The organism is Fibrobacter sp. UWP2, assembly GCF_900141705.1.
In the GTDB taxonomy this organism is placed as follows: domain Bacteria; phylum Fibrobacterota; class Fibrobacteria; order Fibrobacterales; family Fibrobacteraceae; genus Fibrobacter.
Genome location: NZ_FQYM01000016.1, coordinates 1 through 57,671 on the forward strand (window position 1 = coordinate 1; position 57,671 = coordinate 57,671).

Genomic DNA, 57,671 nt, shown 5'->3' on the forward strand with positions numbered 1-57,671 from the left:
CGCTACAAGCAGCTCACCCGTAACAATCCGGAAGTGGCTAGAAAGCTCGCTGACGACCTTCAGAAGGAAGTGGACGCCCGCTACGCATTCTATGACGCCATGAGCAAGGACACCGAAGGTCTGATTAGCCTGTAATCGGTTGACAACCAATTAAAACACCCCGTCACCAAAAGTGGCGGGGTGTTTTTTACATCTTTTCGACGGTGTATCCGCGGCGGCGTAGAAGTTCGAGAACGCTCTCTTCCTTCCCTACCAGGTGAGCGGCGCCGACAACGATAAAGACACAGCTATCCTGCTTTAGGAATTCCGAGATTGATTCGGCCATTTTCCTGTTCCGCGAAAAATAGATGCGTTCAACAATTTCGCGTTCCAGCAGTGAATCCGTTTTGTCGCCGAGCGAAAACTCCATTTCCATTGTCGCGGCAAAGAGCGAATCGTCTCCCGCTTTCCAGGCTTCCATGTATCCGGCAATCATCGAATCGAGAATCCCGATTTCATGGAGAACACTCTTCAGGTAGTACATGCCAACAGAATCGTTTGCCCCCATCCCGGCAAGGGCTGCGACTTGCTCTTCCACGGTCTCGAGCGCAATGATTCCCTTGCCCTGCGCATGCGCCTGTTGCAAAAAGTAGACGTCTATTCCAAGCTCCGCGTCTAGCCCGAGGAATTGAATCCCGACGGCCAGCATGGTCATCGCAGCGGCCCAGGGCCTTAGTTTGTCCAAATTTTCGCACGGGATGTTCCATGAACGGCAAAGACTGTCGAGCGGCCCCTTTACGTTGTCCGGCAAAATCCCGGAGAGTGTCCTCCCCTCTTCCAGCGCCGCGAATTTCTGCGACTGCGTGGCGATTTCTGATACAACAGAATCGTTGCTCACGTCGACTTCTACCGCCAGGTGCGAAGACGCCTTGAACGCATTCTCGATGACGGAATCGAGCGGATAGAACGACGGGTCTGCGAAATGGACGCTCCCGAGGAGGAATACGCTGGAATTAGAATCTGAGACTTTCCAGAGGAAATGCTTGCGCGCCACATGCCCGCTGTCTGAAGAACAAGCCGAAAGCAGCATTGCAAGGCCCGCGACAATTGATATCAGTCTCGTCATGCGGTAAATATAAAAAAAGCCGATGGTGAGTAGCATGCACCATCGGCTTGATGTTCTATGATGAGTTTCTTTGAACCAGACGGACTACACGTTGGCGGCCGCCTTCAAATTGAACGCCTCCGGGTAGGCCTTGGCGGCACAACCGTCACAAAGCACGCGCATGCGGGTCTCGGCGAGCGAGTTCACGCGCATCTGGCAATTGCAATGGGCGCATTTGGTCATAAACACCACAGTGCGGGTCGATTCTTCGTGAATCTCGGGCACCTTAGTCTCGCCCATGCGGGAGACGTAACTGCGGAAGGTCACGTGCCCCTCGGCATCCTGCAATATTTCGCGGGTGATTTCGCACTTGAAGCTACGCCCCTTGCGGTTGCGCATGCGTGCCACAAAGTGGTGCTGCGTCATGTCGTCGCAGTTGCGGAACAGTTCCCACTCCTCTCGGTGACGGTAAAAGTCGGTGATGTAGTGCCACACGATTTCGGCTTCGCTGTAGCCGAACATGCGGCAAAAACGACGGTTGCCCGAGATAATTCGGCCATGCTGGTTGACTTCGAAGCAGGCGATATCGAGGTTGTTTTTCAAGTCAATCATTGTGCACCTCCCTTGAGATAGTAGCGGTACTGCACGTCGGATGCCGTAAGGGCCTTGACGCCGAACCGTACATCATCGAGTTTTAGGTTGATTGCTTCTTTGCCGAAGAAAATCGACTCCGAAGAAACACCGATTTTTTCCACTTCCACGGTCCTGGTGGCGGCCAAAGCGCCGTCCAAATACAGGCTCAGGCGTTTGCCGTCAAAGACCGCAGTCACGTACACCCATTTCCCAAATTCCACTTTACGCTTCGACACCACGGCGCTATTGCAAGAGAGCGTGTCTCCCAAACCGTCGGCGAAGAAGAAGGCGAATACCGGTTCCCCTTCTACACCGCACTCGTCTTTAACCAAGGCGAAACTGAACACGTCCTGGTCGGCGTCGGAACCGAACCCGAGCTTGCCCACGATGTTTTTGCGGTAGGCGGAATCATTCGTCAAAACGCTGTCTATCTCGACCCAGGCCTCGAACACGAATTCGGTCGCGCTGTCGAGGAGTCCACGGTCATTCTCGATGACGCCATACTGGTTTGCGTCCTTGAGCACGAGAGCGGAATTCTCGACACCTTCGCCGAGAGTAGCGCCACCGTAAACCAGCAGCCCCTCGGTCCAGCCACGCACATCGCCGACGCTTGCAGGCTTGACCGTCGTGTTGAGGTAGTCCATGCTGAACCAGCTGCGGAGCCCGTACTCGCTGGAGAGAGGGAACTGCAACGTTTTGGCGTCCTGCACGGCGCTGACCATGGAACCATTGTCAACGCCAAGGGAGACCTCTTTATATGCATAAACCGGCATTTTCCCCTCGCTCCCCTTGGGGAAATCCTCGACAGGCATTTCGGTTTCCACTTCAGAGATGCTGTCAATCTGTTCCTTGAACATGTCGGAATCGTAAAGTTCCCTAGGAAGCGGGCCAATGAAGTTGACAGAATCCTCGCCCACCTCGACCATGTATACCACGTCGGTAAAGTGCATAGGATCCGGGGACTTGGCGATTATAGGCACAATGCCCGTGGGCACGTTCTCGATGCTGAATTCGCCATCGTCACCAGTCATGACTTTCCAATTGGAGCCCGGGATGTAGACCGAGACGCCAGCGGCACTGGTGTCGGGACGCAGGTTGAACATGCCCTTGATGTTTCCCACCTTGGCGAGCGTCGCCGAAACTTCAATTTCGGAACCGTCGTATTCTACCGTCTGGTAAAACGCGCTGGAATCGGTCTGGGCGCTCAAACCGTAGCGACCCGTGAGCGAAAGCTTCATGCCGAACTTTCCCTCTTCGTCGGTGGTATCGGTAAGCACGACCGTGTCGACTTTAAAATAACGGGCAGAAATACGGGCGCCCACCACGGCGTCGCCGTTGCCGTCGACCAGAATGCCGGCGAGCGTATTCTCTTCTTCGCTCACGCCACCGCCCACTTCGCGGCCACCCTCGGAACAGGCGAGCATCAACAAGCCCGCCGCAACCGCCACGGCACCGGCCATGGCAAACGGGGCTACCTGATTCAAAAACAACTTATTCATGTTCGCCCCCCTTGAATTCCTTGGTCAGCGGGAAGAGCTGAACATTCAAACGGTATACTCGGCTCTCGTCGGTATCTTCCATCACAATGGAACTCACGCGGCGGCGGAAGTCCTGGATCTCTTGCGTAATGCGGTAATAGGCGGTCTCCGAAATGCCGATAGTGAGGCCCGAGATGTCGCGTTCTTTCACCGGGATCTCGTCGAGGGCACGCACAGCGAGCTCGCCCATTTGGCGATGCATTTCGCGTACCGAGAGGCTCGCCACCTCAAGGTTGCCAGTGGTCACGGACTTTTGCGCCTGTACATAGTTGCCCTGGGCATCCTTGCCGAGGAGCCCCACCTTTTGGAGCAGGGCGAGCGCCTTCTTGACCTCGGCGGTCTGCGTATCGAAAGCGAGGTTATCCGCCAGCTTGGCCGGGGTTACCCCCTTGAGTTGCGGCGCCATCTCGCGCACCACCGGGTTTACCCACGATTCGTAATAGTCGTACTGATCCTCGCCCACCAGCGCCATGGAGTTCTCCTTGGCAAGGCCGCGCATTTCCTTGAACGCTGCCTTCTTTTTGGACGAGTCCTTCTCTTGGTTAAAATTGACGAGGGCGCGGAAGTACTGCAGGTCCACACCCACCAGTCCTATAGCAGACGCTACGCGTTCCACGCCCACGTCGCTCAGATTCGACTTGCCGTCGCAAACCAGCTTGAGGAACACCGGCGAAGAATACCCTGCCGCCTTGGCGAAGTCACGCCACGTAAACCCCGAGCGGAGTTTGCGTTCGGCATAAAAGTCGCGCATAAAAAGGCGAAAGTTCTGATATTCCATTACCGGTTTCATGATACTCTTAATATATATCGTTTTTCAGCAAAAGTCAATAACAAATGATACAAAAAGTTTGATTTTCTACTAAAATCGTCATTTTTTATGCACAGGTGCTTGTTTTTGGAAGAATTTCAAGATACAAGTGGTGCAAAATCCAATGATACACCACACGGGAATATTACATGCCGGAGGGTATTTGGGGGCTAGAGTTCCTTAACGACCATAATCCCACCCTTCTCGAGCTTGGGATACTGGCGCATGCCTTCGCCGCCCTTGCCGCTGTCGAGGACCTGTTCGAGATCCCCGCTCACATTGTAAAGGCGAAGTTCCCACGGGCCATTGGGGGCATTAAAGTAGCCGGAGTTCTTTTGCACGTTGCGCTGGAACGTGCGGTTCAAGCGGTCCGCGACGCTCCTCGCCTGCACCATGCTGATGTCGGAGAGCATCCACGATATTGGCGACCCGCCCATGTCGAATATGAGCAGCGCCTCCATGTCGGTTTCTTCTTTCATGGTGAACTTCCAACTGAAGTTCTGCCAGCTGGTGCTCAAGTCCAAGATACGGCCGTTGGCGTACGGGGTATAGACATCGGAATCGCGCTTGATGTTCACATTGAGCGTGCGGGGCTTGTCAGCCTTGGCTCGCATACTAAAGATGTAGGTCACGCCGTTGCGCAAAGAGATGTGTTGCTTGAACTGCAGACCCCACGTCTCCTTGCCCGCCTGCTTGATATCAAAGCGGACTTCGCCGTTTGTGACGCTCACGCTCGCCTTGCCGCCCCAAAAATCGGTGGTCCAGCTCTCTAGCGGGTTTTCGGCGCTAAAGTCTCCGTTCAAAATCACGTTGGAGCCGCTGCCCTGCGAGCCGGTGGTAAAATCCTTGTTCTGGATAAAATTCGGAATGACACTCGTGTTCTGGATGCCGAGCGGGCTGTCGACCGACACTTCCTTGCCCCAGCCCACAAGCGTGTTGTAGGAGCCGTGCTCCGTCATGTCCATGTCGGGGCTATCGAAGTTGCCCGGGCCCCAGCTCCAGCAGAGCCAACCAATGCTCAGGCGTTCGCACTCGCTCATAATGTGGCGGTACGGGATCTCCCTGGCGCCGCCCACGGCCACGGGCGCAAACTCGCCCACGATGAGCGGAAGGTTGAGTTCGACGGACTTTTCGAGGCAGGCGGTCACGCGCTCGGCGACAGTGGCAAAGCCCGTCGTAGCGGCATCGTGGCGTTCGCTAGGCCACCACATATGGATTGAGAAAAGCAGATTGTGCTCGGGGTCGGCCTGCAAAAGGAGCGGACCCACATCGAGCAGGTTCTTTTCGCTTTGGCCCCAGTTGTCGGCATCAATCATGATGGGCACGCGGATTCCCGCGGCGCGCATCTTGGTCACAATGATGTTGTAGGTGTTAAAGAACTCGTCGGAGGGCATCTCTTGCGAGCCAGGCTCGTTACCCACGTTGATGATGAGGTACTCCTGGTGGTTCGCTATCATCTGGAGGGTCTCGTCGCGAAGCCAAAATTCAACGGCATCCGAAAGGCGTTCCCAGTTGCCCGTGGTGTCGTGGATTTCGGGAATCGGGATCATGTTGTTCGCGATGCAGAGCCCGATAATGCCGTCAAGGTCGCTCACGCGGCCACGGGTGTTCCACACAATGCGAACGCAGTTGGCGCCCGTCTTTGCGATTTCGGGAATGGTTTTGCCCTCGCGGTCAGTCCAGATGAACATGTGGTTGATGCCGCGCAGCACCACCTTCTCGTTGTCCTTGGTATAGAGAAAACGATCCTGTACAAAGAACCCCGGCTTGACATTGGCAAAATTCATACCCATAACGATTTGCACCTTTTTTTACTGCCTAAAAATACATAAAAAATGCAAAATAAGGCGGTTTTGCCTGTTTTTTTTGGATAAAAAGAGCGAATGGAGTTCCTTTTTTGATTTTACAAAAAAAATACCCCTTTTTATTTAAAAAGGGGCCCTTTTGAAAAGGAATTTCGTTCACAGCGGAAAACAGAGGGATTCTATCGGTACAGTTATTTAATCCAAACCTGGACTGTGTAATTGGCAGGCGGGAGGGAGTTTTTCAGGTTCAACGAGTTTATCCCAAAATGGACCTTGAGCGTTTGGGAATGCACGAGTCTGCCGTTCAGGTTGTAGACCGAGATGTGAGCCTCCCCTGCCCGGTTCGCAAAGAGAATGCCGCGGTTGTAGTCGTAGTAAGCTCCGTACGGCAGCCCGCGAGCGAAAGTCTGCGGATTGTCGTCGCCCAATCCACCGTCGCCTGGGTTGTTTTCGCCCGAGGGTGAACCCGAACCCGAGCCACTCTCGTCGCCCGAAGCTGTTGAATCCGCCGTCACCAGGACTTCAACGCGTCCGGTATATTCGGAGCCGTCGTTCCCCTTCACGGTGTACTTGAAGAACGTGAGGCCCTTGAATCCCGCCCGCGGCGTAAAGGTGACCTTGGCACCGTCCACCGAGGCCGTGCCCTCGCCCACATCGACCAGCGAATACGTCGGCGAAACGCTCTGGAAACCCAAGGTAATGCTGCGCAAGTCGAACTCGGCGGAGGCGCCCTGCGGCACCTGCATGTGCATTGCGCCCTTCCAGTTGATATATTTTTCGATGTATGCGTAGCCGTCGCTAGCCTTGGTCATCGCGTCGTCCTTGTCGAGGGCGTAACCCATCGCAGACTCGAAGTAATCGGGCATGCCGTCGCCATCGGCGTCCGCGGCTTTTTCGCCCGCATGGACTTCGCCCCAGCCGTTGTTGGTCTTGATTCCCATCGCGCCCACGCTCTTCACGAGCGCACCGGCCGTTCCAAGCGTATTCACCTGGTACCACACCAGCGAATCGATGTCGTCGTACGGGAGCACGCCGCTCTGCGACGTCACGTAGCGCCACGCACTTGCTGCACTGAGCATCGGGCCATTCGTCGTAAGTTCGCTCCAGGGTTTTGCAAGTTCCTCGCCCACGCCCTGGTAGTAATAAATATTGGAAGGCCCGCCGTTCAGTTTTCCGTCGCGGTCCGTATCGATCATATTGCCGCTCGCGTAGATGCTCTGATTCTTGTCTACCTGGAACCACGGATTACTCCCCTTCGGGCCATAGACAAAGTAATTGTTCACGATGTCGTGATTGAAGTGCGTGCTCGTATGCGTCGTGTAGCCTGCCTCGAAGTTGTAGAGGATGTTGTTCACGAACACATCGTTGATCTTGTCGAGCGGATTTCGGTTATGCGTATTCACGAAGGCATTGTAGTACCACGCCCAAGTGCCATCTACCGATTCGATGTGCGCGCCAAATTGTTGGCCGATGGGGTTCGCTATCAGCGAGTTCTGCACCGTAATGCCGGTGACTCGGTAGTCGGCGTTGTCGGAACTCCCGCCAAAGTTGTTCCACGGGGCAAGTTCCACCGAGCAATGGTCCACAATGATGTTCTTGGAGTCGTAGAGGTTGAGGGCATCGTCTTTTTCGGAGGCGGTGTTCTCGCCTGGGCGGATTCGCAGATAGCGGATAATCACATTCGACTGCTTGCCCGTGGAGAGCTTGCCCCCGTGAATTGCTATCCCCTCGCCTGGGGCGGTCTGCCCTGCGATGGTGATGTTGCTCTTGATGGAAACCGCCGTCTTGATGTTGATGATGCCGCCCACGTCAAAGACGACGATGCGGTTGCCGCTGCTCACCGCATCGCGAAAGCTGCCTTCACCCGAATCGTTCAAGTTGGTGACGTGGTAGACCTTTCCCGCGCGGCCGCCTGTAACCTGGGCGCCAAAGCCCAAAGCCTCAGGGAATGCGAGCGGCTCGGCAAAAACGGCGAGCGCGCCCATTCCAAACACTGTGCCAAGCACCTTTCCAAACAAACCCATAAAACCTCCGTGGCATAAAAAGCCAACACTCTGGGTATAAATATATATAAGAAAAGCTATATAGCAAAAGGGCGCCGCCCATTCCGTAGTCTATGGACAACGCCCCAGTTCAAAAAAACGTGTAAAAACTATTTGCGTTTGGCAATCCGTGCCGTCACAAGCCCGCGTTTCGTCTCCGCCCTGACAATGTAAACTCCGCGATTCATAAAGCGTACATCCAGGGAGGCGCTTTTGAGACCCGCCTGCGCATAGACACGGTGGCCCTGGGCGTCAAAAATAGAGAGGCTACGTACGTCGGCTATGTCGCCCTCGTACTGCAAAGTGTTGCCCACAAGGCGCACGGAGGCATCCGGGTTTTTAAACACCAATGGGATGGCTTCCTTCTTGCCCGTGGAATCCTTGACCGTCGTATCTTTCTTTGTCGTATCCACCTCGGGCTTGAAGGCATCGGGGTTGTAGACAAAGACCACCTTATATGTGGCGCTCTTTGTGCTGTCGGCGGAGTGGATGACAAAGTTGATGGTGTCGCTCAAGTCGTAGAACTCGTTCTGCTCGTACTCTTCGCAATAGGAGCCGTGAGGCCCAGCCCATGTGAACGAGGCGCGTTTCAGGTTCATCTCGAACGGCAAATCCACCTGGACAAACTTCTTTTCCTGGTCGATGGTTCCGGGTAACTTGGTGGGCCCAAACTGTATAAAGAGTCCGCGCAGCTCGGCAACCGACTTTTCGGAATTGGTCTGCATCGTAGCACTCAAGATTCTCTTTTGGTTGTCCTCGTTAAAGGCCGTTATCTTGATTTTGCTGCCGGTGTCCCAAAGGTTGTCTGACTCAAATACGGAACCATATTGCATAAATGGATTCGTGCTCACAGGCACGATTCCAAAATCATCGTCATAGGAATTGACCACCTTCGCCATTGTCCGGACAGTAAACTTGAGCTTTGTATCCCCAGGCTCGGCCATGATATACGAATAGTGGCGTCCCTGGGAATGATCGTTCACATACACACCCGCAACATCGAACATGGGCCAAGCCTTTGTCTGCTTGTTGAGCGTGATGGCGTAGAGCCTCTTGTCGTAGCCGTTGGTCAAAGTCACGTACATGCCAGAAGACCCTTTCAAGGCACCATGGACCGAAACAACGGAAGAATCGGAGACTTGGAAGGTGTTATCGCATTTCTTAAACGAATTCATGTAGTACGAGTCGCCCGTACCGCAAACAAACAGTTTGGGCGCCACGGTGGAATTGTACGGGAGGTCATAGATGATGGAACCCGTATCGCTCGGGGTCTTCGGGTCATATATGGTCCTCGGATAGAAGTAATCCGACTTGAGGGTGTCTATCAAGACCATGTCGTACACAATATTCTCGGGTTCAACGCCGTTGAACTTGAACTTGTAATAATGGACGGGTTTCTTGTTCTCCGCGGTTAATTGCAGCACCGTATTTTCAAGGTCAAGGGCCGTCTTGGACAAACTCACGCTATCCATCTCCTTGCCTTTGTAATACCATTTTTGTGTAGCACGTGGCGACGGCAAGAAGCCCACAATGGTCTCGTCCATATTCCAGCGCCCATACATTTTGGTCTTGATGGAGTCCGGCGTCCACTTGTACAGGTCGATTAGCACGGTACCCGTATCCCCGTCTCCCTTGGGGTGCGTCACCTTTGTCCCTTCGCTGCAAAGGACGCCCTGCTTGGCCAAAACAGACGGAGTCAGTTGTTCGGCTGGAGAGTCCGAATATGTTTTTTTGGCCGTAACAATGTCCGGCTTCGAGCAAAAACCGATAAAAGACGAAGCATAGGCGTTGGTGTCGCCCGGCAGTTTCGCGATAGAGAGCACGATTGTCTGCTTCTCGGAGCCCGACTTGGCGGTGAACGTGTAGGTGACGGGTCCTTCGGTAAAGTCCTGGGCCGTAGACGGGCTCACGCTCCCGAAGTAGCCGCTAAAGGAGGGAACGATGCTGTCGAGCCGTGCCTTGAAGGGAATCGAAAGCGAGATGCTGTCGCCGGATTTCTTGTAATCGGACATGTTCGGCACGGTCGCACCGGCAACAAGGATTTCGCTCTGCATGCCGATGAAGATGGACTTGAGGGTCACGGTGCATTCGCTTGCGGAGGATGTCTGGGCCTGGAGCGCAATCTTGGTAAAGGCATCACATTGCACACTGACTTCCTGCCCGCTCTTGAACGAGCCAATCTCGTACCAGGGATCGGTCGGGAAATAAGAATCGTAGCCGTATGCGGCGATATTGTTGCCATCACCGCAATTGCTGGTGTAGCTTACCACAAGCTTCTGGTAGCCCGCATCGCAATCGGGAGGCGGCACAACAATCGCCGACGAGAACTTGTCGCCCTTGATGGTCGTCTTCAATACGCCGTTTTCCTTAGTCCACTAAGACCAGGAATCCTGATCATCCTCGAGTTTTGCGCTCTCGGTCTTGTAGTTGTTGTTCTCGTTGAAGTCAACGATTATAGCGGCAAAGGTAGAACTTGCCATGAAAGAGAGAGCCATGGCGGCAGAAAGGTGGCGCATAAGGGTCCTCCGCAGATTTGTAAAAAAAAACAAACAATCGGTTCGGGATTAATATAAATAAATATTCCCCCCTTTTTTTATCTTTACTTCAAAAAAAACCGAAAGCGTATAAAAACGCACATTTCAGCTAATTTTGAGCCTTAAATTGACCTTCAAACACGCTTTTTTTTCTATGTTCTCCCCAAAAATAAAGCGAGTAATAGGCACTATGTCCATCATTTCCATGACCGGGTTCGGCAAAAGCGAATCCACCCTGAACGGAACCACCTGCGTTATCGAAGTGCGCAGCGTGAACAGCCGTTTTCTTGAAATTGCAGCAAAAATCCCGAAGAACTTCGCCTACCTCGAAAACGACTTCAAGGCGCAAATCAAGGAAAAGCTCGCCCGTGGCTCGGTGAACCTCTCCATCACGCTCGGTGAAGGATCTGTCGGGAACATCCCCGTATGCTATAACGAAACGGCGGTGAGCAAGTTCGTGGAAATCACCAAGGCCATGCAGGCCAAGTACGGCATCGCGGGCGAAATCAAGCTCGAGCATATCCTCGCGATCCCCGAAGTACTGCAGTTTACCGATGCCGGCGCCGACAATGACGCGTGGGAAAAGTTCCTGAAGGCAGAACTGGACAAGGCCTTGGACGGGGTCATCGCCATGCGTGAAAAGGAAGGTGCGAACCTCGCAGCCGACCTCACGAAGCGAGTCGCCCACCTGGAAGACGTACTCGCCAAAATCGAAGTTCTGGACCCGCAGAGAATCGAAATGTGGAAGGTCAAGTTCAAGGAACGCGTGGACGCCCTGATGAAGGATACCGAAATCAACGACGTGCGCCTGTTGCAAGAAGCCTGCATCATGGCCGACAAGTTGGACATCCACGAAGAGATTACGCGATTCCACAGCCACAACAAGCTGTTTTTGGATGCGCTCAAGAAGGGCGGCGCGCAGGGGAAGAACCTCGGGTTTATCCTTCAGGAGATGGGCCGCGAGGCGAACACGCTCGGCACCAAGTGCCAGAGCGCCGACATCGCGGCGCTTGCCATCGAGCTCAAGAACGAAATCGAGTGCATCCGCGAGCAATCGCTAAACATCGCATAAGGCGAGCGTCGCGCCCACCCCTATCTATTTCTTCTTCTTGTCCTTCATTTGCACGCGGCGGGAGCCTGCGCGGAGCTTGTCCCACGGGGCAAAGCTCATGGTGCCAAAGGCAACAACGAAGAACCAAACCGCATAGGCAACCCAAAGGATTGCCGCACCCGCAATTTGCTTGGCGCCGGTCTGCCCCATGTCAAAGGTTAACGCGGCCAGGGCGAGCAAGCTCGAAATCAATACCGGAAGGGTCATCTTTTTGCCCGCCTTCACCATGGCGCCGGCACGGGGAGCCCCCTCGCCCAGTTCCTTGCCTGCGGCCAGGGCGAACGCCACCACGCTCGAGAAACCCGCCGCCGAGAGCACCGCCCAAACAAGCCAAGAATCGCCCTGCCACAGCGGGAACCAGCCCACAAAACCGGTGAGCAACAGCCACGCCAATGCAAACGGGAACAGCACACAAGCCACGCTCCACTTGGCGGCAAAAAGGAGAATCAGCGCCAGCACGGCAAACACGGCAAAAAAGATTTGCGCCATCCCCTCGGCACCGCCCAAAAACAGGAGGGACCCCATAAAGAGCAACAGGGCGACAATCCCGCCAATGCCGCTACGCATACCACCAAAAGCAAAGAACAAAACCACCATGGCGATCGCCGACACGCCCAAATACTGCGCAGAAGCCCATGCCGTTTCTGCGCCCTCGGCTTCGGCGAGCCACATGCCCAGGGCCTCGGAAGCTCCCAACGGAAGCGTCACGAGCGCTTGCCAGCTCGTTGCAAGGAACATCACCGTCAAAACAACCATCAAAACCACAGAAATCAATCGGAAACGGAGCGAAAGTTCCAAGCACTTCTGCACCTTCCTCGGTTTTTCTCTCAAATCCATAAACTACCTCGAAATCAAAAGCTTTTGCTTTTTGGTAAATGTTTTCTTCTTAGAAACTTCAGTCGCTTCCACTTCGCTGCGAACAACGTAATGGTACAGCCCATTGGCCAAAAGTCGACCATGGTTATCACGCCCGTTCCAGTGCGTTACACCGGAAACTGCATTCTTGATGACCTTGACCAGGCGGCCGTTCTGGTTGTAGATAAAGATATCCACCCGTGAATTGCGGTCGACAGCCAGGTTCTTGAAATAGAACGTGGTCCCCTTCTTGCCCAACGGGTTCGGCATATTGAACACATCGGCAAGGCCTGTCTTCATCTCGCCCGTAATGTCCAAATACAAAGTCTTCGAGACCATATTGCCCAACACGTCCTGAGCCCGCACACTAAACTGATAGACTCCTTCGGGATAGGCTTCTGGCGAGAACGTCTTGCGGAACATGACCCGGTTTGAAGTTTGTTCAATGAAAGGATTCGGGTGGAACGGGTCCTCATGTCCAAAAACCTCGACCGAAATGCCTTCATCGGCCTGTTCGCGGAAATCCAGTGCCGTAGAATCCTGGATTACAATTTGCAGGCAGGCGGGAGACTGCAGCTGGATTTTTTGATTGTCTGCAAAAGAAGTCGGCACACCATTGGAGTAGCACGACTGGATTTCAATTGTCGGAGGCGTCACGTCATTAATAGAATCTGCATAGCTGGAGATTCCCGAAATGGCAATTCCCCTCCTGGCCGTGGCACCAATATCGCGGATGTCCGAAGAATAAACCCATGCGTTCAACTCGGCGGCGGTATCCCCATAGTTGATCTTGCGTGGAGTAATGAAGTTCGTTTCAAAGCGACCACCCCTCACAGGAACTTCCTGCGAATAAATCAAAGTGCCGTAAAAAGACACATCAATGGAATCCTTTTCCACAAAGGTCGGTAGGCGACGGAGGAAATTTCCCTCGTTAATAGAAATGTTGATAATTCCGTTTTGCAGACCTTCCACGGAACCGCTGATTTTCATGTTGTCCAGCCCCTTGATGGTATCGAGCGACTGATCGAACGAAATCTTGATAGACGGATTCATCATCTGAATCACCGGTTCGCCCAACAGGAGGTAATGTTCGTTGTTGTAGCGCTGTTCCGAATACCCAGAGACCACCGTATTCTTGGCTTTTACCAAAGCATCCCCAATGCGAGCCCCGCTTTCGCCAAGGGAATTCACCATAAAGCCCCTGCCCATTACCTGGTTATATGAGGCAAACGTTTCGCGCGCAGCGCCTACCGAAGCAATGGAGCCAACACCTTTGGCTAGCAAAAATTCTTCCGAAAGAGAACGGACCTGCCCCTCGTCAAAACGTCCTACCGTACACGAGAACGAATTAAGGATGGTGTAACGTTTTTTATTCGAGAGTCGAGAAATATAGCTTGGCTTGAGAAGTCCCTCAGCAGCCCAATCTGTCTTGGAGCCATGACCAAAATAACTCGTCATCAACGACCCTTGATTCAAGGCGTCAATAAAATCGTTGGCGGCTTCCTTCTTTTGCCCGGCAGCATCAGACGGGTATGTTATCAAATAGACTTTTTTTAGATTGTACTTGAACTTCGTTTTTTCGTACAAACTATCAATAGCCAAAGCGACCTGTTCTTGCAAATAGGAATGCTTCGTTACATCAAGAGAGCCTCCGTTGTCGGCATCATCTGCAGACAACAACAAGTTGGAACGCCACGCACCATGATCAAACGTGCCGACTTCCTCGTAATCTTTGGCTTTTTGAATATAATCCGAAAATTCCTCTACCGACGAAACTGGGATACGCCCCACAGCAAGGTCCAGGTCATAATTGCCATAGCGGACCACTTCACCAGAATCAAGGGCGGCAAAGAAATCTTCCGTCACAGCGTCTTCCTTCTCAAACGGAGGAATATAGTTCTTGCCCAGTTTGGGGTTAATGCCGCGGTAATCGTAGTGGCCTGAGCCGGCAAGCAGTACATACTTTAACGAAGGGCAAACATCGCGAGCGTAGGCTATGTAGTTGCGAATCGCCACGGGAGAAAGTCTCCCTCCCGTGTACCTCCTGTAGATGTCCTCGACCGACACAACCGTGGTCGGGATGGTCGAAATCGCCGAGCCGTCGGAACGGAACTTCCCCAGCGTCAATGCCGAGGCCATGAATTCGTTCGGCGCAATAATCAAGTACTCCGTTTGAGAGTTAATCTTTGAAATGTCCGAAAGCGCACCATTCATAGCCGCAGGAATCCCCTCCACCTTGAACGGGGCATGCTTCGCGCCTTCCCTGTATGCCAAGTAACGGTTGTCGTCGTCCGCCAAAACGCTATCTTTGGCAACACCGTTCACAATCTCGAGAAGCCCAACAGGTTCCATATTGCGAAACTTCATCACACGAAGGTCAGACGCAGTCCCAACAGGAATCTCGATAACGCCGGAGACCTTTCCAGGCAAGAGCCATTCCGCAGAGTCCACCACCGGTGTCCACTGGTACGCCAACGTATAGCCGTCAAAACGATCGTACTGGAAATCATTGGGGAGCATTGTCAATCCATAAGTGTTGCCGTTCGCCCTCAAGTTCGAAGTCTCGAGCATAAAATTTCCACCGGGGAGCAAAACCCTTTTGGAGGAATTCAACTTTTCTTGGTTTACGGTAAAATCAAAATGTATTCCGTTCATCCTAGAGGTATAGTTTTCGCCAGAGAATGAACGCTTTTTCACTTGATCGTTAGGTTTTTCGGCTTTGTCGGTATAAATGGAACGATACGGATAATACGAAACAGCCACATACTGTTTTCCGCCATCCACCACCCCGGTCAAGTCCTTGGTTTGCGGCATAGAGAGTTCCATGTCCGTGACTTCGGTGCTGTCGAAACGGCTGTGCCACATCCAGAACCATTCCTTGCCTGTTGTCGCCTCCCATTCCAGGGCCTTCCCGTAGTACGTATCGCGAAGGTAGCTGTCCTTTTCGGCGCGCACATAGCGCATCCAGTCAACTTTCTTGCCTGCCGCAGCGGGCGACTTGAGTTTATCCGAAAGCCGGAGCCCCTTCCCCTGGTTCGACCACCCAAACAGGAAATACTGGTAGTACGAATACGGAGAATACGAATGGAAATAATCCATCTTGCCGTTCACAAAAGCGGAATCTTCCGAGTCGCAGCGTTTCCAAAAGCCATTGCCGTAGCCCACAAAGTAGAGCACGTCGCCTTTGTCAAATATGCCATTGGCATTGTTGTCACGCACCTCGATGGGGATTTCAAAAAGCTGGCTCGGGGAGCGCAGTTCCGCCCCCGGTCCCATATCCGCGAGTGTGTCGGGGGATGCCCCGTAAACACGAATATTCTCGACCGGGATGCCGTAGAGTTCGCCCTGACGGTTATACGGAACGAGCGATTTGTTGATGGACTCAAAGTCCACCGCGTAAAAGCCGTCTTCACTCATGGTGGCCACATTCTTGTCGCCCACCACAATCTGTGCAAGGAACGTCACCGACGAGAGATCTGAGGCGGCGCGGCGTAACGACTTGCGCCTGGCGTCTTGCGACACGCCGAAGCGTGCGGCAGCCTTGGGGTTCAACACGCGGGAGAGCGCACGCTTGCCGGGGTTCACCCCGGGCGCCGCCGTCGCGAAATCGACCCGCAGCTTAAAGCTCTTGCGCATGGTAAAGGAACCGCCCGCCTTCTCGTACAGCGGGACCTTCACATCGACCACCCAAAGTCCGTCCCTGAGGAACGGAGCCGAGACCGTCACCCCGCCAAAGCGGATAGGGGAATCCTTGCAAAAATTCTTCTTGAAGGGAACCGACTTTACGTTGGAGACCGATACGGAGGGAACCTGCTTGTTCGGCACCGCCACACGATAAACGCGGAAAGGCATCGCATTCCCGTCCTCGTAGGCAACATTCTCGGGACTAAAGGCGAATCCAGAAACAGAACTCCCCTCCTGGTCCATACAGGGGTAGACGTTCGTGTCCATGACCTCGTCACTCAAAACGAACCTGTTCTTGGTATCCTCGACAACAGTCGCCGCCAGAGACGTGACAACGCTCCACAAACACAATAAAATGATTCTATATGCTTTGCTCACAGCCATAAACTATAAAAAAAGTGTGTTACGGAGTAGTAATCGTCATCTCCGAGAATCCGTTTCCGCTAGTCCGCATCTCGATGAGCTCGCCTCCTTGCGCCTTCATCTTGAATACGGTGAACATGTCGGGCTTGATCCCACGAACGAGGATAGCCTCCAGCTCCTTTTCAGAGATAAACGCCTTGGAATTCCACTCGCCCATGTACCAGTGCCACGGCTGCCAATTGAACATGCCGCGCGTGGACTGCACAAACGCTCGCAACATCAGGGAGTACTCGTAACGCAAAAAATCCATGTAGTCGCGGAGTTCACTGCGTTTTTCGATAAAATCCTTTTTCGCGTAATCCGGGTCAAAACGGAGGGGCGTGTCGTCGGGCTTGCTATAGGTAAAACGGATGCGTTTCTCGTTTGCCGAAATCTTGAGGCTAGGCTTGTCCAAATGCACAAACTCGCCCTCGCCCACCTGCTTGTAGTCTCGGAACACCACGTCGGGCGTAAGCACCTTGTTCATCGAAAGCGGGACGGGTTTCGCATCGAGCGCGGAAAGTTCATAAAACACGATAACCTCGCCACTTCCCTTGGGCAAAAGCACTGCCATCAAAGGCTTTGCGCGTTCCGAAAGCACCCAAACCATCTCGGGCTTGTTCTTTTGCTTGAGGAGCGGGTCCAAGGCGTCCATCACCGACGGGTCGCGGACTCCGTTCACGTCCCATTCCATCCAGGTGCCGGTCCCGCCCACCGAGTCCAGTACGGCGAACATGCGTTCGCCACTAAATTTCGCCTTGGAATCCACAGCGCCGTAAAGCTTGGCTTTCAACGACGCCGTTTTGCCTGCCTTCCCCATAGGTGCGGCGAAAGCGACAGCCGCCATCATGGCGACCGCCAAAAAAAGGATTTGCTTAATACCCGCCCGCATTAAAAACCAATCGGTTCCAAGAGGGAGTCGTCAAGCCTGGAGTAGGTCATGTGGTACTCCTTCTCGATCCAGTAAAGCGCCAGCTTGCGGTTCGTCCAGTCTTTTTTGACCGCAATGGATTCAATGCCCTTGGTAATCAGCGGGACCGTCTCGGGCAGGTTCAGTTTCCACATCTGGTCGTCCCATTCAAAAATCATGATGGGGACGTCGGGGCTCTTGGCAAGGCCAATGCTCCCGCGGTCGTTCTTCACCTTCATGGGGCCGAGCTTGAGCTTGGTGAAACGGCTGAGCATGCCGCTCTTGCTCAAAATCATAAAAAGCATCTTGTCGTTTTCGCTTTCCCACAGGTGTTCGCGCTCATACAGGCGGTACATGATGATGCTGTACACTTCATAGAACTTGCAAGTGTCGAGAGCCGCGGCATCGTACACGCGCGCGTGGTTCTCCAGGGTATCGAGCCAATACCTCGAAGTATCCGTCAAGTAATAGTCGTAGAGCGTGTCGGCGCTAACCCCGGTGCGGACCGCATTCAAAAAATTAGCGAACATTTGCTCCAAAGCAGCCTGCTTATCCATCGCCCGTTCCAGCACCTGGGCATTTTTTTGCTGTGCATTCTGTGTAACCGCCTCCTCTTGGGGAGTCGCCGCAGATCCGGCACAGGCGGCCAAACCCAAGGTCAGCGCCGTCAAAAGGGGCAAAACAATTTTATTTTTCAAAGCATGCATCGCGATACCTATTTAAGAATGTCTCTAGATGAACTGCTCTCCGCTTGCAATGCCAAGGGATTCCAGGGCAGCGGCCCCGGCGGTCAACACCGCAACAAGACCAACACCGGAGTGTGGCTCACCTTACGGGAATACAATTTAGAAATCAAATCGTGCGAAGGCAGGAGCGCCAAAGAAAATAAGACCCATGCGCTGCACCGCATGCAGATGGCCCTCGCCCTCAAGGTGCGCGAAACGCCTCCCGCAAACGAGATCCCCTTCCCCGGGAGCAACGGGCACATCCAGCCGAGCAACGCCCTCTTTCCGCTTTTTGTGGCACACGTATTCGACATCATGGCAACAAAGGGCGGCGATACTAAGGCAGCCGCGCAGTCGTTCGGGCTCAGCCCCAGCGCCCTCGTCAAAATATTGCGCCAAGACAAGGCCTGTGCCGAGAAGCTGCAGGGGCAGCGCGTCGCCGGCGGAAAGAACCGCTTAAAACTTTAAATAAAAAAGGAACAATTTCCCGCAAAAATCCGTTTTATAGGTAAGGACACCCAAAAACCATAGGAGGTATTATGAGTCCTTACCGTAAAACACACTGGCTGCCCGCAGCAGCCCTCTCTCTTTGCGCCCTCACCGCCATCCACTGCGGAGGCGAAAGTTCCAACGAACCCGGCAACAGCGAAATCAGCGGCGATTTATCGAATGTCTCGCTCCAAATAAGCTACCGAATCACGCCGCTCATTGACAGCCTTGTCGTGGACTGCCACGGCGCCGATACGCTCCACTATGTGGCGGACCCTGCAAGCCCTTACCTCGAAATGGACCTGTTCCCGCATGAACACTGGACGTTCAAGGCAAAGCTCTACGCCAATGGGGAACTCATGCAGACGGGCGAACTCTCCGCCGCGCTCAAGGCGGGCGAAACCGCAGATCTCCAAATCCAGATGCACGCCATCAAAGGTTTCGTCTACATCGAGATTCCGCTCGGGTTCGGCAACCCGACAGGCATCGCCTCGGGCGAGCTTTCGCTAGACGACGGCAAAAAGAAGTTCACCTACCCCATGGAGATCGCCGGGTCCACCGCCGTTTTAAAGAGCGGCATGCTCCCGCTCAACAGTGATTACGCTTTGGACTTGAAGCTACTAGACAGCAGCGGAGCCGCCATCTACCAGGCTTCCGATTCCATCCACCTCGACGAAGCTAGCCCTGTGCCCGAATTAAAGATCCATTCCCTGCGGGCAAAGCTCAGCATCGGCTTTGCGCTAGGAAAGGAAGTCGGCATGGAGTTCACGCTTGCCCTCCCCGCCAACAGGCGCACCCCCAAGTACGGCGACGTCGTCATCAGCGAAGTCTTTGCCGCGCCCATCGCAAACGATTCCTGCCAGTACGAATTCATCGAAGTCTACAACGGAAGTTTAGACACGCTCGACCTCAAGAACTGCACTCTTGGCACCACTTCCATCGCATCCAAGGCATGGGGCATCACCCTCCCGCAAATCCTGCCGGGCGAGATCGTTGTCTTTGGCGACTCCTCGTTCAAGACTCCCGAAAAATACAGACTCACCGAAAAATGGGGCAGTCTTGGCAATTCCAAAGGATCCGTCGTCATCCAGTGCAACGGCTCCATACTGGACTCGCTGTACTATTCCAGCGACGCCGACTCCCTGGGGAACACCTTCGTCCCCGCCTTGGGGTCGAGCAAGTACGGGTCAAGCGCGCAGCTCAATATGGAACAATGGGAAAACCGCAACAATTCCGACAGCTGGTGCCTGGGTACGCCAAACCCGGGGGCGCTTGATTTTTGTGAATAATCACCTCCCACTAAAAACAAAAAAGCGCCGTCTGGCGCTTTCCTTTTTTTGACCGATTGTCGATGCAGACCCTGTTAGCCGTGCAGCTGGGCCGACGGGCGGTCCATGTCAAACAAGCGGCGCAAAAGTTCCGTCTTGGCAGGGTCGCGTTCGTCGGGGAGCGTGAGCGGGCCCATCGAAATAGCCACCAGAATGGAGCCGGGATAATTGTTGACACTCTTGATAAAGTCACTGCTCGAGACGCCCTCGGTGTAAAAGTCAACCACGAAAGTATCCCAGTCATCGTTCTCAATCTGCTCGTTGGCCTCGTCCTCGGTCTTTACGGCCTTGATGGTGGCACCCACCAAAAGGTCGCTCAAAACTTCAAGGCAGGCATTGCGGCGGGCATCGTCCTCTTCCCAAACCAAAATGCGACGTTCGCTGTAATCGCGAACCACCGGGACGGCGTTCTCTTCGCTAGATTCTTCGTCAAAGAACTGGGCGGCGGACTCGTCCATTTCGTCATCATCAAAATTATCGATATCTTTTGCCATATTGGTTCAAAATATAGTAAAAAGTTGAAAAAGCCACGTAAAATTACTAAATTTGCGCCCAAAATATAACACTACAGGTCACTTTATGGATCAATCAAAAATCAGGAACGTCGCCATCATCGCCCACGTTGACCATGGTAAAACCACTCTGGTGAACCAGCTTCTTAAACAGTGCGGAACCTTCCACGAAGGTGAAGAAGTCACCGACCGCGTGATGGACAGCGATAATTTGGAACGCGAACGCGGCATCACCATTCTTTCGAAGAACACCAGCGTGATGTATAAGGGCTACCGCGTGAACATTGTCGACACCCCGGGGCACGCCGACTTCGGTGGCCAGGTGGAACGCGTTCTCGGTACGGTGGACGGCGTTCTGCTGGTTGTGGACGCCTTTGAAGGCCCCATGGCCCAGACCCGCTTTGTGACCCAGAAGGCTTTGGAACTCGGCCTCACCCCGATTGTGGTGGTGAACAAGATTGACCGCGACGGCTGCAACCCGCACGGAGCCCTCGACAAGGTGTTCGACCTCTTCTGCGAACTCGATGCCAACGAACAGCAGCTCGACTTCGCCTACGTTTACGGTAGCGGCCGCAAGGGTCTCTGCAAGGCCGAGATGGAAGACCCGGATGGCGACTACAGCATTTTGATGGACAAGATCATCGAACGCATCCCAGCCCCGAAGGGCGACCCCGCCGCCGAACCGCTTCTGCAGATTACCTCCCTCGAATACTCCAGCTTCCTTGGCCGTTTGGCCGTGGGCCGCGTGCAAGAGGGTACTTTCAAGCCGAATCAGGTTTACGCCCAGAGCTTCTTGGACGGCTCCGTCAAGAGCATCCGCCCGCAAAAGATCCTCCGCTACGAAGGCCTTACCCCGAAGCCGGTCGAAGAGGCGGGTCCGGGCGACATCATCCTCATCGCGGGTCTCGACAAGTTCGACATCGGCGATACGCTGAGCGCCCAGAGCAACCCCAAGCATTTGCCGCGCATCCACATTGACCCGCCGACCATCTCGATGCTCTTCACCGTGAACACCTCGCCCCTGGCCGGCAAGTACGGCGGAAAGTTCATGACCGGCAACCAGCTTCAGGAACGCCTGGAACGCGCCAGCATGGCCGACCCCGCCCTCATTGTCGAAAAGGCCGAAGGCGCTTCGACATTCAAGGTGAGCGGCCGCGGCATTTTGCACTTGACCATCCTCGTCGAGAACATGCGCCGCGAGCTTTACGAATTCACCATCGGCAGCCCGCAGGTGATTTTCCACACCGATGACAACGGCAAGGTGCTTGAACCAGTCGAAGACTTCAAGGTCGAAGTCCCGAACGAGTTCAGCGGCGCTTGCATCCAGGAAGTCCAGCAGCGCAAGGGCGAAATGGTGAACATGGAAACCGACGACAACGACCGCGTGACCCTTGAATTCGTGGTCCCGAGCCGTGGCCTCATCGGCATCCGTCCTAAGCTGCTCTCGCTCTCCAAGGGTTATGCCGTGACGCAGTCCCTGTTCAAGGAATACCAGCCGTACAAAGGCGAAATCCCCGCCCGCGTGAACGGCGTGCTCATTGCCAAGGAACCCGGCGAAGCCGCCAGCTACGCCCTCTCCAAGCTCGAAGACCGCGGCTACCTCATCATTGGACCGGGTGCAGAAGTTTATCCGGGCATGATTGTGGGTGAACACAACCGCGACGTGGACATCATCGTAAACGTCACCAAGGGCAAGCACCTCACCAACATGCGTTCCAAGTCCGCCGACGACATGATCCAGCTGACACCTTACCGCAGGCTCACCCTGGAAGAATGCGTCACCTTCATCAACGAAGACGAATGCATCGAAGTCACTCCGGAAGTGCTCCGTCTCCGCAAGACCGAGCTCGACCCGATCAAGAGAAAGCAGATGTCCAAGAAGCCGGCCGAAGAAGATGATTAGTTAAACCCGGCTCTATCTTATCCAAATAAAAAAAGGCCCGCCCATACGACGGGTCTCTTTTTTTGATTAGCGCTCGCTACAAGCAAGCGCTAAGAACCTCTAGTCGAGCGTGTGGACCAGAAGGCCGTCACGGAGCTTCGGCTCGAACCACGTGCTCTTGGGGGGCATGATCTCGCCGGCGTCGGCGATATTCATGAGCTGGTCGAGCGTAGTCGGGTACATCGCGAACGCGCAGGCGCATTCACCGCTGTCGACGCGCTTCACGAGCTCACCCAAACCGCGAATGCCGCCCACAAAGTCAATACGCTTCGAAGTGCGCGGGTCGTCAATGTCGAAAATCGGCTTGAGAACGAGCTTCTGGAGAAGAGCTACGTCGAGGCTGTCGACCGGGCCCAGATTCTTGAGGAACTGGCTCTTGAACGTGCAGGCGTACCACTTGCCCTGCAGGTACATATTCACCTGGTTTTGCTTTGCCGGGTGCTGCATCTCGGCGAGCGGCTCGATATCGAACACCTGCTTCAGGTCTTCCATGAGCTGCTCCGGCGTACGGCCGTTCAGGTCCTTCAACACGCGGTTGTAGTCCAGAATCTTGAGCTGCGTGCTCGGGAACAGGATGGCCAGGTAGCGGTTGTATTCTTCCTCGCCCGTGTTCTTCGGGTTCTGTTCCGCGCGGTAGCTTGCAGCGCGAGCTCCGGCAGCACTGCGGTGGTGACCGTCGGCAATGTAGCTCACCGGAATCTCCTCGAAGCTCTTGCGGATGGCGGCAATCTCGGCATCGTCATCGATAATCCAGACCGTATGGCCAAAGCCGTCACCGTCGCTCACGAAGTCGTAAACAGGCTTGCGCTTGGTAACAGCACCGAACAGGTCGAACTGGCCGTTGTCGCGATAAGTGAGGAACACCGGACCCGTGTTGGCGTTTGTGTCGAGCACATGGCGCAAACGGTCTTCTTCCTTGTCGGCACGGGTAAGCTCGTGCTTCTTGATGATGCCGTTGAAGTAGTCGGCGGCGGGCACGCAGCACACCAGGCCGTACTGTTCGCGGCCGTTCATCGTCTGGCGATACACGTACAGGCAATCCTTCTTGTCGTGAGCAATCACGCCGTCGGCAATCATCTTGTCGAGGTTTTCGCGGGCATGGGCGTAGACCTTCGGGTCGTAGGCGTCCACGCTATCCGGGAGCTCGATTTCGGCACGGGTCACGCGCAGGTAAGAGTGCGGCAGCCCCTTGGCCATCTCCTTGGCCTCGGCGCGGTTCATCACGTCGTACGGGAGGGCAGAAATGTCCTTGGCCTCGGCCGGGTTCACCGGGCGAAGCGCCTTGAACGGGTAGATGTGCATCATAGGTTTTCCTTTGTTACGAGATTCCTTAATAATAATTTCGTCTTCGGCAATCAAGTTATGGATATAGCTTGTCTTGCCCGCAATCCACTTCTTTTTGCGGCGGCTCACAATAAAATAGGCGGCAAAGAAGAATAAAAATCCAACGACGGCGGCCATGATGGTGATGCCCACCATAAAGGCGAGCAAATGGTCAGCGGCGTTCACCCAAAGGTTCTTGAGAATCACGGCGCAGTTCCTAATGGACATGCGTTCGAATTCACCCAAAAAGTCGAAGGTAATGGGGGCCGGGTTTACGATTTTGCAACCGATGAGATATCCGCCCGGGTAAAATAACCCAAACTGCGTCACGGGATTCGCGACAAAATCGGCAATGACGCCGGGGACCTTGGGCAAGCGGAAAAGCGCACAAATGGCGACCGTCAAAATAATGGCAAAGCCGATCGTTGGCCAAACACCAATAAAGACACCGATAAATACAGACCAAGCCACCTTCATAGCGTCCTGGTTACGCGGGAACATGCGATTATAGTAAATGCGACTGAGGCGCTTGTACTTGGGCTGCTGGCGTCTCTTCGGTATATTCTCTAAAATCTTCATACGCGCTGCAAAGTTAGAAAAATTTGCACCCGTAGACTAGCCCTCCAGCAAATAAAGCGATAAAATGCTAAATTGCAAGCCATGAAGCATTTGATTTCTAAGGAAGGCTTTGAAAAATTCAAGGCCGAGTGGGAACACCTCAAGTACGTGGAGCGCCCGGAGATGATCAACCAGGTGCAGGCCGCCGCCGCCGAGGGCGACCGGAGCGAGAACGCCGCCTACACGTACGGCCGCATGCGTGTCCGTGAAATCGACCGCCGTCTGCGCGAACTGGACCGCATTTTAGACGGTGCGCAGATCATCGAGAACAAGGTCCCCGAAGACGGCTCCATCCGCTTTGGCGCAACCATCAAACTCCTTGACAAAAAGACCAAGCGTCAAAAGACCTACAGCATTGTAGGCGAAAAGGAAATCGACCCGCTGCAAGGCCGCATCAGCATGAAATCCCCCATCGGCGAAGCCCTCATGGGCAAAAAGAAGGGGGATGTCGTTCAGGTGGACGCCCCCCGTGGAAAAATCACCTATGAGATATTAGAGGTTACTTACTAACAATGTGAAACTTGTCATTATGTTCATCGACACGCACTGCCACATTGATTCGTACGAACGCCACTCCGGCGAAACGTTTGACGCGCTCCTCGCCCGCCTCCGCTCGGCTGGACAGGCCCAAAGCAAGGAACATTCTGGCGAAACAGCGCAAGCCCTCCCCGAGGCATTTGTCCATGTAGCCTGTGCCCCCGAGGACTTTGACTATGCCCGAGCCATCAGCGAAAAATACGAGAACGTCTACACTGCCTACGGCATCCATCCCGAATACGTAGAAACGGAGACTCCCACCGACGAAGCGCGCATGCTCGAATTCCTCAAGCACCCCAAATGTGTCGCCTGCGGCGAGTTCGGGCTCGACTACCATTATGGCGCCGGGACCAAGGCCGCCCAGGTCAAGCTCTTTGAACGCCACCTGGAATTCGGCATCGGGTCGGGCAAGCCCCTCGTGCTGCACCTCCGCGAAGCCGACGAAGACGCCCTCGCCGTCCTGCGTGCCGCAAGCCTGCACAACACCAAGGTCCACGTGCACTGCTTTACCGGCTCGCCCGAATTCGTCGAGAGCCTCCTCGCCCTCGACGCCCAGATCTTTGTGGGCTTCACGGGAATTATCACATTCAAGAACGCGCAAAACGTACGCGACGCCGCAGCGCTCGTCCCCGACAACCGCTTGCTGCTCGAGACCGACGCCCCGTACATGGCTCCCGTCCCCTACCGCGGTAAGCCTTGCCACTCAGGACTCATCCCCTTCATCGCCGCGCAACTCGCCCAAATAAAACAAATGCCCGTAGAGAAACTCTACAGGCTATGTCGTGAAAACACCAGGGACTGCTACGGGATTTAAACGTGAACCGCCGCCGCGTAGTGCTCCTTCATGTAGGCCAATGCGTCTTCAGGATTCAGGGGCTTGCTAAAGTAGAATCCCTGGATCTGGCGACAGCCTTCCCTGCGCAAGAATTCCAGCTGCTCCGCTGTCTCCACGCCCTCGGCAATGAGGTCTAGGTTCATGGTCTTCGCGATGCTGATGACCATGCGGGCAAAGGAGGCGTCCTCCTCGTCGTCGGCAACATGGTCTACAAAAGACTTATCCATCTTGAGCGTATGAATCGGGTAGCGCTTGAGGTACGAGAGGCTGCTGTAGCCCGTGCCAAAGTCGTCGATCGAAATCTGGAGACCCATGTTCGAGAGCGCCCGCATGATGTCAATCGTCTTCTCGACTTCGCACATGGCAGTATATTCCGTGATTTCGAGTTTTAAGTTCTTGGGGTTCAAATGGGTCTCGGCAAGCACATGGCGCACATCCTCGACCATATTGTCGAGGGCGAACTGCTTCGCGCTGAAGTTCACTGCCACCTTGATGTTCTCGTAGCCCATGTCGACCCATTTTTTGGTCTGCTCGCAAGCCATCTTGAGGATTAACGCCCCCATCGGCACAATGAGGCCAGTTTCCTCGGCAATCGGGATGAACTCCGCCGGCGAGACAATGCCCTGCTCGGTATTGTTCCAGCGCACCAGCGCCTCGAATCCCACAATCGTATTGCCGGCCTCGATGTCAATAATCGGCTGGTACATCAGAACAAACTCTTTTGCCTGGATGGCGCGGCGAATCTCGTACTCGAGCTTGTAGAGCTTCATCGCCTTTTCGCGGATGCCACCCGTAAAGAACTGGATTCCGCCATGGTCGCCGTTCTTTTTGAGGTCGCGCAAAATGGCGTTTGCATTCGCCATGATGTCTTCCACGCAGTCCACGTCGCGGTTCACCACCACCGACATCGAGACCGTGATGTAGAGCTCGCGGCCCTCCAGCTGGATTGGCATTTTCACGTTGTTGTGGAGCCTGCGCACAATAGGCATCAGGTCTTCGCTGGAGTCGGCACCCTGGATGTTGTGCAAAATGACGGCGAACACATCGGGTCCAATGCGCGCCACGCAATCGCCGTCGCGGCAACTGCTTTTGATGCGGTCGGAGACAATGCGCAGCACGTTGTCGCCAAAGTTCGTGGAGTAGGAGTCGTTGATAGCGCCAAAACTGTCGATATCCAGGAGGGCAACGGCAAACGTGTAGTCCGGGCGCTTTGCCGACATTTCAACGTCAATCTTTAACTTTTCAAGGAAAAACTTGCGGTTGTAAACGCCGGTCAGGGCGTCCTGGTAGGCGTAATAGTAGCTCTGGCGTTCCAGGGCGGCCTTGTCCTGCTTGGCGCCAATGGAACCGATCACGCGGATCGGGAGGCCATCTTCGTTGACCTGCGGACGACCGCTTACGGAGACTTCCTTCACGCCGTCGCCCTGCGAAATCAGGCGGAGCGACACCGTAAACGGGTGGTTCTCGCTCAAGGCATTCCCGATTTCGGTGCGGAAACTTTCCCAATCCGATTCCATCACGTGGCTTTTGAGAGCCTCAAAAGAATCGCCCAGCTTGTCGTAGTCTATCCCGAGAAGCTTGCTCACGCGATTGGACCAGTACACTTTCCCCGTCGGCACGTCGAACGTCCAAAAACCGTCGCTCGAGACGTCCACCATCATCTGGAAAAGTTCGTCCTTCTCCATCAGGTCCTTTTGGAGGTCGCGCACCGTATCATTGGCCACTTGGACAGGGATTTCCACGTCGTTGCGCATCTTTTTGGTGTTGCCGGAGGTGGGGAACTTGTAAAAAATGGAAATGTACGCCAAAAAGACTATGGCGACTGCATAGGGAATAAAGGTGTAAATGTGATCGAAACTCAGTATGCTGGGGATGAACGCCGCGAACATAAAGCAAGCGAACAATAGAGCGAAACGTAGCACAGCGTGTTCGTCGAAAAGTCTCATACAACTCCAGATATAATAACCTAAAGATAATTCAATAATTCCAATTTGGTTTATTACAGTTTACAAAAGAATAAAAATGTAACAAATTCTTTACTCCAAGAAAAAGTATTCCTACTTGGACGATTGATTTTTGGGCCAATTTTGTGAAAAAAGGCCCCCCTACGCCAAAAAAAAGCCCCCGGCTCTTGCGAGACCGAGGACTTTTTGATTCCAAAGCATTTAGCATTTGGGAAAGGAGGGTCTGTGAGCAAAAAGGGCGACCAGTATTAACTGGTCGTCCTTTGCGAGAGCGAGCGCAGACCGGAGAAGTAGTCCCCGAATCTAGCGCGAGCGGTCGTATCCGTGAGCAACAAACGCCTCGTATTAACGAGGCGTGGTCGCGAGAGAATCCGCCTACCGGAGAATTCTCTCATGAATCTAGCGGATTCGGTCGTATCCGTGAGCAAAAAGCGACCGGTATTAACCGGTCGCGTTTGCGAGAGCGAGGGCCAGCCCTGTACTTGTTGTACAGATTCTAGCCCGAGCGGTCGTATTACACTGCGCCCTGCCACTTCATGGCATCGGCAACCTTGAGGAAGCCGGCGATGTTTGCACCCATCACGAGGTTGCCCTTCTGGCCGTACTTGACAGCGGCAGAGGAAGCAGCGGCGTAGATGCTCTTCATGATGCCTTCGAGCTTCTTGTCCACTTCTTCGAAGGTCCAGGAGAGACGTTCGGAGTTCTGGGACATTTCGAGACCGGAGGTAGCCACGCCACCAGCATTAGCAGCCTTGGCAGGTCCAAAGAGGACGCCGGCCTTCTGGAAGGCTTCGATAGCTTCCGGAGTAGAAGGCATGTTAGCACCTTCAGCAACAGCCTTCACGCCGTTAGCGATAAGGGCCTTGGCACCGTCGAGGTCGAGTTCGTTCTGGGTAGCGCACGGGAGAGCGATGTCGCACTTGACAGTCCAAACGCCCTTGGAACCTTCGTGGTATTTAGAACCCGGAACGAGCTTGGCGTATTCGCTGATGCGGGCGCGCTTCACGTTCTTGAGGTCCAGAACGACGTCGAGGTTGATGCCGTTCGGGTCGTAGATGTAGCCGTTGGAGTCAGACATGGTCACGACCTTGCCACCGAGCTGAGTAGCCTTCTGGCAAGCAAACTGGGCAACGTTGCCGGAACCGGAAATCACGACGGTCTTGCCCTGGAAGGAGTCGTTAGCGAGGTCCTTGAGCATTTCGCGAGTGAAGTAGCAGAGGCCGTAACCGGTAGCTTCGGTACGAGCGAGAGAACCACCGTAGGAGAGGCCCTTACCGGTGAGAACGCCCACAAATTCGTTGCGGATGCGCTTGTACTGACCGAACATGTAACCGATTTCGCGAGCGCCAGTACCCTGGTCACCAGCCGGAACGTCCGTGTCGGCACCGACGTGCTTGCAGAGTTCAGTCATGAAGGACTGGCAGAAACGCATCACTTCGTTGTCGCTCTTGCCCTTAGGATCGAAGTCGGAACCGCCCTTGCCGCCGCCCATCGGGAGCGTGGTGAGGCTGTTCTTGAAGATCTGTTCGAAGCCGAGGAACTTGAGCATGGAGAGCGTCACTTCGTTACGGAGACGGATACCGCCCTTGTACGGGCCGATGGCGGAGTTGAACTGCACGCGGTAGCCACGGTTCACCTGAACGTTACCCTTGTCATCGAGCCAAGGCACGCGGAAGGTAATCACGCGTTCCGGTTCGACGAGACGGTCGATAACGCCGTTGGTTTCCCAGGACTTGTCCTGTTCGAGGACGGGGTCGAGGGATTCGAGGAATTCACGGACAGCCTGATGGAAGAGGGCCTGGTCCGGATCACGGGCGACGACCTTGTCATAGACTTTCTGAAGGTAAGCATTCTTGATTGCCATTTTTTATTTCTCCATTGAGAGTTTTGATTACGGCACCCTCTAAAAATTCATTTTCAAAAATTTGGCTGCAACACATCGTGCAGTTTCGTCACTCAAAGTGGTAAAGACTTCCAGTATTCACCACTTTTCGTTCCTGCCTGCACTCGGTTTCGCTCAAATTTTCTTTATCAAAGCAATTTTTAGAGGTTGCCTTGGTTAATGTTTTTAACGTCTGTAAAGATAGCAAACGCCCCGCAGAAAACGTAAAAATAGGCCAAAAATCTTCAAAAACTTACATTTTTGTAAGTTATTTTTTTTAAAGATTTTAAATTTGGAAAATTTCGTTAAAAAACAACGCCATACACAGTAAAAACTTACAATTTTGTAAGCTATCTACAACAACGTATTTTTGTTTATAAAATTTTACCTAAATTTCAAGGAAAGCCTTGAGATCGTCCATGCGGCGTGTCGCCATTTCCACGCCATGCTCGTAGGATTCATTCATCTTTTCGAGGTCCGTGTCGAACTGGTCGCAAAGGTCGATCAGGGGGCGCATTAAAAAAAGACGGCCCTTCTTCTCGAGCTCTTCCATCTGGAGGAACATCTTGTCGTATCGCTTGAGGCGCACCATGAGCGCACGGAAAAGGTCCGGATACTTGCGCTTGTACATCGGGTTGAGGATGGCGCGGTACTTGCGGAAATCGGTCACGTGTTCGCCCGGATAGTGCGTCGAGACCGCCACCACCTTGTCACACCCCTTCTCAAACGCGCGTTCAAACGGAATGGGTACGGTAATGCAGCCGTCCGCATAATGCTTGCCGTCAAGCGGCACCATCGGGAAAATCATCGGGAGGGCGCAACTCGCGCTGACCAAATCCAACAGGCGCTTTTTGCTTTTTTTTTCGGACTTGAACTCCGCACGGCCCGTCTCGCAGCAAGTGAGGCCGATTTCGCACTCCACCTTGGAACCACTAAAGGCATCAAAGTCAAGGGGCATCTTGCCGTCAGCCGACAAATAGTTGAGCGCATGGAATTCCTTCTGGATGCCGATGTACTTGCTCGCCCACTTCTTGCCCTCCTGCAGGCGGGTAGGCATCACAATGAACCGCAGACGGCCCTGCTGCCGCGTAATGAAGTTGATGGCCGCGTGCGCACCGGCGGAGACGCCCGCCACGTAGTTAAAATTAATTCCCTCGTCGAGCCAGGTGTCCAAGACACCCGCGCTGAACATGGTCTGGCGGGAACCGCCTTCTAGGGCAAGGCCTATCTTCACTTGGCCTCCGGTACGTTGGCTGGCTCTTGGACAATCTCGGGAGGAGTTTCGCCCGCGGGAGGGAGCACTACCCCATCACGGCCAAGCGCCTGTTGTTTGAGCGTCCACACCTTTTGGCGAAAATATTCGCTGCGTTCGGCCAAGTGCTTCGAGGAAGGCACTCCCTTCACACGTTCAATCTTTTCGAGGTCGCCCACGACTACTTTAGTGCGGTGGCCAAACTTGTAAATACCATCGATACCCACGCTCAGCACAGGGACACCCGTACTGCGGGCCAAAAACGCAAAACCAGTCTTGAACTCGTTCAACAGACCGTCGTAGCGGCACTTGCCCTCGGGGAAAATAATTACCGAGTTGCCCTTCTCCAGTTCGCGCTTGGCAATAAGCGCCCATTCCGTATCCATGGAAAACCGGTCGCAGGGAATCACGCAATCAGCGCGAGTCAGCGCCCAACTAAAATGCGGGTCCTCCACCTGGTCCTTGGCGACCACAATGCTATGGTTGTAAAAGAAAATGGCGAGCACCATGATGGGGTCAAGCATGCTCGTATGGTTCGCAATGATGATTGCGGGCGACTTGAGACGCGGGCTTTTTACATCGTCCGAACTGTAGACGATTTTAGGGCGGTAGCACACGTACATGTAAGCACGCCCCGCATAGATAACCAACTTGACGAACAGCCGCATGAACCATTCAACAAGCGGGTTCCTTTTTTTAACACCATTAATCATTCTCGAGTTCAATGGGGCTATAACTACAGCGAGAGGCCTCCGTCCATCACGAACACCTGGCCGGTCACGTAGGCGAACTGGTCGGAGACCAGCGCCGACACGAGGTTCGCCACCTCGTCGGCAGAGCCAAAGCGCTTGAGCGGGACCTTCTCGATGTAGCCCTTGCGGGTCTCCTCGGGAATGGCATCTATCATCTCGGTGTTAATGAAACCGGGGGCGACCGCGTTTACACGGATCCCATAACCGCCAAGTTCCTTGGCGAGCGTCTGGGTGAGCGAGTTCACGGCTCCCTTAGTGGCGCTGTAAACGGCCTGCCCTGCGAGTGCGAACTTCGAAGAGACGGAGGACATGTTCACAATGACGCCGGACTTTTGCTTGAACATCTTGAGCGCGACCTGCTGGGCGCAGTAGAAGTAGCCCTTCACGTTCAGGTCGAAGCACTTGTCAAGCGTATCGGGGCTCATCATCAAAAGGTATTCGTCGCGCACAATGCCCGCGTTGTTCACAAGCACGTCGATACGGCCGTAAGCCTTGTAGACGTCGCGAACCATTTGCTTCACTTGGGCAAGTTCCGAGACGTTGGCCTTGTAAATCATGCCATCACCGCCCTCGGCCTTGATCTGGTCCAAGGTATTTTGGGCGGCCTCGTCGGAGCTGGAATAGTTCACAACGACCGTGTAGCCGTCGCGGGCCAAACGCAATGCGCAAGCTTTCCCGATCCCCTTGGAAGAACCCGTAACAATTGCAACTTTCATTCGAACCTCCTATTTACTTTACTTGCCCAAGACCACGGCGCTGTAGGAGCCGCCCGTGGCAAAGGCCGTCACCAAAATCTTTTTGAAGCCTCCCGTAGGAACGGACTTTTTGGTCACAGCAGCGCCGTCCACAAAGTACGCGTCGTTTTGCGGGAGTTCGCCCGAGAGCATCAGGGCAGCCTCCGAAGCGGCGAGCGTCGCCGAAGCGGCACGCCCCTCGCCCACGCGTTCCTTCACCTGGAACAGCGGAAGGTCCTTGAGCTTGTCGCCAAACACGCGGGCGTAAGATTCCTTTTCAATGTCGTCAACGACCTTGAGACCGTTGGCAAAACCGCACACGGCGTCAATCTCGTCGATGGAAACGCCAGCGTCGTTGAGGGCCGAGCTTATCGCGTTGTCGAGTGCTTCGCCGCTACCCGCGACCTTACCGAACTTCACATTCTTGCGGCCGTTGCCGTAGCCGATCGCATAGCAATAGACCTTGGCGCCGCGGGCACGGGCATAGTCCTCGGTCTCGAGGATAACCGACACGGAGCCGTCGCCCACCACAAAGCCCTCGGAACCGGAGTACGGGGCCACAGGCTCGCTTGCAGCGACACCCAGCTTTTGGCAGAGCTCGGTAATGATGGGGATGTTCTCGTCGGTGCCGGTCGCCATCATCGCCTCCTCCTGCCCGTCGTGAATGACGTTCATGGAGTAGCCGATGCTGTCGAGGCCGGAGTTCGGGCCAGTCGTGATGGTCACGCCGTAACCCTTGATGCCACTCAAAATGGAAAGGTAGCCCCCCGCGGCGTTGTAAACGGTGTGCGGGAACTTGAACGCACTGCCCTTGGCGTTGCCGCCCTCGGCAATGAGTTCCTCAAAATCGTACGTGGCACCGAGGCCGCCTTCGCTGGTCCCCACAATGATGCCGATCTGCTTGGCGTTATCTTCGGTGACGGTAAAGTTCGCGTCCCTGAGGGCACGCATGCCCGAGACCGTCTGGAGCTGGCCCAAGTTGTCGAGTTTGCGGTAAAACGCCATCTTGATACCGAGTTCCTTGTAGTCCACGTCGGTCACCGCCGAGGTGATGGAACCCGAGGCAGGCTTGGCACCGTTCTTCACGGCTTCCAAATAGGCCTGCTTGCTGTTGCCCACCGGGCTCACAATGCCGATGCCCGTAACGGCAATCTTTTTGTTTTTCGCGACCTGGCTCTGCACGTCGCCCGGCTGCTTGGAGAACACGATGCTCGCGTTGGTGCCGCCAAAGGCAACGTTGTTGCTCATCACGCAGTTGAGTTCCTTGGCCTTGGGCTTGTTCTGCACATAGTCCATCTCGCCGACCTTCGCCTTGAGGGCCGCGGAATCCTCCTCGCTGTAATGGAGCGTCGGGAGCACCGTGTTGGTCGTGAGCGCCTTGATGCTAAAGACGGCCTCGATCGCACCGGCGGCACCCAGGCAGTGGCCCGTCATCACCTTGGTCGAACTCACGCTCAAGGTGGGGTTCTCTTCGCCAAAGAACTGGTTGAAGGCGTTGATCTCGGCATTGTCGTTTTTACCGGTACCCGTGCCGTGGGCATTGAGGTAGCCGATGTCGGACCTTTTGATGCCGGAGTTCTTGACGGCGCGATCCATGGCCTCGATGAGGCAGACACCGTCTTCGCGCGGGGCCGTAATGTGGTGGGCGTCGCTCGTGACGCCTGCACCAAGCACCTCGCAATAGGTGCGGGCGCCGCGCTTTTGCGCATGTTCAAAGGATTCCACAATCACGACGCCGGCACCTTCGCCAAGCGTAATGCCGTTGCAGTGGTTAAACGGAGAACACCCGTTCTCGTCGAGAGCATGGAGCGAAAGAAAACCCGAATACGGGACCGAGGCAAAAGAATCCGCGCCGCCAGCGATGACCACGTCGGCCTTGCCCGCACGAATCAAGTCGCAAGCCAAGGCAATCGAAATGGTGCCCGCAGCGCAGGCGTTGCCCACGTTGGTCACAATGCCGCCCGCATGAACGCTCTCGGCCACCTGCGAAGCGATGGCGGCAATGGGCATTTGTGGGATATCGACGGGATTTTTGCCGTGACGATGGTAGTTTTCAATACTGAGGACACCACCCACACAGCTTCCGATAATGACACTCACGCGCTGGTCGTCAGAAAAATCCGAGAGACCCGCATCATGCATAGCCTCGAGAGCGGCCTTGATGCAGAGTTTGGAGGCGCGGTCCTTGCCTTGTGCGCCCTCGACCTCGTCCAGCGTGTCGCAATGGACTTCGGCTGCCAAGTCGGCATAGCAATCCTTGGTGTCGAGCGATGTCGTTTTATGGATGCCCGAAACAGAATCCAGGGCGTTTTTCCAAGTCTCTTCTACATTGTTCCCAACGGCGCAAATGACACCCAATCCCGAAACCACACATCGGCAATCATTCGAAGTCATTGAAAATCCTTAACGAGAATTAACCCTGGTTGCTTTTGATATAGGCAGCAATGGTATCGATGCTCTGGAAATGCTCCTTGCCAACACCGGTCATGGAAACACCGAAGGCGTCATCGACAAAAGAAATGATTTCCAAGGAGTCGACGGAATCAAGTCCGATTTCTTCGCCAAAAAGCGGCGTGTCAAAGTTCAGCATAGAACCGTCAACACCCAGATCGGACATGAAAAATTCCTTGAGTTTTGTTTTGATTTCTTCGTTGTTCATTGAGTTTTCCTTTTTTTAATATTTCAAACAAAAGATAGTAAAATTATGGGATTTTTTTGAAAAATTGCAGAAAAACGGATGAAAAAGCAAATTATTAGGATTAACGGAGAAAAAAACACAAAAAAATATGATAAAATGAATTTTTCTACGGACCAAATGCACTCCTAGTTGTAAATTAAAGTTTCTATATTTCCGCCCATGAATTCTTACGTATTTCCTGGACAAGGTTCCCAATTCCCCGGCATGGGGAAAGATTTGTTTGAACAGAATGCCGAAGTAAAGGCGATGTTCTTAAAAGCCAACGACATTCTCGGTTTCAATATTACCGACGTCATGTTCAACGGGTCCGAAGATGACCTGAAACAGACCAAGGTGACGCAGCCCGCCGTTTTCTTGCTCTCGGTCGCCATGGCAAAGGCCATGGGAAACGATTTCAAGCCCGACATGGTCGCAGGGCATTCCCTAGGCGAGTTCTCCGCCGTGACAGCAGCCGGCGCCATCAGCTTTGAAGCCGGTCTCTCCCTGGTGGCAAAGCGTGCCGCCGCCATGCAAAAGGCGTGCGAATCCACGCAGGGCACCATGGCCGCCGTATTGGGCGGTAGCGACGAACTGGTCGAAGAAGCCTGCAAGCAGGCGAACGAGATCGCCGTCGTTGTGCCGGCCAACTACAACAGCCCGGGCCAGGTCGTGATTTCGGGCGAAAAGCCTGCTATAGACAAAGTTGCTGAAATTTTGAAGGACAAAGTAAAGGGCGTTTTGCCGCTCAAGGTGGGTGGCGCGTTCCACTCCCCGCTCATGGAAAGCGCCCGTGCAGAACTCGCCCAGGCCATCGAGGCCACCGAGTTCCACAAGCCGAACTGCCCCGTATACCAGAACGTGGATGCCAAGCCGCATACCGACCCCGCCGAGATCAAGGCCAATCTGTTGACCCAGTTGACCTCCCCCGTGCGCTGGACACAGAGCGTGCAGAACATGATCAAAGACGGCGCAACCGAATTCAAGGAACTCGGCCCCGGCCAGGTCCTTACCAAGCTCATCAAAAGAATTCAAAAATAAAAAAGCCATTTGGAGAAACCATGTGGGATAAATCGTATCTTGAAAAACTGAACCAGTACAAGGCTTTGTCCGAAGCTGGCGGCGGCGAAGCCCGTGTTGAAAAGCAGCACTCCCAAGGCAAACTCACTGCCCGCGAACGCCTTGAGTTTTTGTTCGATAAGGGCACATTCCGCGAAATTGGCGCCCTTCGTGTTTCGACCAGCCTTGACCTGCCCGAAAAAAAGAGAATCTTTGGTGACGGCGTCGTTACCGGTTACGGCAAAATCAATGGCAAAACAGTTTACGCCGCATCGCAGGACTTTACCGTGAGCGGCGGCTCCCTCGGCAGCGCCCACGCCAAAAAGATTTGCCAGGTGATGGACCTCGCCCTTGAATCGATGGCCCCGTTCGTGTGCATCAACGACGGTGGTGGCGCCCGTATTGAAGAGGGCGTCGAGAGTCTGGACGGCTACAGCGGCATCTTTACCCGCAACACGCTTGCGAGCGGTATTATCCCGCAGATTTCCGTCATTCTCGGACCATGCGCCGGCGGTGCCTGCTACTCCCCCTCCATCACCGACTTCATTTTCATGACCGAAAAAACGAGCCAGATGTTTATCACCGGCCCGGGCGTTGTGAAGGCAGTGACGGCAGAGACCGTTTCTCCCGAGGACCTTGGCGGAGCCAGCGTTCACTCGACCAAGTCGGGCGTTGCGCACTTCACCTACAAAGACGACAAATCCTGCCTCGAAGGCGTACGCAAGCTGCTCAAGTATCTGCCGCAAAACAACAAGGAAAAGCCCAGCGAAGTCGACACCAAGGCCGTGGACAAGTCTAAGGAAATCGAGAACATCATTCCGGACAACTTCAAAAAGAGCTATGACGTTCGCGACGTAATCGCCTGCTTTGCCGACAAGGAAAGCTTCCTCGAAATCCAGCCGAACCACGCCAAAAACGTGGTCATCGGGTTCCTCCGCCTGGACGGCGAAGTTTTGGGTGTAGTGGCGAACCAGCCGAACTACCTCGCCGGTTCCCTCGATGTGGACGCGAGCAACAAGGCCAGCCGCTTTGTGCGATTCTGCGACTGCTTCAACATCCCCATTTTGACGCTCGAAGACGTGCCCGGTTACATGCCCGGCACCAAGCAGGAACACAACGGCATCATTCGCCATGGCGCAAAGCTCCTGTTCGCCTACGCCGAAGCGACCGTGCCCAAGGTCACGCTCATTTTGCGCAAGGCCTACGGCGGCGCCTACATTGCCATGAACAGCAAGAACTTGGGCGCCGATTACGTATTCGCCCTCCCGATTGCACAACTTGCCGTGATGGGTGCCGAGGGTGCAGTTGATATCCTCCACAGGAAGGAAATCGCCGCTGCCGCGAACCCGCAAGAAACGCGCCAGAAGCTGATCGCCGAATACGAAGACAAGTACCTGAACCCCTACATTGCAGCAAAGAACGGGTATATAGACGAAGTGATCGCCCCTGAACACGTGCGTGACCGCCTGACGACCGCCTTTGACTATCTCAAGGATAAGAAGAAGGCCCGTTTGTGGAAGAAGCACGGCAATATACCGTTATAAGACCGCTCGCTCGGTACGTGAGGTGGCAAGACCTCCGTTTTCTCACGAGCTCCCACCTAAAGGTGGCCATGTCCACTAAGCAGCAAGCTGCTAAGTGGCCAAAGGTCGCATACGCCCTTGAAAGACCGCTCGCTCGGTACGTGAGGTGGTAAGACCTCCGTTTTCTCACGAGCTCCCACCTAAAGGTGGCCATGTCCACTAAGCAGCAAGCTGCTAAGTGGCCAAAGGTCGCATACGCCCTTGAAAGACCGCTCGCTCGGTACGTGAGGTGGTAAGACCTCCGTTTTCTCACGAGCTCTCGCCTACATGGCTCGTTAATACGAGCCATTCCGGCTCACGGAAGACCGCTCGCTCGGTACGTGAGGTGGCAAGACCTCCGTTTTCTCACGAGCTCCCACCTAAAGGTGGCCATGTCCACTAAGCAGCAAGCTGCTAAGTGGCCAAAGGTCGCATACGCCCTTGAAAGACCGCTCGCTCGGTACGTAAGAAATTTCCAATACAAAAAAAATCCGGCTCATGAGAGTCGGATTTTCTGAAAGTTCTTTTGAAAACTAGAACTTGAAGATGACTTCGGCACCAAAGTCGAAGAGGAAGTTGTCGTCTTCGGTGTAGTTCAGGAGCGTGCCCGTGCCATCGCCATCACCCATCGGGAGGATTGCGGCAGCAAAGAAGTCCATGTCAATGAATTCGGTCGGGGTGAAGTAGACCTTCGGGCCGAGGTAAGCGAATTCGTTATTGTCGTTGTTGTTGTCAAGCGTGTTGGTGTGATATTCACCCATCACACCAACCTTGAGGGATTCGGTGAACTGGACTGCCGGTTCAGCATAGACGAACAAGCGTTCCGGAACATCGATCCAAGAAGCATTGCCCATCTTGTCGGTGAGGAAGGCGTAGAAGAAAGCGCCCGTGACAGAGAACTTGCCCTTGGAGATGGTCGGTTCCGCCAACACAGTGTGGCTGATCTTCGGGTTGGACTTGGCAACCTGATCATCAAAGAACCCGTAAACAGCATGCAACTTGAAGAGGTCGTTGAAGACGCTCAGGTTGACATCCAAACCGGCACGAAGACGGTTGGCATCGCCCAGGTCGTAGCCCTTGTACTGCACATACGGACGGAGTGTCTGGCCAGCCACGTTGAGATCGTAGGCCAAGTGCACAAAGTAGGCGGCCTCATCGGCGTTAACAGCGAACGGAGCGGCAATGGTGTAAGCATCGGTAGAAAGACCGATAGCGAGCTGGATACCAACGATATCCAATTCCACGCCACGCATGTTGTTTTCCTTCATGCCAGCCGCAGCTTCAGCAGGATCGTCATAACGATAGTAGTTGAAAGCACCTTCAGCATAGGTCATGTCGCCGATCTTGAAAGCCAGGAGGCTGTTCTGGTACTGGACATAAGCGCCATTGAAGCGGACTTCCGGATCAGCGGTCACGTCGTCAGCTTCCAAGCCCACAAATGCAGACCACTTGTCGTTGAATTTCACATCGAAGTTCAGGTCGAAGGTCGAGGAGAAACTGTGGATGGCACGATGATTCTCGCCATAGCCCAAAATGTAGGCATCGGCTTCGGCTTCACCGGAAATCTTGAATTCCGGACCCTTGGCTTCGGCAACCGGTTCAGCGGCAGGAGCGGCAGCAGAGTCTGCAGCAGCGACAGCGGCAGTATCGGCCGGGGCGGCAGCAGCAGCGGCGGTATCGGCCGGAGCGGCAGCAGCGGCAGTATCGGCCGGGGCGGCGGCAGCAGCGGCGGTATCGGCCGGAGCGGCAGCAGCGGCAGCAGTATCGGCCGGGGCGGCGGCCTGTTCAGCAGGAGCTGTTTCCCCGACAGCTTCCCATTCAATGTCAGCCGACTGGGCCATGGCTGCCGTAGCGGCAAGGCCGAAAATAACGGCCGAAAGTTTCATCGATTTCATCTTATCTCCTTTGATAAGTGGTTTTCGTGATTAATGACGCGAAAAAATTTAGATAATTTGTTTGTTTTTCAAGAGTAAATGGCAAAAAAATCAAGAAAAACTGACCGTTTTTACCAAAATATCGTGCAAAAGGCCATTACTGAAGACCACCTGCTCCCCATCCACAAACCGCATGGGCGTCCCGTTAATGTGGGAGGAACGCCCCCCCGCCTCCTCAACCAGGAGGGAAATGGCGGCAATGTCCCAGGGGTAACTCATGGTCATCACAAAGCAATCCAGGCGACCGCAGGCAGTAAAGCAGCCCTCGATCACAGCCGACCCGAGGCACTTGACCCGTTCGAAGACTTCGGCTTCGCGGGCAAAATTGTGGGAATTGCAGGCGTTGATTTTGGCCACCTCCCCCACATTGAAGTCGCCGTTGCTCACAATGGCGTGCGTCGGATTGGATTCGGCGCTCACATGGATGGGATTCCCGTTCATCTTGGAACCCAGCCCACGCCCCGCGGTATAGAGTTCGCCCAGCTTGGGCAGGTTTACCGCGGCCACCAGCGGCTTGCCTTCAAAATGGAGGGCTATGGAAATGCCCCACAGCGGAATCCCGCGGCTAAAATTCACAGTCCCGTCGACCGGGTCAATAATCCACTGGAACCGCGAATCGGAACCAGCAATCACGCCGGCTTCCTCAGTACGGATGGAGTGCGTCGGGAATGCCGAGCGTATTCCCTCGACAATCAGCTTTTCGCTGCTCACGTCGGCGATGGTCACCACATCCTTCACGGACTTGTACTTGACATCGCCCAGGTTCTTTTGAAGTTCAAGGCAAAGGTCGCCCGCCCTACGGGCCAGCGATTCCGCGACACTTAAATACTTTTGGATTTCTTGAACCGAGACGGTAGACATTTTTTTAACTAGAACTTGATGGGGTACAACCAGTACCAATGGACTTCCGGATAAACCTGGACCGTCGGTGCCGGCAACTTGAAGTAGTTGAGGTACTTCACAATGGAGCGCGCCATGCGGCTTTGCGGGCGGAACGCCTCGAAGTCGTAGTCCAGGGCGATGTAGACCTCGCGACGCGGGTGTGGTTCGCCGGTAAACACCTTCTCGTCAATACTCAGGCCCGCGGCAACGGCAAGCCAGCTCGGGTAATACTGGCGGGCGGCGGCGGGAAGTAAACGGTAGAGCTTGAACGAAGCCCAGAAAGTCTGGTTACAGTAGTCGTCGGTAAACACCTTGGTATGGCTTTGACGGTAATAGGCCTTGGTATTGATCCAGTAGCTCCACTTGAGGTCCACATACTTGAACACCGGAATGTAGCGTTCGGCCATAGGGAGGAACCCGCCCAAGGTCCCGCTGAGCACGTCAAAGATGCTAAAGCCCCAGTCCGGCGAATAGCCGTCCTTCACGTCGATGGCAATATGGGTCGACAATGCGGAGAGGCCCGCAAAAAGGTACGACTGGAACTCCGAAAGCCCAGCCCAGCGGTAACCCTCGTAAAAACTCTCACCCATCATAACGCCCGAGGCAAAATGCCCGAATTTGTCGAGGTTCATGGCGTAGTCGAAATCGTTTTCAAAATGGAAATGGCTGCCCTCGTCTTCCCACCAGCCCTTTTCGAACACAAGCCAGTAGGCGGCACCGTAGGCAATAAGCGTGAGGGATGCCACCCCGGCAACCTTGGGGATAGAAACCTGGGTACCAACGTCCTCCGGGTCTTCACTGCGGTAGTCCCATGCGGAATCGCGCCAGGTCAGCGGATCGTTGGGTGCCGCATGCGTGAACTGCACAAGGCAAACCAGCGCAAGAGCAAAAGCAGCAAAGCATTTTGAGATTGACCCTTTCACGCCTGTAAAGATAGAAAAAGAAAAGCCCCGGAGAATGGAACTCCAAGGGCTTTTATAATGTGTAATGCGGAATTAGTCGCGAGCCAAGAGGAGCACGCTGTTCTGGCCGCCGAAGCCAAAGCCGTCGGAGAGCGCATACTTGAAGCTGTGGCTCGTATTCTTGTTCGCGCAAACATCGAGGTGGATGCGTTCGTCCTGATTGAACACATTCGTCGTAGCATGAATCATCTGGTTCTGCAGAGACTTCACCGTGATGATGGCCTCAAGGGCACCGGCAGCACCGAGGGCGTGACCGATCATGCACTTGGAGGAGTTGATTTTCAGGGAATCGGATGCACCGAACACCTTCTCGAGGGCGGAGCATTCAGCAACATCGCCGAGCGGGGTCGACGTACCGTGGGTATTCACGTAGCCCACTTCCTTCGGGGAAATGCCAGCGTCACGGAGAGCCATTTCGATAGCGAGACGCACGCCTTCGCCGTCTTCACGCGGGGCGGACATGTGGTGTGCATCGGCGCTCATGCCGACAGCAGCAACGCGGGCCAGGATGTTCGCGCCGCGCTTCTTGGCGTGAGAAAGGCTTTCGAGCACGAGAATGCCGGAACCTTCGCCCATCACGAAGCCGTCGCGGTCCTTGTCGAACGGGCGGGAAGCAGTGGCGGGGTCATCGTTGCGCTTGGAGAGCGCATGCATGTTGGTAAAGCCAGCGAGAGCGAGCGGGTTCACCGTTTCGTCGGTACCGCCGGCCAGCATGATGTCGGCACGACCAAGGCGGATGGCGTCGTAAGCGGCAGCAATGGAATGGTTCGATGTTGCACAGGCGGAAACCACGGCGAAACAGGGACCCATCCATCCAGTGCGGTTAGAAACCTCGCCAGCAGGCATATTGGTAATCGACATCGGGATGAAGAAAGGAGAAACGCGGTTCGGACCACGGGTTCCCCAGGTGACCGCATTTTCAGTATAGGAGTTCATGCCACCGATTCCAGCACCGATAATTACTCCAGAACGGGAAGGATCTTCGGCCTTCGGGTCAACACCGGCATTCTTCAACGCCTGGAAGGCTGAATAGACAGCATACTGGATGCACTTCGAGAACCTGGACTGGTCTCTGGCGCTGAAGAACTCAGAACCGTCAAATTCCTTGACCGCAGCCGCAATTTGGACCGGCAAAGCGGAAACATCAAACCTTTCAATCTTGGCGACACCGGACTTGCCCTGCAAAAGGCTGTCCCAGAGGATGTCGGGGGAATTTCCAAGGGCCGAAACACAGCCCATACCAGTGATAACTACTTCTTCCATAGTGTGTTCCTGTATAACAAATTAACGAGGCCGAATATAGCAAATATTTTTCTTACAATAAAGTGTTTTATTTCTCATTGGGACAACCCCCCGACGAAATAAGTAAAAAGACGGACAAATATCAAATATGACGCCCAATCCGCAAAGAAACATTATCTTTTTTTTATAAAAAACTAAATTTGCAGACGCTATGACAAAAAAGAAAAGTTCTAGAAACTTGGTCTGGATGGACCTGGAAATGTCCGGACTCGACCCCGACAAGGATGTTATCCTGGAAATCGCCACAATCGTTACCGATGCGGAACTGAACATCCTTGCAGAAGGACCCGTCATAGCCATACACCAGGGTGAGAACGTCTTTGAATCCATGGACGAGTGGAATTCCAAGCACCACACTCAGAGCGGGCTCGTGGAACGCTGCAGGCATTCGCAGTACTCCACCGCCGATGCCGAGAAAGTGACATTCGACTTTATCAAGCCCTTTACCGAAAAGACAAAGAACGTGCTATGCGGCAATTCCATCACGCAGGACAGACGCTTTTTGTACAAATACATGCCCGAAATATCGAACTGGCTTTGCTACAGGAATATAGACGTCAGTTCCATCAAGGAACTTTCGTTCCGCTGGTATCCGCAACTCGCCGAATTCCAGAAGGAAAAGCGCCACGAGGCACTGAACGATATCCGCGAGAGCATCGCCGAGCTCGCCTACTACCGCAAGACGATTTTTAAGTAAACAAACTCGATGAAATATTATTACGACCCCAAGAATAGACGCCCCTACAAAGAACGAATGAGAAATCGCTGCATTGCCGCAGCCGTCTTTATTATCTTCTGCACACTGATTGGCTCCTGCATTTTTGGCGGGGAGTCCGATACCCAAGCGCCAGTCGCCTCGACCGCCGTTTCTACCAGTCTGCCAACCGCGGACTCAGCAGAAAACGCCCCAGTCGACTCCGCCGAGAAACCCGTAAACGCCCTACAGGCGAGCGCCCCGCTGACCAAGGCCGAAGAACAGGTCGAAAACATCGCGAACACGCAGGCGACCATCATCGCCGCGGTCACCCCAGAAACTCAGCCAGAGATCGAGGTCATCGACAGTGCCCACATCAAAAATCAAAAGGACGTGTTCCTCGCCGAAAAAATCGACATCATGCTGAGACGCTTCAAGCCTTTACACAGCGTGATGCTGGTAGTGGAACCCAAGACCAACGAGATTATCGCCTGGGGCGAGACCAAGGACGGCAAAGTGCAAAACGACCCCGACTACTTTGTCAAAAACACCTTCCCCGCCGCCTCGCTCGCCAAGACCATCACCATCGCCGCGGCCATGGAGAGCAACCGCTACTCGCTCAACACGCCCATTCCCGATCAGGGGGCGCACCACACCTTGTACAAGCGCCAACTGCGCGTCGCCGAGAACTACACGGGACCAACCATCGAGCTGCAGGACGCTTACGCCAAGTCGGCAAACCCGCCCTTGGCCATCATCGGCATGAACGTGGGGGCGAGCCGCCTCAAGAGCGCCGCCAAGAACCTGGGCTACAACATGAACTTTCCCAGCGGGATCCCCGGGCGTTCGAACTACAACCCGCCCGACACGGGCTACGGCCTCGCCGAAGCCAGCTGCGGCTTTACCGAGTCGACCACCCTCACGCCGCTCCTCGCCGCCGCCCAGGTGCGCTCCATCCTCACCAAAAAGCCGCTCGAAATCCCCTGGGCAGCAAACCTCCCCCAGTTCGCCCCCAAGAACCGCATTGCGCTCGACGTGGGCAAGTTCAGTGAGAATACCTACTACGGGCTCAGGGAGGCCATGATCCGCAGCATCACCAACGGCACCGCCCGCAAGCACATCTCGACCCGCAACATGGCTCGCAAAAACTTCAACGCCCTGAACATCGGCGGCAAAACGGGTAGCCTGGACGGCCACGACCCATATGGACGTTACGAATGGTTCATGGGTTTCGCACAAGCTAAAGAGGACCCGAGCAAGGCGATTGTCGTCGTCATTCTGCAAATCCACGATTTGCAGGGTTTCCGCTCGCAGCCCGCGTGCCAAGTCGCCGCAATGATTATAAATTATTGGGCACACAAAACCCTTTGGAGCAACTAATGGAACCGACCTGGTGGAACCTTATACCGACTTATTTTGATGGAACCGCATTCGCCCTTGGCAGTTTCGAGGTACGCTGGTACGGCGTAATGTACATTTTTGCCTTTGTCACCGCCTACCTCACCATGTGGAAAATCAACAAGAAAGAGAACATGGGCTACACCAAGGAACAGTTCGACAGCATGTTCACCTGGATTATCGCAGGCATTTTGATTGGCGCCAGACTCGGCTACGTGTTCTTTTACAAGCCGCATTACTACCTGCAGAACCCCACGGAGATTATTTTGCCGCTGAGCCATGACGCCCTCGGCTACCATTTTACCGGCATTGCGGGCATGAGCTATCACGGTGGACTCTTCATTGGCCTCCTCTTTGTGATTATCGGACTCAAGCGGAACAAAATGAAGATATGGCCCTGGCTTAACCTCTGTTTTTTGGCAGCCCCGCTTGCTTACACCTGGGGGCGCTGGGGAAACTTCATCAACGGGGAACTCTTTGGCGAAGTAACCACGAGCCCTATTGGCATGTTCTTCCCGCTTGCCCACGACAGCCCCATCACGAACCCGATTCTGCACCACCCTAGCCAACTCTACGAAATGTGCTTCGAGGGCGTCATCCTATTCGCCGTTCTCTATAACCTGAGACGCATTCCCCTATTGCGCGACAAGATGCCCTGCCTCTACCTGATGGGCTACGGCATATTCCGCTTCTTTATCGAATTCTTCCGCAGGCCCGATGCCCACCTGGGGCGCATCGACCTTTTCGGCATGAGCCGCGGACAGACGCTCTGCAGCATCATGATTATCACGGGCCTTGTGTGGCTGATTGTGCTGATTTACCGCCAGAAGAAAGCGGCTAGCAGCTTACCGCAAGGTTAGATACCGCGAGCGCAGGCACCTTGTAGTTCGAGAAAGGATTGTAGTATTCGTTCCCGACGGCGACAATGTTCTGGATAATATCGAAGAAATTGCCGGAGAGCGTCACGCCATCGACTGGGTGCTGGATTACGCCGTTTTCGCACCAGAACCCGTGCGCACCGATACTCAGTTCGCCTGATACCGAATTGCAGCCGGAATTGCCTTCCAGGCGGGCAACCAGCAGGCACTTGGGGAACAGCTTCAGGAGTTCCGCTGTAGTCTTGTCGCCCGCAGGAACCAATAAGTTGTAGAATCCCGTTGACATCTTGTCTCCAAAGCTGCGGGAGCCGTTGCCCGTGGTTTTTCGCCCCGCCTTCGCCGCAGTTTCAAGGTTGTAGAGCGCCGAGGTAAAGACGCCGCCATCCACCACCTTCACGCGCTGCGTGAGGCTCCCCTCGGAGTCGAACATAAAGCGGTGCTCGAACATTTCACCCAGCGGGTCGTTCCAGATGGAGAACACGTCGCTCGCGATTTTTTCGCCTTCCTTGCCGTCGAGGCGGGACATGCCCTTTTGCATGGATTCGGCCACAAAGGGGCTGCAGTACATGCCCAAAAGGCGGTTCGAAATGCGTTCAGAGAAAATCACGGGGATCTTGCCGCCTTCAATTTTTTGGGCGCCAAAGAGTTCCGTGGCGTATTCCGCAGTGCGACTTGCGATTTCATCGATGCTGAACGCGTTCCAATCGCGACCGTTCTTCACAAAATTACCCAGCTTTTTGACACCGTCGCGGCTGGCAACCGCGCCAGCCCCAGCCGAGGCGGCATTGGAGCGAGACTCATAAAATAGGCCGTTGTGGTTCGCCACAATAGCGTAGTCCTCCTCCTTTTCGGCGCCCAGGTACGGGATATTCTCGATTTCCTTAGACTTGGCAAAAGTCGCCTTCTCGAGGTCAATGCAAAAGTCCTTCATTTGCGCCAGATCGAGCTTCTCGAGTTCCGCGTTGTAGTTCACCTCGGGCTCGGAGAGCTTTACCGGCTGCGGCAACTCGATATCGGTTTTCTCGGTCCACTGCGTGTGGCAAACTGCATCCTTGAGCGTTTGCTGCAGTGCCTCCTTGGTCAAGCGCTCGGTGTGGGCATAACCCGGACGGCCATCCTTGATCACGCGGATGCCAAGCCCCACGGAATCCGAGATTTCGGTATTCTGCACCTGTCCCTGAAATACCGAGAGCCCCTCGGAATGAGAATTCGAGGCAATGATATCGAACTGTTCCGCCTCGTCCTTCGCGAGGTCACACATACAAGATACGGCGTCAATGATATTCATAATGAGTTAGTAAAATTAATCAATAAATCCCACAGAAATCTAGTAACTTATAACTTGGAACTAGTAACTTTTCTTGCGAGCATGCGCCAGTAGGCGGCAGGGCTCCCTGTCACGGACTCCAGCGATTCGGCGAGTTCGCGAGTAATAGGCTGCGTTCCGGCAATCAAGGCCTCGAGCATTTCCATGGAAACACCAAGACGACGGGCAAATTCCGCCTTGTCCATCTTAAGCCACTCGATACCTTCCAGAATTGCCTGCCCCGGAGTGGGCGTTCCATGCCTTGCCATTAGAAATCAACCTCTTTCCAGCCTTCCGCACCAAAGCGGAGGTCGCGTTCCACGAATTCCCAGATTAAAAGTTTTTTGCCCTTGAGTACGCCGGCCTTGCGGGCGAGTTTCTCGCGAACCAAAGTCGAAGCGCCGCCATCGCTCACGATAGATGCCACAGGACGGTTCATGTTCTTCGCGAAGTGCGCAATCCAGCCCGCGTTCACCGGCGAATCGGTCTGGTAAATGCGGCTAAAGCTGTCACCGAGAATCAAAATCTTCGCCTTGCGGAAGTCGTCCTTGAAAGGCGACACCACATGCCCCGTGACATCTTGCTCCTTGAACACGCCAAACTTGTTGAGCCCGCTCATCTCGCCTATATCGCCCATGCGGTGCGCCACGCTGTCGGCAACCGAAAACTCCACCGAGTCCTCGCCCACCTCGATGACGCCCGCCTCTGCCATGGACTGCACCTTTTTGGCTATCTCCTTGGCCGCCAGTTCCGCACCGCGGGGGGTCCAGTGCGTGTCGTCGTTCAGGTAGAGTGCTCCTTCCGCCGTATCGCCCGCCTTGGCGGCAAGCAGAGGCGTGTACAAGTCCACCGTGTTAAATCCAAGCGAGGTAAGCGAATCGAGAATCGCCTTGCCGTGTCCGCGGGTAGCCCCGTTCGACGAGGTATTTCCCAAATTCAACGGGGATTCGCCGCCCGTAAGGCGTTCGGGGTAAATGCTCGGCTTGCCCGGCACCACGACCACCAAAAGTTCCACGCCCTTCGCGCGCAGCTGGTCGCGGAACTTCGCGATTGCCTTCACGGGGTTGTCGAGCTTGGCGCTGCGCGCGTCGAGGGGTGACGGCTGCACCAAGAATTCCACGTCCTGGCGGTAAAAAAGCCACGGGTCCTGATTCCCCGCCGGTGCAGGTGGTTTGGAGCCGAGGACGACTTTTTCACCGGGGTCATTAAAAATCTTCCAGACGGCCAGCTGGTAACGCGGACGCACCGCCAAAACAAGCGCATTCTCGTCCTCGACCTTGCTCTCAAAGGCGCGCAGGTAACGGCTCGTCCAAACGCCATATTGCTTCACGTCAAGGAAGGCGTCGCCCAGCGAAAAATGGTCAAATCGCGAAATGGTCGCTTTCAATGCCGAATCCACCGTCGGGAAGCTCTCGGGTTCGTCTTCGAGGGCGGCCAGGAGCGTGTCGGCCTGTTTCAACAGCTTGTAGCGGGATTCCCCTGAATCCAGCTCGGCATAGGTGTTCACCGTAAGCACAGCCGCTTCGAGGTCGGAGAGCGCCCCCACAACCGGTTCCAGGGCGTCGGCAATCTCGGTACCGCCCGCCATGGACTCGCGTGCGGCTCGCCAGCAGGAATCCAACTTGAGCGCCGCATGGGCAATGGCGTTCCCACGCTTGAACGGCGTGTAGACCACATCCTTGAAAATATCGAACGAAATGAACCGCTTATCGCCGCGGAGGTCCGCCACCGACTGCACCGAGAAGGGCAGCAAAAGCAAAAGACCGAAAACAGCGATAATGGCGACAAGTTTTTTATTCACGCCCCTAAAATAGAAAAAAACGGACAGCACCACAGCGCCATCCGCTTAAAATACCCGGTCCGCGACTCGAACGCGGAGCTAGTCCTTAGGAGGGACCCGTTTTATCCTGTTAAACTAACCAGGCAACTCGCCGGCGACTACTGCCACCGAAGCATTGCAAATATACAAAAGAATTCCGGTTTCGTCAGCAACGAAACCGAGCTTGCAAAAACTAGTAAGCGTGGTCGCAGTCCACGTTCTCCTTGCCCTTGATACCATTCGCGCACTCGATAAGGCCTTGGAGTACGCCGTTACGGAACGTGCCCCAACTCTTTTTGTCGTTCTTCATGATGAAACACGCCTGGTTGCTCTTTTCGGGGTCTGTGCCTTCGATGCCGTTCACGGGTATCCACTCGTAGCAGCGTTCATCCACATAGTAGGTGTAGAACTTGCCCTCAATTTTGCCATCGCGGTAGTTGCCAAAGGAATAGCCCAGATCGTTCTGTCCGTTGAGCAGACCCTTCTTGAAGTCGATGGTAATCTTGTCCTTGAGTTTGGCGCGCGCGGCCTCGCGTTCTTCCTTCTTTTGGGCGAAGGCTTCCTCGGCGGCCTTCCTCTGCTTGCCCTTGAGCTTGCTGATGCGCTTGAGTTCACGCTTGTCGGCCTTCTCCTCGGCCTTCTGCTGCGCCTTGTAGTCTTCGACAAACGGGTAGTGGACCGTGAGACGGCCGTGGATTTCGTTGTTCCAGTACGGGATCTCTGCCATGAGGAAGCCCTTTTGCGAGAACATGTTGACCATGCCATGCACCGCGCCCATCTTGTAGGGGACTTCGAGGTGCAAGAAGTAGTAGGGCTTCATTTTCTTCTTTTCTTTGGGATCCTTGATGCCCAGATTGTCGACCGCGCTGTAGCGGTAGAAACGCGAAACGCCGTTCTTGTTGCCGTGGACGTATTCGGTGGTATAAAGCACCTTGCCGAACTCCTTGCCCTGGCGCATAGGCAGGTTGGGGTCGTTGCCGTAGCCCGTCTCGCGGCCATGGAACTTGCCGTTGGCATCCACGGTCATCTCGTTTTCGAGGTAGCCGTTCAAAAGGAAGCCGGACCACACGTTGCCATCTTTGCAGCGGACATCGCTGTAGTCAATAAAGCGACCCACGGCATCGGGCAAAAGCTTTTCGGGGAGCCCGGAAATGGCGAACACACCCTTGCGGTTCCAGTCCAAAAGGCGCGGGGCGTCCGGACGTTCGTGATACTGGAAAAAGCACGGGATGCTGTCGAGGCGGGCCTTGCGCTCGGCAAAATACGTTCCAAACGGAGTCGGTTTCTTGTTGTCGGTGAACTTTTGCGCCACGGCGTCGTGGACCTTGCCGCTATCGGCAAAGTCGGCAAGTGTAAAGCCCGTGCTGTTGAGGTGGTCTACGCAAAGGTCCAGGTTCTTGTTGTACTCGTCGCTGTCCTCGGCGCACTTTTTGCCCTTGCACTTGAGAATTTCAAACTGAGGCAAATCCCACACCTTGGTCACCTTGGTGGCGCCTTCGCCCCACTCGTCGGCTTCCTTCTCTTCGATGTTGAAGCAACCGCAAATCCAGGCTTCGCCATAGGTCTTCACAGCAAGGCGTTCCAGTTCCTCGGGCTCGACACGGCCGACGTTTTCCATCCAGCAGTCAAAATACCTGGTGATTTTATCTTCGGCCATCGTCAGGGTCGCGAAGCCTAAAAGCAAAAATAGCGAGACTTTGACAAATTTTTTCATGTTACTCATTCCTATTCCACCATAAAATATAACACCAACAAAAAATTAATCGCCCGAAAGTTTGACCAAATAGCCCTTTTTTTCGAGTTCCAGCTTTAAAATGTTGCGCTTATCGCCCTGGATTTCGATGTTGAAGTCTTTGACGGAACCTCCCACCCCGCATTTTTGCTTCAAGGCGCGGGCCAGCTCCTTGAGTTCATCTTCATCGAGGGGCACTCCCGTCACGACGCTCAGCATTTTACCGCCGCCCATCCGCTTGAGCTGGATGCGCACGACTCCGTCGCCCTGCGGGCGCTCGGCCTTGGGCTTTTCTTCTTTAATGCGGCCGACGCCGGTCGCAAAGACGAGTGTGGAACGCGGTTCACTCACGAGGCTCCCCCTTTTTGCCAAAAATCAACGCCACGAGCAGCCCGATGACAACATACAACAGGACCGCCGCCAAAAGGCCAACGAACTCGGACCCCGACAGGGCCTCGACCTTCACGAACAGCCACACCGAAACGGGCATCGCAACAAGGAAGAGGATTCCGGGCAAATTCTTTTTCATTACTTAACATCCATCTCAGTGGTCTTGCCGTCGGCGGTGACCTGGTAACGGCCCTTGAAACCGCGGAACTTCGCCACGCCGTCGTTACCAGCGGTCGCGGTCGCCTCGGTGGTCCACTTTTTGTGCCAGAGGTCGTAAATGCGTTTGGCAGCCTCTTTCTCGTGACCGTCGGCACCAATGATGCCGCCGTTCTTGATCCAGTGGCGGTTATCCCAAAAGCCCCACAGCACAATGCCGTTAATGGCCGGGTGGCTAAAGGCGCTGCGGATGAACTTTTCGTAAGCGTCGGCCTGGCCCTTTTCGGAGAGCGTCATGCCCTGGTCCCACGTGCCAAAGTCCAGTTCCGTCACCTTGATGGGGAGCCCAAGCGAGGCAATCTTGTCGAGGCGCTCCTTGATGAGGGCCGGCTCCACCGGACGCGCGTTAAAGTGGCACTGCACGCCCACGCCCATGATAGGCACCTTGCGGTCGAGCATGCCCTTGATGAGGCTTACATAACGGTCAGTCTCAGCCGCAGCGACCACGTTGTACTCGTTCAGGTACAGCATGGCATCGGGATCGGCCTTGTGCGCCCAAATGAAAGCGCTGTCGAGGTACTGCCATCCGCAGGTGTTGAAGGTGTAGGACTCGTGCAACGGTTCGTTCCACACGTCGTATTCGGTAATCTTGCCCTTGTACTCCTTGAGGTCACGATCAATGCGCGCCTTGAGCATTTTACCAAAATCATTGCACTGCTTGGGCGTTTGCGGGTTGGAATAGTGCTTGTCGAATCCGTACCCCTGGTGGCCCCACATGAGGGCGTGCCCGCGGAGCTTCCAGCCGTTGGCCTGCGTGAAGTCCACGTAGCGGTACATTTCCTTTTTGAGGATCTTGCCCTTCTTGGGTTCGTACTCGGGCCATTTGAACTGGTTCTCGCTCACCGCGTGCCAAAAGAATTTTTTCGCCTTGGCCTTGTACCAGTTCTCAATGCTGTCGCTCTTGCTATCGGTCGTGATGTTGAGCGCCGTGCCAAACGGGAACGCGTGGCGCAACAGCTTCACCGAGACTTTAGACCCGGGGGCGGCCTTCACGGTGAAGTCCTTTTTGCGGAGGCTGTCGATACGGGATTCGGCGGTCTGGTACCAAAGCGTGTCCAGCGTTTCAGCCTTTTCGATCCGCACATCGTCCATTTGGATCCAACCCTTTTGCAGGCCCACATGGAACGTGACGTTGTTGAGGCCATAGCCCTTCTGGTCGGCGAGAAACTTCATCGAAAAAGTCTGCCACTTGTCGGTCAACTGGAAGCTGGCGCTCTCCTTTTGACGGTAGTCGGGAGGGCCTCCCTGCACCACCGCGTTAATGGGCATGTTGCCCTTCGCCTTGAAGGAGAGCGTGTAGTATGCGGAATCGGCAAGGAACTTGGGCGGCTGTAGCTGGAGCCCCCACCAAATCTTGGGGAGAGTCTTCACCACCACCTTCGCACCCTTCGACTTGTCGACGCCAAGGCCTTCCACAGCAATTTGCGTTTCAACGGTCGCCGGGCCATCGGGGTTGTTCCACAAGTACCAGCCGCCATCGCCGTACTCCATGTCGCCATTGCTCAAAACGTTCTGCGCAAAGGCCGAGGTGCAAAGGAGCGAAGCCGCCAAGGCGGCACCAAATGCCATACAACAAAAAGATTTCATTGAAACCTCCAAAATCTACTCCAATATAGTTTAGTTATGCGGCGGCATGTCCCGCAGCGAGAGTGTCCTGTACCGAATACGCAAAGGAATCGACAAAAAGATCCGCTTCCAATCAAAAAACGCAAAGAAAACGCCCTCGGACCAGTGAAAAGCCATTATACGAAAAGCGCGCATCCTCTTGTAACAAATCCTGCGAAGAGCCCTGTACTGTTGCCACGCGGCATAATTCCCAAAATTCCCGCCTGCAAGCACTTCGTCAAGCAACAGGTGACCGCGACGGGCATCAGGCCTGCAAAGCAAGAGGGACGCATCCAAAGCAAAAATCTTCTGCAGAACCCACATCATGGCGCCGCCCATGACACCAAGCCCCAAGTACTTTAAACGGGATGCCACGTAGTCGCGCTCCTCGGGAGTCGCCGACCGAAGCAAAATAAAGTAATCCGTTATTTGGCGTAACCCAACTCCCCCAGTCAAAAGATGGCGCTCGATGTGCGCGAGCTGCATTACCAAGGCGAACATGGCAGAGGGTACGTTAAATCCCTCGGGCACGGGCAACAGATCCACAAGTTCTTCACGCAGGTACTTTTGCAGGCGGGCATTCAAAAACGGGTTGAAGAATCCCGATGACGGACGGAAGTGCACCTCGACACTAATGCCTTTTTCGTTAGAAACCATGTGCACGTGATGCGAGCTCTTTTCAGAACCTTCGAGCAGTTTTTTTTGCCGAAGCCAATCAATGACATCCTTTTTGCCGCCGTCCACCCAAATGTCAATGTCGCCCAGCTGGCGTGCAAAGCGGTCCGGGTAGAGCCTCGCGTTCGCAGGTCCCTTGAGGATCGCCGAACGACGTCCCTCGGCATCGACAAACCGCGTCAGCCGTGCCGCCTCGTCATAGAACTTCTGGTTGAGCCCCCTGGTGCTCTCGGCGTCACTCGCCCACTGGAAGGCTATCTCCCTGGGAGGGCGGAATTCGGCCTGCAACCGCGACACACCGCCATACAAAATCCCAAGCATCAACTGCTTTTCGGCAAGCCCATATACGCTTTCCCATTCTTCGGGAGTCAAGCGGAAGCAAAAATCCGCATCTACCCCCAGGGAAAAACGCAGCAAAGCAACAAACTTGTCTTTAAGCACATCCATTTGCAAGCCTAAATATAACAATAATGAAAAAACGAACACAAAAAAAAACGAATGGATGCACTTTCACTATTCAAAAAGGTTAAATTAAAAGACATGCACTACAAACCTTATCGCGACTTGCTTCTTGAACTCTTCCCCAACTACCTCAAGGTTCGCAAAATGCCCCTGAACGGCGGTTTCAGCTGCCCGAACCTCGACGGCACCAAGAGCTATTCCGGCTGCAGCTACTGCAACAACCGCAGCTTCAGCCCGGTCTTTGACCAGGCCAAGGTCCAAATCCAGGAACAGCTTGACACGTTCGTGCCCAAGCTTCGCGAAAAATACCCGAACGCAGGGATCCTTGCCTACCTGCAGCCCTACACCAACACGCACGCGCCGCTCGAGCGCCTGCACGAAATCATCGACCCCATTGTAAAGCACAAGGAAGTCGCCGGACTTGCCATCGGCACGCGCCCCGACTGCCTCGAAGACGACAAGATTGCGTACCTGGCTGGGCTCAACCAAAAGAAGCCCATCATTGTCGAGATTGGGCTGCAAACGGCAAACGACCTCACGCTCGCCGCCATCAACCGCAGGCACACCCTCGCCGAATTCGAGGATGCCGTCAAGCGCTGCAAGGCGGCGGGGCTCACCGTCACGACCCACGTGATTGTGGGGCTCCCGGACGAGAATATGAACGACTTCAAGCACACCGCACAGGTAGTGCACGACCTCGGCCTCGCCGCAGTCAAAATCCACCCGCTTCATATTGTGGCAGGGACCATGATGGCGCAAGACTTCTCGAGCGGCGAAATCAAGCTGCTCTCGTTCGAGGAATACTGCGAAGCCGTCGCCGAGATGATCAAGATTATCGGTCCCGACATCGCCATTGAACGTTTTAGTGGCGAAAGCCCCAGCGAAATGCTCCTCGCCCCCAACTGGTGTGGGGAACGCGAAAAAATCATTGAGCAGGTAGAAAAAATACTGAGCCAAGGCGACCAGGCGTAAGGCCGACTTTAAATCAGTTACAGCGTGACCGTCTCGTCACACAGTTCGCAAACCACCTTGCGGTGCGTTATAAAGATCATCGTCTTTTGCGGGTAGGCGGCAAAAAGCCGCAGGTACATTTCGCGCTCGGTCGCCTCGTCGAGCGACGCGCTGATTTCGTCGAGCAGCAAAATGGAACCCGGTCGCAACAAACCGCGGGCCACGGCAATGCGCTCCGCCTGTCCTTCGCTAAGACCACAGCCGCGTTCGCCCAGTTCGGTATCGAGCCCTTGCGGCAAGTCATGCACAAAGTCGGCGCAGGCCGTGTGGAGGGCGGCATTCAATTCTTCCTCAGTCGCCGAGGGCTTCGCCAGCAGCAGGTTGTAACGAACCGAGCCGCTCATGAGCGTGTTGCCCTGCGGAACAAAAACATAGGCAGAACGCGGCAAATGCGTAATCAAGCCCGAAGTCGGCTTTATGAACCCGAGCATCAGGCGGAACAAGGTCGACTTCCCCACGCCGGTCTCGCCCATCAAGGCAGTCTTGCTGCCGGGCTTGAACTCGTGTGTAAAATGCGAGAGAATTTCACGGTCGCCCTTGGCATAGCGGAACGTGACGTCGTCAAAAACGATTTCACCCTTTTTTGGGGCGTCGGGCAGGTGAACGTCCTCAGGTTCGTCCAACCTGTTGGTCTCCAGTTCTTCCAGGCGGTCAATGCTCGCCGTCGCATGGATGACCTGCGGTGCCATGTTCAAAAGCGAAAGGATGGGCTGCTGGATCTGCCCCACCAGCTGTAAAAAAGAGGTCATCACGCCGAAAGTGATGGCGCCACTGCGAAGCCCGAGACCGCCCCACACAAAGGCCAGCATGTAGCCGAGCCCAAAAGTACAGCCAAGCATGAACCGCGTAATCGTGGTAAAGCGCGTGCGGCGCAAAACATTCCCGCGCAAATCCCGCTGCATGGAATCCAGCTGGTCTGCCATCCAACGCTCGCTCTCCATGGAGCGCAAAACCACATTGTGCTCCACGCCCTCCTGCACATGCATTTGGATGCGGCTTTCGCCTTCGCGAATCTCGAGCGTCATGTGGCGCAGCCTATGCGCCACGAACTTGCCCACCACAATCGCCACCGGCGTGAGCAAAACCAGCGCCCAGGCAAGTCGCGCGTCAAACCAGCGCATCAGCAAAAAGGCGCCCACCAGCTGGCAAGAGGTCACCACGATTTGCGGTAGCGTCGCCGAGAGAACGTCGCCCACCGCCTCAATGTCCTTGGAGAGTCGCGATGTCACGTCGCCCGAATGCAGTTCCTTTTCGTCGTAAAGCCTACGGTTGAACATGCTGCTGAACAACCGCAAACGAAGCTCGTTCGTTTTGCGCACGTTCGCCGAAGTCGTCATGTACATGTAGACCTGGCGCAAAACGACTCCGCCCACGATTGTCCCCACAAGGAAAACCACCATGCGAATAATGTCGGCATCGCTCCCGTTTTTTATGGTAACGTCAATAAAATGCTTGCTGAGGCATACCATGAGGAGGCCAAACGAAACCTGCAAAAGCCCCACTGCAACGCGGACTAACGCATTGAAACGGATTCCGCTTGTATTACGCCACAGCCAAGCCAGGTACTTCATTCCACCACGCCGACTTTTTGCCACTCGTCCACAATCGAGGCCACATCCGCGCGAGCCTGTTCCTGCGCAACGTCATATTCACCGCAAAGGGCTTCCGTCAGGCTGTCGATGGTAAACTCGCCCTCGGCAGCCTTTTGCCACAGCCAGGCGGCCGTTTCATTTAGGCAGAGCATACGTCCAAAATCGAGGGCTCCCAGCCCCTCGCCCATAATCACCTGTTCGCCGCACACTTCGCGCAGCACAAAGCCGTCCTTGAGTTTCATGCCTGTTCCTTAAAAAAAATACATGCCAAATATATAAAACAAACGACGAAATCAAACGGTCTTGAACATTCTGCGTAGTTTAGCGCACACTCGCCTGGGCAAAAAAAGCCATTTTCGAACAGGGCAAAGCCACACCCAAAGCTTGGCAGCACAGCGGCGTGGCAAAAAATCCATGGAGCGGCGCCTGCCGTTGGCGCCCACCACATGAGTAGCGATTGCCTTCACATCGTTCAATGTGCAATGTTCAACACCCGCCAGGTTTCCGTCCCCCATGAGGGTCACACTTTCGCCTTCCAGCGCAATGACCCGGTGTACCACATAGCGGGAGCCCTCCACAAAGGCAAGCACCACATCGCCCACCTTGACCTTTTGAGGTTTCGCAAGCACCACACTTTCGCGGCCGCCCTCCACAAAGGGGAGCATGCTGCGACCGTTCACGGGGAACGTGACGCACACACCCGATTGAACCAGACGGATGGCTTCTGCCATAATCTGGGCGTCCGTCGGGGTTTTCGCTGCCACGGCATCAAAACAGATCTTTGCCGCCGCCTCGTCGGGCAGGCATTCCAGGTAATACATCCTGGCGGACTTTGCAAGCGCATTCTCCGTCTGGTGCAAGGAATCCGCCATGGCGCGATCCCAGCGCTTTCCCGAAATGCTAATCACAAGCGCGGCATAAGCTTCGACACCCTCCAAACGGCGAATCTTGTTGTAGGGAGCCTGACTCAAAAGCACAATGCCTCCCAAGGGGAGAGCCACATTCTTGTAGCACGGAGTCTTCCCGCTCCACGGCGAACCGTAGACCCAAATTCCGTCTTCCCGAATGCGCACCACCGGATTGTCGTCGTTTATGAGTTCGCAACCATCGATGTACTTGAGCCAGAGCCTTGCGTGCGTACTCTTGCCCGTCCCGCTCTTGCCCAAAAACAGGTAGCCCATGCCCGAGTGACTCACGACAGCCGCGTGAAAAAGAGCCG

Annotated in this window: 48 protein-coding genes and 1 tRNA gene (1 of these 49 running past the window's edge); 12 read left to right on the forward strand and 37 right to left on the reverse strand. The window is 54.7% G+C overall.

Translation table 11 applies throughout. The features are described from left to right. Nucleotides 1-187: 187 nt before the first annotated feature. The 8 genes from BUB55_RS08565 to BUB55_RS14225 form a co-directional block, all read right to left on the reverse strand. Nucleotides 188-1,105, reverse strand: a complete 918-nt coding sequence (locus tag BUB55_RS08565; protein ID WP_159431951.1) for a TraB/GumN family protein — start codon at nt 1,103-1,105, stop codon at nt 188-190. An 84-nt stretch (nt 1,106-1,189) separates the two neighbouring features. Next, the gene (locus BUB55_RS08570; RefSeq protein WP_073189990.1) at nt 1,190-1,696 is read right to left on the reverse strand and encodes a PAS domain-containing protein; all 507 of its coding nucleotides are present in this window, start codon (nt 1,694-1,696) and stop codon (nt 1,190-1,192) included. Continuing rightward, a complete protein-coding gene (locus BUB55_RS08575) occupies nt 1,693-3,216 on the reverse strand; it encodes a LamG-like jellyroll fold domain-containing protein (protein ID WP_073189992.1) in 1,524 nt (507 codons plus the stop codon). The genes BUB55_RS08570 and BUB55_RS08575 overlap by 4 nt, the downstream gene beginning before the upstream one ends. Further along, nucleotides 3,209-4,045 carry a TIGR02147 family protein gene (locus BUB55_RS08580; protein WP_073189993.1) on the reverse strand — a complete coding sequence of 279 codons (837 nt, stop codon included), beginning with the start codon at nt 4,043-4,045 and terminating at the stop codon, nt 3,209-3,211. The genes BUB55_RS08575 and BUB55_RS08580 overlap by 8 nt, the downstream gene beginning before the upstream one ends. A 188-nt stretch (nt 4,046-4,233) precedes the next feature. Continuing rightward, on the reverse strand, nt 4,234-5,850 hold the full coding sequence (locus BUB55_RS08585) for a cellulase family glycosylhydrolase (RefSeq protein WP_073190082.1): 1,617 nt from the start codon (nt 5,848-5,850) through the stop codon (nt 4,234-4,236). A 209-nt stretch (nt 5,851-6,059) separates the two neighbouring features. Then, nucleotides 6,060-7,892, reverse strand: a complete 1,833-nt coding sequence (locus tag BUB55_RS08590; RefSeq protein ID WP_234971873.1) for a pectate lyase family protein — start codon at nt 7,890-7,892, stop codon at nt 6,060-6,062. A gap of 128 nt (nt 7,893-8,020) precedes the next feature. Next, complete coding sequence (locus BUB55_RS08595; protein ID WP_073189995.1) at nt 8,021-10,264, reverse strand: T9SS type A sorting domain-containing protein; 2,244 nt, start codon at nt 10,262-10,264, stop codon at nt 8,021-8,023. Nucleotides 10,265-10,285: 21 nt separating this feature from the next. After that, on the reverse strand, nt 10,286-10,426 hold the full coding sequence (locus BUB55_RS14225) for a hypothetical protein (RefSeq protein WP_159431952.1): 141 nt from the start codon (nt 10,424-10,426) through the stop codon (nt 10,286-10,288). Between the two features lie 208 nt (nt 10,427-10,634). Between BUB55_RS14225 and BUB55_RS08600 the strand changes: the two genes are divergently transcribed. Continuing rightward, a complete protein-coding gene (locus BUB55_RS08600; protein ID WP_073189997.1) occupies nt 10,635-11,516 on the forward strand; it encodes a YicC/YloC family endoribonuclease in 882 nt (293 codons plus the stop codon). A gap of 24 nt (nt 11,517-11,540) precedes the next feature. On the opposite strand, the gene BUB55_RS08605 is transcribed toward BUB55_RS08600, so the two are convergent. From BUB55_RS08605 to BUB55_RS08620, 4 genes are read right to left on the reverse strand one after another with little or no spacing between them, the layout of a single operon-like run. After that, entirely contained in the window at nt 11,541-12,392 is an 852-nt protein-coding gene (locus BUB55_RS08605) for a hypothetical protein (RefSeq protein WP_073189998.1), read from the reverse strand. A gap of 3 nt (nt 12,393-12,395) precedes the next feature. Continuing rightward, nucleotides 12,396-16,439, reverse strand: coding sequence for a C25 family cysteine peptidase (locus BUB55_RS08610; RefSeq protein ID WP_234971874.1), 4,044 nt, complete (start codon nt 16,437-16,439; stop codon nt 12,396-12,398). A 58-nt stretch (nt 16,440-16,497) separates the two neighbouring features. Continuing rightward, nucleotides 16,498-17,346, reverse strand: coding sequence for a hypothetical protein (locus tag BUB55_RS08615; protein WP_143152980.1), 849 nt, complete (start codon nt 17,344-17,346; stop codon nt 16,498-16,500). A 41-nt stretch (nt 17,347-17,387) separates the two neighbouring features. After that, nucleotides 17,388-18,113, reverse strand: a complete 726-nt coding sequence (locus BUB55_RS08620) for a hypothetical protein (RefSeq protein WP_073190004.1) — start codon at nt 18,111-18,113, stop codon at nt 17,388-17,390. Between BUB55_RS08620 and BUB55_RS08625 the strand changes: the two genes are divergently transcribed. After that, on the forward strand, nt 18,108-18,599 hold the full coding sequence (locus tag BUB55_RS08625) for a peptide chain release factor family protein (RefSeq protein WP_073190005.1): 492 nt from the start codon (nt 18,108-18,110) through the stop codon (nt 18,597-18,599). The genes BUB55_RS08620 and BUB55_RS08625 overlap by 6 nt on opposite strands. Before the next feature lie 71 nt (nt 18,600-18,670). Next, complete coding sequence (locus BUB55_RS08630; protein WP_073190007.1) at nt 18,671-19,909, forward strand: lamin tail domain-containing protein; 1,239 nt, start codon at nt 18,671-18,673, stop codon at nt 19,907-19,909. Between the two features lie 74 nt (nt 19,910-19,983). Here BUB55_RS08630 and BUB55_RS08635 read toward each other — a convergent pair whose 3' ends face one another. Further along, nucleotides 19,984-20,442, reverse strand: coding sequence for a hypothetical protein (locus tag BUB55_RS08635; RefSeq protein WP_143152981.1), 459 nt, complete (start codon nt 20,440-20,442; stop codon nt 19,984-19,986). A gap of 85 nt (nt 20,443-20,527) precedes the next feature. Between BUB55_RS08635 and typA the strand changes: the two genes are divergently transcribed. Next, on the forward strand, nt 20,528-22,363 hold the full coding sequence (gene typA / locus BUB55_RS08640) for a translational GTPase TypA (RefSeq protein ID WP_073190010.1): 1,836 nt from the start codon (nt 20,528-20,530) through the stop codon (nt 22,361-22,363). Nucleotides 22,364-22,462: 99 nt separating this feature from the next. Here the strand turns inward: typA and BUB55_RS08645 are convergent, their stop codons facing one another. Continuing rightward, nucleotides 22,463-24,304, reverse strand: a complete 1,842-nt coding sequence (locus BUB55_RS08645; RefSeq protein WP_073190012.1) for a DUF1015 family protein — start codon at nt 24,302-24,304, stop codon at nt 22,463-22,465. Nucleotides 24,305-24,385: 81 nt separating this feature from the next. Between BUB55_RS08645 and greA the strand changes: the two genes are divergently transcribed. Then, on the forward strand, nt 24,386-24,853 hold the full coding sequence (gene greA / locus BUB55_RS08650; protein WP_073190013.1) for a transcription elongation factor GreA: 468 nt from the start codon (nt 24,386-24,388) through the stop codon (nt 24,851-24,853). 4 nt (nt 24,854-24,857) lie between these two features. Continuing rightward, complete coding sequence (locus tag BUB55_RS08655) at nt 24,858-25,694, forward strand: TatD family hydrolase (RefSeq protein ID WP_234971875.1); 837 nt, start codon at nt 24,858-24,860, stop codon at nt 25,692-25,694. Here BUB55_RS08655 and BUB55_RS08660 read toward each other — a convergent pair. The 7 genes from BUB55_RS08660 to BUB55_RS08690 all read right to left on the reverse strand — a co-directional run bounded on the left by BUB55_RS08660 (nt 25,691) and on the right by BUB55_RS08690 (nt 34,958). Next, nucleotides 25,691-27,661: a putative bifunctional diguanylate cyclase/phosphodiesterase gene (locus BUB55_RS08660; RefSeq protein ID WP_073190017.1), complete on the reverse strand. Its 1,971-nt coding sequence runs from the start codon at nt 27,659-27,661 to the stop codon at nt 25,691-25,693. The two genes, BUB55_RS08655 and BUB55_RS08660, sit on opposite strands and share 4 nt — an antisense overlap. 532 nt (nt 27,662-28,193) lie before the next feature. Continuing rightward, the gene (gene gdhA / locus BUB55_RS08665; RefSeq protein ID WP_073190019.1) at nt 28,194-29,543 is read right to left on the reverse strand and encodes an NADP-specific glutamate dehydrogenase; all 1,350 of its coding nucleotides are present in this window, start codon (nt 29,541-29,543) and stop codon (nt 28,194-28,196) included. Between the two features lie 406 nt (nt 29,544-29,949). Next, nucleotides 29,950-30,795, reverse strand: a complete 846-nt coding sequence (locus BUB55_RS08670) for a patatin-like phospholipase family protein (RefSeq protein WP_073190021.1) — start codon at nt 30,793-30,795, stop codon at nt 29,950-29,952. Then, the gene (locus tag BUB55_RS08675; protein WP_073190022.1) at nt 30,792-31,526 is read right to left on the reverse strand and encodes a lysophospholipid acyltransferase family protein; all 735 of its coding nucleotides are present in this window, start codon (nt 31,524-31,526) and stop codon (nt 30,792-30,794) included. Before BUB55_RS08675 ends, BUB55_RS08670 begins: the two co-directional genes overlap by 4 nt. Nucleotides 31,527-31,549: 23 nt before the next feature. Next, nucleotides 31,550-32,281 carry an SDR family NAD(P)-dependent oxidoreductase gene (locus tag BUB55_RS08680; protein ID WP_073190024.1) on the reverse strand — a complete coding sequence of 244 codons (732 nt, stop codon included), beginning with the start codon at nt 32,279-32,281 and terminating at the stop codon, nt 31,550-31,552. An 18-nt stretch (nt 32,282-32,299) separates the two neighbouring features. Next, a complete protein-coding gene (locus tag BUB55_RS08685) occupies nt 32,300-34,693 on the reverse strand; it encodes a beta-ketoacyl-[acyl-carrier-protein] synthase family protein (protein ID WP_073190026.1) in 2,394 nt (797 codons plus the stop codon). A gap of 19 nt (nt 34,694-34,712) precedes the next feature. Further along, on the reverse strand, nt 34,713-34,958 hold the full coding sequence (locus tag BUB55_RS08690; protein ID WP_073190028.1) for an acyl carrier protein: 246 nt from the start codon (nt 34,956-34,958) through the stop codon (nt 34,713-34,715). Nucleotides 34,959-35,156: 198 nt separating this feature from the next. Here BUB55_RS08690 and fabD point away from each other — a divergent pair, with 198 nt between their 5' ends. After that, complete coding sequence (gene fabD, locus BUB55_RS08695) at nt 35,157-36,014, forward strand: ACP S-malonyltransferase (protein ID WP_073190030.1); 858 nt, start codon at nt 35,157-35,159, stop codon at nt 36,012-36,014. Between the two features lie 20 nt (nt 36,015-36,034). Beyond that, nucleotides 36,035-37,576 (forward strand): acyl-CoA carboxylase subunit beta, encoded by a 1,542-nt coding sequence (locus BUB55_RS08700; protein WP_073190032.1) that lies wholly within the window; start codon nt 36,035-36,037, stop codon nt 37,574-37,576. Between the two features lie 551 nt (nt 37,577-38,127). Here BUB55_RS08700 and BUB55_RS14230 read toward each other — a convergent pair. The 4 genes from BUB55_RS14230 to fabF form a co-directional block, all read right to left on the reverse strand. Beyond that, nucleotides 38,128-39,489 carry a hypothetical protein gene (locus BUB55_RS14230; protein WP_159431953.1) on the reverse strand — a complete coding sequence of 454 codons (1,362 nt, stop codon included), beginning with the start codon at nt 39,487-39,489 and terminating at the stop codon, nt 38,128-38,130. 90 nt (nt 39,490-39,579) lie between these two features. Next, complete coding sequence (locus tag BUB55_RS08710; protein WP_073190034.1) at nt 39,580-40,389, reverse strand: inositol monophosphatase family protein; 810 nt, start codon at nt 40,387-40,389, stop codon at nt 39,580-39,582. A gap of 8 nt (nt 40,390-40,397) precedes the next feature. Next, a complete protein-coding gene (locus BUB55_RS08715; RefSeq protein WP_234971876.1) occupies nt 40,398-41,333 on the reverse strand; it encodes a YfiM family protein in 936 nt (311 codons plus the stop codon). 72 nt (nt 41,334-41,405) lie between these two features. Next, the gene (gene fabF / locus BUB55_RS08720) at nt 41,406-42,635 is read right to left on the reverse strand and encodes a beta-ketoacyl-ACP synthase II (protein WP_073190038.1); all 1,230 of its coding nucleotides are present in this window, start codon (nt 42,633-42,635) and stop codon (nt 41,406-41,408) included. 190 nt (nt 42,636-42,825) lie between these two features. Between fabF and orn the strand changes: the two genes are divergently transcribed. From orn to lgt, 3 genes are read left to right on the forward strand one after another with little or no spacing between them, the layout of a single operon-like run. After that, nucleotides 42,826-43,371 (forward strand): oligoribonuclease, encoded by a 546-nt coding sequence (orn, locus tag BUB55_RS08725; RefSeq protein WP_073190040.1) that lies wholly within the window; start codon nt 42,826-42,828, stop codon nt 43,369-43,371. A 57-nt stretch (nt 43,372-43,428) separates the two neighbouring features. Continuing rightward, entirely contained in the window at nt 43,429-44,748 is a 1,320-nt protein-coding gene (locus BUB55_RS08730) for a penicillin-binding transpeptidase domain-containing protein (RefSeq protein WP_234971877.1), read from the forward strand. Continuing rightward, nucleotides 44,748-45,626: a prolipoprotein diacylglyceryl transferase gene (lgt, locus tag BUB55_RS08735; RefSeq protein ID WP_073190044.1), complete on the forward strand. Its 879-nt coding sequence runs from the start codon at nt 44,748-44,750 to the stop codon at nt 45,624-45,626. The genes BUB55_RS08730 and lgt overlap by 1 nt, the downstream gene beginning before the upstream one ends. Here the strand turns inward: lgt and BUB55_RS08740 are convergent. The 9 genes from BUB55_RS08740 to BUB55_RS08780 all read right to left on the reverse strand — a co-directional run bounded on the left by BUB55_RS08740 (nt 45,604) and on the right by BUB55_RS08780 (nt 53,834). Next, nucleotides 45,604-46,932 carry a TldD/PmbA family protein gene (locus BUB55_RS08740; protein WP_073190046.1) on the reverse strand — a complete coding sequence of 443 codons (1,329 nt, stop codon included), beginning with the start codon at nt 46,930-46,932 and terminating at the stop codon, nt 45,604-45,606. The two genes, lgt and BUB55_RS08740, sit on opposite strands and share 23 nt — an antisense overlap. Before the next feature lie 47 nt (nt 46,933-46,979). Beyond that, nucleotides 46,980-47,219, reverse strand: a complete 240-nt coding sequence (locus tag BUB55_RS08745) for a helix-turn-helix transcriptional regulator (RefSeq protein ID WP_073190048.1) — start codon at nt 47,217-47,219, stop codon at nt 46,980-46,982. Then, complete coding sequence (locus tag BUB55_RS08750; protein WP_073190085.1) at nt 47,219-48,751, reverse strand: alginate O-acetyltransferase AlgX-related protein; 1,533 nt, start codon at nt 48,749-48,751, stop codon at nt 47,219-47,221. Before BUB55_RS08750 ends, BUB55_RS08745 begins: the two co-directional genes overlap by 1 nt. A gap of 51 nt (nt 48,752-48,802) precedes the next feature. Then, nucleotides 48,803-48,875: transfer RNA gene (locus BUB55_RS08755), tRNA-Arg, on the reverse strand. An 87-nt stretch (nt 48,876-48,962) separates the two neighbouring features. Continuing rightward, nucleotides 48,963-50,483: a cell envelope integrity protein TolA gene (locus BUB55_RS08760; RefSeq protein ID WP_073190049.1), complete on the reverse strand. Its 1,521-nt coding sequence runs from the start codon at nt 50,481-50,483 to the stop codon at nt 48,963-48,965. 45 nt (nt 50,484-50,528) lie between these two features. After that, complete coding sequence (locus BUB55_RS08765; protein WP_073190051.1) at nt 50,529-50,852, reverse strand: SUI1 family translation initiation factor; 324 nt, start codon at nt 50,850-50,852, stop codon at nt 50,529-50,531. Then, nucleotides 50,845-51,030 carry a hypothetical protein gene (locus tag BUB55_RS08770; RefSeq protein ID WP_073190053.1) on the reverse strand — a complete coding sequence of 62 codons (186 nt, stop codon included), beginning with the start codon at nt 51,028-51,030 and terminating at the stop codon, nt 50,845-50,847. The genes BUB55_RS08765 and BUB55_RS08770 overlap by 8 nt, the downstream gene beginning before the upstream one ends. Then, complete coding sequence (locus BUB55_RS08775) at nt 51,030-52,676, reverse strand: endo-1,4-beta-xylanase (RefSeq protein ID WP_073190055.1); 1,647 nt, start codon at nt 52,674-52,676, stop codon at nt 51,030-51,032. The genes BUB55_RS08770 and BUB55_RS08775 overlap by 1 nt, the downstream gene beginning before the upstream one ends. Nucleotides 52,677-52,724: 48 nt before the next feature. Then, complete coding sequence (locus tag BUB55_RS08780) at nt 52,725-53,834, reverse strand: nucleotidyltransferase domain-containing protein (RefSeq protein ID WP_073190087.1); 1,110 nt, start codon at nt 53,832-53,834, stop codon at nt 52,725-52,727. Nucleotides 53,835-53,927: 93 nt separating this feature from the next. On the opposite strand from BUB55_RS08780, the gene BUB55_RS08785 reads away from it, so the two are divergent. Further along, entirely contained in the window at nt 53,928-54,821 is an 894-nt protein-coding gene (locus BUB55_RS08785) for a tRNA modification radical SAM protein MnmL/YtqA (protein ID WP_073190057.1), read from the forward strand. Between the two features lie 17 nt (nt 54,822-54,838). Here BUB55_RS08785 and BUB55_RS08790 read toward each other — a convergent pair whose 3' ends face one another. The 3 genes in view from BUB55_RS08790 to BUB55_RS08800 are tightly spaced (at most 51 nt apart) and all read right to left on the reverse strand, a layout consistent with a single transcriptional unit that may run on beyond the window. After that, nucleotides 54,839-56,431, reverse strand: a complete 1,593-nt coding sequence (locus BUB55_RS08790) for an ABC transporter ATP-binding protein (protein ID WP_073190058.1) — start codon at nt 56,429-56,431, stop codon at nt 54,839-54,841. Continuing rightward, on the reverse strand, nt 56,428-56,694 hold the full coding sequence (locus BUB55_RS08795) for a PqqD family protein (RefSeq protein WP_073190060.1): 267 nt from the start codon (nt 56,692-56,694) through the stop codon (nt 56,428-56,430). The genes BUB55_RS08790 and BUB55_RS08795 overlap by 4 nt, the downstream gene beginning before the upstream one ends. A gap of 51 nt (nt 56,695-56,745) precedes the next feature. Continuing rightward, nucleotides 56,746-57,671, reverse strand: partial view of a hypothetical protein gene (locus tag BUB55_RS08800; RefSeq protein WP_073190062.1) — the 3' portion only. 418 nt of this gene lie beyond the right edge of the window; only the last 926 of its 1,344 coding nucleotides appear in the window; the start codon falls outside the window, past its right edge; it ends in the stop codon at nt 56,746-56,748.

Excerpts from the sequence above, each read along its gene's own strand:
- BUB55_RS08565 (WP_159431951.1), bottom strand. The coding sequence starts at position 1,105 with ATGACGAGACTGATATCAATTGTCGCGGGCCTTGCAATGCTGCTTTCG.
- BUB55_RS08570 (WP_073189990.1), bottom strand. The coding sequence starts at position 1,696 with ATGATTGACTTGAAAAACAACCTCGATATCGCCTGCTTCGAAGTCAAC.
- BUB55_RS08575 (WP_073189992.1), bottom strand. The coding sequence starts at position 3,216 with ATGAATAAGTTGTTTTTGAATCAGGTAGCCCCGTTTGCCATGGCCGGT.
- BUB55_RS08580 (WP_073189993.1), bottom strand. The coding sequence starts at position 4,045 with ATGAAACCGGTAATGGAATATCAGAACTTTCGCCTTTTTATGCGCGAC.
- BUB55_RS08585 (WP_073190082.1), bottom strand. The coding sequence starts at position 5,850 with ATGAATTTTGCCAATGTCAAGCCGGGGTTCTTTGTACAGGATCGTTTT.
- BUB55_RS08590 (WP_234971873.1), bottom strand. The coding sequence starts at position 7,892 with ATGGGTTTGTTTGGAAAGGTGCTTGGCACAGTGTTTGGAATGGGCGCG.
- BUB55_RS14225 (WP_159431952.1), bottom strand. The coding sequence starts at position 10,426 with ATGCGCCACCTTTCTGCCGCCATGGCTCTCTCTTTCATGGCAAGTTCT.
- BUB55_RS08600 (WP_073189997.1), top strand. The coding sequence starts at position 10,635 with ATGTCCATCATTTCCATGACCGGGTTCGGCAAAAGCGAATCCACCCTG.
- BUB55_RS08605 (WP_073189998.1), bottom strand. The coding sequence starts at position 12,392 with ATGGATTTGAGAGAAAAACCGAGGAAGGTGCAGAAGTGCTTGGAACTT.
- BUB55_RS08615 (WP_143152980.1), bottom strand. The coding sequence starts at position 17,346 with ATGATGGCGGCTGTCGCTTTCGCCGCACCTATGGGGAAGGCAGGCAAA.
- BUB55_RS08625 (WP_073190005.1), top strand. The coding sequence starts at position 18,108 with ATGCATCGCGATACCTATTTAAGAATGTCTCTAGATGAACTGCTCTCC.
- BUB55_RS08620 (WP_073190004.1), bottom strand. The coding sequence starts at position 18,113 with ATGCATGCTTTGAAAAATAAAATTGTTTTGCCCCTTTTGACGGCGCTG.
- BUB55_RS08630 (WP_073190007.1), top strand. The coding sequence starts at position 18,671 with ATGAGTCCTTACCGTAAAACACACTGGCTGCCCGCAGCAGCCCTCTCT.
- BUB55_RS08635 (WP_143152981.1), bottom strand. The coding sequence starts at position 20,442 with ATGGCAAAAGATATCGATAATTTTGATGATGACGAAATGGACGAGTCC.
- typA (WP_073190010.1), top strand. The coding sequence starts at position 20,528 with ATGGATCAATCAAAAATCAGGAACGTCGCCATCATCGCCCACGTTGAC.
- BUB55_RS08645 (WP_073190012.1), bottom strand. The coding sequence starts at position 24,304 with ATGAAGATTTTAGAGAATATACCGAAGAGACGCCAGCAGCCCAAGTAC.
- greA (WP_073190013.1), top strand. The coding sequence starts at position 24,386 with ATGAAGCATTTGATTTCTAAGGAAGGCTTTGAAAAATTCAAGGCCGAG.
- BUB55_RS08660 (WP_073190017.1), bottom strand. The coding sequence starts at position 27,661 with ATGAGACTTTTCGACGAACACGCTGTGCTACGTTTCGCTCTATTGTTC.
- gdhA (WP_073190019.1), bottom strand. The coding sequence starts at position 29,543 with ATGGCAATCAAGAATGCTTACCTTCAGAAAGTCTATGACAAGGTCGTC.
- BUB55_RS08675 (WP_073190022.1), bottom strand. The coding sequence starts at position 31,526 with ATGATTAATGGTGTTAAAAAAAGGAACCCGCTTGTTGAATGGTTCATG.
- BUB55_RS08680 (WP_073190024.1), bottom strand. The coding sequence starts at position 32,281 with ATGAAAGTTGCAATTGTTACGGGTTCTTCCAAGGGGATCGGGAAAGCT.
- BUB55_RS08685 (WP_073190026.1), bottom strand. The coding sequence starts at position 34,693 with ATGACTTCGAATGATTGCCGATGTGTGGTTTCGGGATTGGGTGTCATT.
- BUB55_RS08690 (WP_073190028.1), bottom strand. The coding sequence starts at position 34,958 with ATGAACAACGAAGAAATCAAAACAAAACTCAAGGAATTTTTCATGTCC.
- fabD (WP_073190030.1), top strand. The coding sequence starts at position 35,157 with ATGAATTCTTACGTATTTCCTGGACAAGGTTCCCAATTCCCCGGCATG.
- BUB55_RS08700 (WP_073190032.1), top strand. The coding sequence starts at position 36,035 with ATGTGGGATAAATCGTATCTTGAAAAACTGAACCAGTACAAGGCTTTG.
- BUB55_RS14230 (WP_159431953.1), bottom strand. The coding sequence starts at position 39,489 with ATGAAATCGATGAAACTTTCGGCCGTTATTTTCGGCCTTGCCGCTACG.
- BUB55_RS08710 (WP_073190034.1), bottom strand. The coding sequence starts at position 40,389 with ATGTCTACCGTCTCGGTTCAAGAAATCCAAAAGTATTTAAGTGTCGCG.
- fabF (WP_073190038.1), bottom strand. The coding sequence starts at position 42,635 with ATGGAAGAAGTAGTTATCACTGGTATGGGCTGTGTTTCGGCCCTTGGA.
- orn (WP_073190040.1), top strand. The coding sequence starts at position 42,826 with ATGACAAAAAAGAAAAGTTCTAGAAACTTGGTCTGGATGGACCTGGAA.
- BUB55_RS08730 (WP_234971877.1), top strand. The coding sequence starts at position 43,429 with ATGAGAAATCGCTGCATTGCCGCAGCCGTCTTTATTATCTTCTGCACA.
- lgt (WP_073190044.1), top strand. The coding sequence starts at position 44,748 with ATGGAACCGACCTGGTGGAACCTTATACCGACTTATTTTGATGGAACC.
- BUB55_RS08740 (WP_073190046.1), bottom strand. The coding sequence starts at position 46,932 with ATGAATATCATTGACGCCGTATCTTGTATGTGTGACCTCGCGAAGGAC.
- BUB55_RS08745 (WP_073190048.1), bottom strand. The coding sequence starts at position 47,219 with ATGGCAAGGCATGGAACGCCCACTCCGGGGCAGGCAATTCTGGAAGGT.
- BUB55_RS08760 (WP_073190049.1), bottom strand. The coding sequence starts at position 50,483 with ATGAAAAAATTTGTCAAAGTCTCGCTATTTTTGCTTTTAGGCTTCGCG.
- BUB55_RS08770 (WP_073190053.1), bottom strand. The coding sequence starts at position 51,030 with ATGAAAAAGAATTTGCCCGGAATCCTCTTCCTTGTTGCGATGCCCGTT.
- BUB55_RS08775 (WP_073190055.1), bottom strand. The coding sequence starts at position 52,676 with ATGGCATTTGGTGCCGCCTTGGCGGCTTCGCTCCTTTGCACCTCGGCC.
- BUB55_RS08780 (WP_073190087.1), bottom strand. The coding sequence starts at position 53,834 with ATGGATGTGCTTAAAGACAAGTTTGTTGCTTTGCTGCGTTTTTCCCTG.
- BUB55_RS08785 (WP_073190057.1), top strand. The coding sequence starts at position 53,928 with ATGCACTACAAACCTTATCGCGACTTGCTTCTTGAACTCTTCCCCAAC.
- BUB55_RS08790 (WP_073190058.1), bottom strand. The coding sequence starts at position 56,431 with ATGAAGTACCTGGCTTGGCTGTGGCGTAATACAAGCGGAATCCGTTTC.
- BUB55_RS08795 (WP_073190060.1), bottom strand. The coding sequence starts at position 56,694 with ATGAAACTCAAGGACGGCTTTGTGCTGCGCGAAGTGTGCGGCGAACAG.